Raw genomic sequence first — 57,671 nt, 5'->3', positions numbered from 1 at the left:
TAGCCGTCCGCGCTGCTGGACCTAGCGGGTCACCCCGCTAGGCCTAGCACCCCCGCTAGCGGCCTCAATGGCCTCTGAGCTGCGCGCTAGCGCCTAGCGCCACTCCATGAACAACCCCAGAAACCAGCCTGGAGAGGGGTTTCCATGCCCATGTGGTTCGACCTCGTCATCGCTCTTCTGCTCATCACACTCAGCTACGCAGCCCTGTGCGCGGCCAGCCCCCTCGGCGCCTGCCGCAAGTGCGGCGGCTGGGGAGCCCGGGTCCGCGTCTCCCGCCTCAGCGGGCGGCTCAAGCGCGGGCGGGACTGCCGTCGCTGCGAGGGCTACGGACAGCGCTTCCGGATCGGCCGCCGCCTCTACAACACCGTCGCACGGCTGCACCGCGACGCCGCCCGTTGACACAGGGAGGACTTTCATGCGCCGAGTCCTGTACCTCGCACTGCTCGGTCTGCTGCTCGGACTCGCGGCCAACGCCGCCACCTCCGACACCGAGCCACCCTGCCCGGCCGTCTCGCCCGCACTCCCGTAACGGAGGCACGACGTTGACCTTCACGATCTCCGCCCTGCTCCTCTTCGGCGTACTGCTCTTCCTGCTCATCCGCTCGAAGTCGGTCGGGGGCGTCGCGGCCGTGGTCGCGGTGCTCTTCGGCTACTACCTCTCCCACACCCCGGCCGCGCCGGCCATCGACCAGTTCATGGCCGCCCTCGCCAACGCGATCCCGGACCTGGACTCGTAGGCGGGAGCTCCGTGCTCGATCCCCGGGCGGTCACCTTGCCGCCGCCGGGGACCGCCAGGCGTACGTCCGCGAGGAGTACCGCGTCCGGCGGCTCGCACAGAACCACTGAATCGGCCCGGGGCAGCGGTCGACGGGCCAACGAAGCCCGCTGCCCCGGTCCTCCCCATCCCATCCAAGGAATCAGGAGGTGCCATCAGGATGCACCACTTCACCCCACCCCCGGCAGTCCTTCAGGCCGCTGAGCGGGGCTGGCACGTCTTCCCGCTCGTCCCGGACGGCAAGCGCCCTGCTGTGTGCTCGTGGGAGTCCCGCGCCACGACCGACCCCGCCCGGCTCACACGCTGCTGGTCGGCCGGTGCCTACAACCTCGGGGTCGCCACCGGACCTTCCCGTCTGGTCGTCGTGGACCTGGATGTCCCCAAGGACGAGGGAGACCGTCCGCCTGCGGCGACGTCGGCCGGTGTGACCGGCGGCGCTGACTCGCTCAGCCGGCTCGCCGAGGAGCACGGCAAGCGCTACCCCTCCGACACCTACACCGTCCGCACCGTCAGCGGAGGCCTCCACCTCTACTTCACGGCCCCGACCGGCACCGCGCTGCGGAACACGGCGGGCAGGCTCGGCTGGAAGATCGACACGCGTGCGAACGGCGGCTACGTCGTGGGCGCGGGCAGCACAGTCGACGGCCGCTCGTACCAGGTCGTCCATGACGCGCTTCCGGCGCCGCTCCCGAGCTGGCTGGCGAAGCTCCTCGCCCCGGCGCCGCTGCCGCCGCAGAGGCCGCTGGACGTGTCGCTGCTCGCCGTCAACGGCCTCGACCGCTACCTCGCGGCTGCTGTGGCCGGGGAGGTCCAGCGGATCGCACGGGCCGTCAACGGCAACCGGAACACCGCCCTCTACCAGGCGTCCGTGGCACTCGGGCAACTCGTCGCGGGCGGAGAGCTGCCCGCGAGCGATGTGGTGGCGAAGCTCGCCGCCGCCGCTGTAGGGCAGGGCCTGCACGAGTCGGAGGCCCTGCGCACCATCGACTCCGGGCTCCGCGCCGGTGCGCGCAAGCCTCGCACCGTCACAAGGAGGGCTGCGTGAACCTCAGCATTCGTGACACCTATCTCGGTTGGCGCGAGCTGCCCCACGGACCGTCCTGCCTCCGACCGTCATGGACGGTCGACGTCCGCGAGGACGAGCACTACCGCTCGTCGTACGGCGGCGCGACCGGGCGGCACCGCTGCCCGAACGAGGACTGCGACCACGGGGGTTCGTACCCGCGTATGGCGGTGCGGGTGGTCTGTCTCACCTGCCACGTCGCTCACATCATCAGCGGCGAGAGTGCTGGCAACCACCGTATGACCACCCGGGAGACCGGATTCGGCGAGGCTCCGCGCAAGGCGGCCGGTCTCTACCTGTGGCCGGGGCAGCCCTGGTTCGACGCCGAGCCCCACGAATTCCTGGTCACCCGCGGCAAACCGCCTCGACTGACGGCATCAGACGTGGTCGGCGAGATCCACGAGGGACGCGGGCCGCGCGGAGGGAAGCAGTTCTCGGCCGTCGCAATGCCGACGCCGAACGGCACCTACGGGATCGGCGCAATTCGCTGGGAGCGGGCACGGGACGGCTTCACCTCCTGCTCCGCTGCCGCGAAGTGGATCGCCGCGCAGACCCGAGAGAGCGATGAGGCGAAGTGACCGACAACTCCAACACCACGCCCCATCTGTACTCCACCCACCCTGCCCCGGAGCCGCAGCCGTTGCAGCCCGCCCAGCAGCGCATCCGCACCGCCTGGACGGCCGACGAGCTGATGGCGACGGAGTTCCCCGAGCCCAAGTGGGCCGTTCCCGGGATCCTCTCCGAGGGCGTCAACCTCCTCGCGGGGCCGCCCAAGGTCGGCAAGTCCTGGCTCTCCCTGGGTCTGGGCCTGTCGGTCGCCGGTGGCGGTACCGCCATGGACACCATCCCGGTCGAGGGCGGCCCCGTGCTGTACCTGGCGCTGGAGGACACCCCGCGCCGACTCCAGACCCGCATGCGGAAGATCCTCGGCGGCCGACCCGCCCCGGCCACACTGACGCTCGCCACCTCGTGCCCGCCGCTGCCCCAGGGCGGGAACGAGGCGATCGCCCAGTGGCTCGACCGCAACCCCGAGGCACGGATGGTCGTCATCGACGTCTTCGCGAAGATGCGCGGACATTCGGCCCCTGGCGCCTCGGCATACGACGCGGACTACGCAGCCGTCGGACACGCGAAGCGGATCGCGGACCACTACGGCGTCGCCATGGTCCTGGTCCACCATGTGCGCAAGGCAGGCTCGGATGACTTCCTCGCCGAGGTCTCCGGCACGAACGGCCTCGCGGGCGCCGCCGACGCCACGCTGGTCCTGAAGCGCTCCCGCGGCCAGGCCGACGGCGTTCTCCATGTGACCGGTCGCGACGTGGACGAGGCCGAATACGCGCTCCGCTTCTACGCGGAGGCCGGAGCCTGGCAACTCCTCGAGGGCCCCGCCGCCGACCACACCATCGGTGACACCCGCGCGACGATCCTGCGCTTCGTCCGCGCGAACCCCGGGGCCAGGCCGAAGGCCATCACCGAGGGCACGGGACTGGAACCGGACCTCGTCCGCCAGACCTGCTCACGGATGGCCAAGGACGTCCAGCTCATCAGAAAGGACGGCGGCTACGTCGTGCCGTCCGAGAACGGGGGACAGGAATGACCAGTCACAGCCGTCACAGTGTCACCGCAGTCACTCTGCCCTACCTATTCCGGCCGGCGGAGATCGCCGAAGCCCTGGGGTGTTCCGAGTGGTGGGTGAAGGAACAGGCGCGCAAGCGGCGCATTCCGTTCACGCGCCTCGGCGGGGCCTACCGCTTCACCGCCGAGCACGTCGACGAGATCGTTCGGGTCTTCGAGGAACGCCCAAGCCGCGGAACGGAGTCCCCGCCTGAAGCTGCGCAGGGCGCCCGCTCCCAGCGCAGGCCCCAGACCGTGCCGACGGGCCTACGTCTCCGTGCCAAGCGTCCCCGCCGAGCCGTCGCGTTCGCGGCCGTCTGAATGCCCGGGAAGGAGAGAGACATTGGGGTACGGCGAGAAGCGCGGGGATTGGTACCGGGGTCGGTACTGGATCGCGCCTGGAGTGCTCCGCACCGTCGTGGATGCCAACGGCGACACCGTGCGATTCACGACGAAGCGTGAGGCCGCGAAGGCTGCGAACGACCACGAGGCGAAAGTACGGGATGGCTCCTGGCGCGATCCCCAGGCCGGCCGGATCACCTTCGCCGAGTACGTGAACGAGTGGTACGCGCGCCAGGATCTGGCCGCCTCCACCATGCAGAACTACAGGCGGCACATCGAGGAGCACCTTCTCCCGGAGTTCGCGGAGAAGACGCTGGCCGACATCAGATCGGTGGACGTCGCCGCATGGGAGAGGAAGGAGAAGGCGCCCTACGCGGCTTCCAGCGTGAAGACGTGGCGCGCGACGCTTCATCTCGTCTTCGCTGATGCTGTCGACGAGGGGCTGATCTCGGTAAACCCTGCCACCAAGCGGCGTGGGCGCGGGAAGCGCGCCGGACGCTCGCACAACCGTGGCCCGGAGAAGGTGGTGACCGACGCGCTGGGCATTCTGCTCATCGCTGAGCGGGCGGCGCTCCTGTCCGGGCGGGACGACGAGTTCGTGGCCGTGGTGCTCATGGGCTACACCGGAATGCGGTGGGGTGAAATCGTAGGGCTGGAAACCAGGTTCGTGCGCAATGCGGCGGTACGGGTGGAATGGCAGTTATATGAGCTTGACTCGGGTGAGTTGCACCACTGTCCTCCCAAAGACGACTCATACCGGACGATTGATATCCCGCATTGGCTCTCCTCTCTGGTCACCGGGCATCTGTCCGGTGCCGGTTCACGGCGATGCGAGTGCCACGGTCGTACCCACGTGTTCAACGGTTACGGTCTCGCCAATGGCGCCGCTCGGCAGCCCGGCCCGAAGGTGGTCGACGTTGCTCGTCGATCCGGGGTCTCCGTGGGCACGGTCTCGAATGTCCTGAACCGGCCGGAATCCGTATCGGAGTCAAAGCGTCTCAAGGTCGAGCTGGCCATCGCGGAACTCGGCTATGTGCGTGCGGTTCCATCGGGGAACACGGCCGCGCACTGGCGACGAACCGGGTTCGCTACCTGGTTGTTCCAGCCGGCCGCCACCGGCTGGTACCCGAAGAAGGCGCCGAACGAAGCTCACCCGGTTCCCGTGATGGCGCATCCGTGGCCTGGCGTCCCCGCCCGGGGCCGGAACGCCTCCGGCCGTGCCGAGGCATGCTGGCTGCCGATCGCGCGGGGGCTCACACCGCATGGACTTCGGCATACGCACAAGACGGTTATGGAGGACCTGGGCACCCCACCGAAGCTCATGGACGAGAGGCTGGGCCACGAAGACGGCTCGGTGCAGGCTCGGTACACGCACATCACTTCAGGTATGCGGCAGCGCCTGCTGGACGGCTTGACCGAACAGTGGCAGGCATCGCTCGACGAGAGAGCGGCGATGCATCCGCGATCAGCGGTCGGGATCCTCGACGAGCTGCTGAAGAGTTTCCGCTAGTTCGCTGCTGAAAAGGGCCGTGCCGTCCCGCGGCAGCCCTCATAGAAGTGCCCGATCGCTGGCGACGGGGGATGCACCAGCGATCGGGCACTCCCCACACTAACAAGGCTTTTGCTCAGTGGGAACCAAGTGCCCTTCAACGCAAGCCATTTGTTCCTCGTGTCACTCATCTCGGACTGCCTGCATACCGCATACCCCTGGGAAAGGGCCAGCCGAGCCTCTGCTCGACTACTGGTCGCACGGAGGCTCGTACGAGAGACGGGGTAGATACTCGGCCCATCTATCCGCCGTCAGCACCCCCCGTGTGGTCGAGCAAATGCGGCGAACGGCGTCTTCGACGTCGAGGTTCCACAGCCGGACCGTATCGGTACCACTCGACACTCCCAGCATGCGGTTCCCCGGGCTGAACGACAGGAAATTCCCCGTTTTGGCATTGGGGCTCATCGATTGACCGATGGGGTCGGCCTTGGAAGGAACGGTGATGTTCCAGAGCCGGACCATGTTGTCGTTGCCCCCGCTGGCAAGCGTGCGGCCGTTCCGGCTGAACGTCAGCGATACGACGGCTCCGGTGTGGCCGGTCAGGGGAGAACCGAGTCTGGATCCCTTGCGTGGGTCTGTGATGTTCCAGAGCTGAACCGTGTTGTCGTCGCTGCCGCTGGCCAACGTGTGGCCGTCAGGGCTGTAGGCGAGAGTGTTGATGGGGCCGAGGTGCCCCGTGAGTGGCGCGCCGAGTCGGGCCGTCCGACGCGGGTCGGACACGTTCCAGAGCAGGATGGCGTCGTCCGCACTTCCGCTGGCGAGAGTCCGGCCGTCCGGGCTGAACGCGAGGGAGTTGACGTAGCCCTTGTGGTCGGCGAGCGGTGCACCGAGCGGAACGAGGCGGGACGGATCGCTGACGTTCCACAGTTGTATGGTCCGGTCGTCATGGGTGGTTGCCAGTGTGCGCCCATCCGGGCTGAACGCGATCGTGCCGGGGCCCGCGAACCGCGTGCGCAGTGCGACCGGCTGTCCGTGGGGCACAGGTCGGGTCGGGTCGGTGAGGTTCCACAGTTGCACAGCGCGGCGTCCTGTCAGCACCGCCAAGGTGTGGCCCTTGGGCGAGAACACCAGTGAACGCACATCGCCCTGCCCCGGCATGAACGGTCTGCTGAGCAGGACGGGCCGCTCCGGGGTTTCCACGTTCCACAGCCGGACTCGTCCGTCGCGTGCGGCCGTGGCGAGTACCCCGCCATCGGGGCGGAACGCTCCGAGACGTCCGATCATGTCCGACGTGGGTATCGACCACAAACGGACCTTGTTGTCCCCGCTCCCCGTAGCCAGGGTCTTCCCGTCCGGGCTGAAGCCCAGTGCGTAGATCTCGCCACTGCTCCCTGCGAGGGGCTCGCCTACCTGCGACGGGTACGCGGGATCGCTGACGTTCCAGAGGCTCGCCGTGCTGTCCGCGCTGGCAGCGGCGAGCATGGTGCCGTCGGGGCTGAAGGCAACGGACCACACAGGGCCCGTGTGCCCGGTGAGCGGTGCGCCGAGCGGTGATGCCTGCCGTGGTCCGGACATGTTCCAGAGCCGGATGCTGTTGTCCGAGCTGCCGCTGGCGAGAGTCCGGCCGTCAGGGCTGAAGGCCACGGAGTGCACCGTGTCCGTATGACCTCTCAGCACGGCTTCGATCGCGGCTGGTTGAAGCCGGTCGGTGATGTCCCACAGCCTGATCGTGTTGTCATCACCACCGGTGGCGAGAGTCCGCCCGTCGGGGCTGAAGGCGAGGGAACGCACCGCGTCGGAATGCCCGGTCAGAGCGCTGAGCGCCTGCGATCGGCGAGGGTCGGCCGTGTCCCACAGGCGTACGGTGCGATCCTCGCTGGCGGAGGCCAGAGTGCGGCCGTCCGGACTGAAGGCAAGAAGGTAGATGGTGCTGTCATGGCCGGTAAGGGGCGCGCCGATCTGCCGCGGGCGGCGAGGGTCCCGCACATTCCACAGGCGGATCGTGCCATCGTCTCCGGCACTCGCAAGAGTGCTGCCGTCCGGGCTGAAGACAGCGCTGCTCACCCAACTCGTGTGGCCGGTGAGCGGCTTTCCCAGTGGCATCGGGCGGCTCGGATCCGCCACATCCCACAGGCGTACGGTGCGGTCGTAGCTGGCGGTGGCCAGGAGCCGTCCGTTCGGGCTGAACGAGGTGAGATAGACGGCGCCGGTGTGACCGAGGAGCGGTGAGGCAAGCGGCGCGTTCACTATGGAGAGCAGCCGGTTGCGGGCGCCCTCGTCGTTCGGGCGCAATCGATGTGCGACCAAGTTGAGTTGAGCGGCCAGGGACGGATCCGTGTTCTGAACGCGGTCCGCTTCGGCGAGCACCTGCTCGAATACGGCGTCGTTTCGCTGCTGCCAGGCGACCACCGCTGAACCGGCGGCCAGGACCGCCAGAGCGACGAGCGCGGCCACCGCGCTGCGGCCGATCCAGACCATGCGCTTGCGCAGTCGGACGGAGGCGGCCAGGAAGTCCACCGCGCTCCGGGTCAGGAAGGTGTCGTCTGCGGAATCCGCCCAGCAGCGGGCCTGATCCAGACGGGAGCCCCGATAGAGCAGCGACGGGTCACGGTCAGACTCCTGCCAGGCTCTGCCGTCCTCCTCCAGGCGCTGGCGAAGCAGGTGGTCGTTCCTGCCGTCGTCGATCCAGTCGCGAAGGCGTGGCCAGGCATGGAGCAATGCCTCATGGGTGATCTCCACAGTCTCGGCGTCGAGTGTCACCAACCGGGCTCGCACCAGTGCTTCGAGTGACTGTTCCGTCTTCTGGGAGTCCGAGGCCTCCTCGGCCAGTTGGCGCCGCGTCCCTCGTCGACGGGTGGCCTGCGTGTCCTCGCCCAGCCGGACGAGTCTGAGCAGGAGGAGCCTCGCGGCCTCGCGCGACGCCGGATCCAGACTGGACCACGCCTGCTCGGCGGTCGCCGCCACTGCTCCCTGTATACCGCCTGCCGCGCGATAGCCGGCCAGCGTCAGCCGCCCCGCCTTGCGCCGCTGCCAAGTGGCGAGCATGGCGTGGGAGAGGAGTGGCAGCACCCCGGCGTCGTGCGCCCCGCGGGGGCCGCCGGTGCTCACTTCTCGGACGATCAGTTCCGCGAGTCCCGTTTCGAGCTCCAGACCCACGGCCTTGGCCGGTCCGGTCACCGCTTCGCGCAGCTCCGCAGCCGACAAGGGACCGAGCACCATGTGCCGGTGTTGCAGCGCGTCGGCCAGTTCGGGATACCCGAGGCACAGCTCGTAGAAGTCGGCGCGTATGCCGAGGACGACAAGCGCGGGGGCAGGCTCACTCGGGTCGGGCGACGTGCACACGGCGTGGAGGATCTGGATGAACCTGCGCCTGCTTGCCTCGCTCAGGCAGAGCGTGAACGTTTCCTCGAACTGATCCGCGATGACGACCGGACGTGCGGCGGGTGCGGGCGACTCGCGTCGTGCCCAGTCGGCGACGGCATCTCTCACCCGGCGCCCGATTCGTGGATCCCCGGCTTCCATCGCCGTGGGGGCCATGCCGGCGACGATGCTCGCGAGTTCGGGGATGTGACGAATCAGCTCAGCGAGAGGGTCGGATCCCGGCACGAGTTGAAGCACTGTCCGTGCCCGGCTGTCTAGGTCTTCCCCGGCGCCGTCCTTCAACGCAGGCACCAGACCGGCGTTCAGCAAGGAGGACTTTCCCGCCCCCGAGGCGCCCACGAGCATGACCAAGCCGCCCGTCTTCTCCGCCGCGCCGAGCTGGGCGACGAGGGCATCCGTGCTTCGCTCCCGGCCGAAGAACCAACTGGCGTCCTGCGGGCGGTACGCAGCGAGGCCCCGATACGGACACACCACTGAGGCGGTCGGCGCGTCGACCGGGGGAGTCTCGTCTTCCTCGGCGGATGCCGCGACGCGGTCACCGACCGGGTCGCCTACCGCGCGTTCCCACAGAAGGCGCCACTCGTCCAGGTCGTACAGCGCCTTGGACACCGGTGTGGGCCGGGAGCGGCGTGCTTCGGGGATGAGGATGTGCAGTACCGCCGCGAGGGCGGCGAACTGCGCCGGCACGTTCTTGGCTCGTCGCCAGTCGCTGATCCGCTGAGCGGACACCCGTACAGAGCGCCCTCGCTCATCGACCCGCTGGAGGCGGACGACCGACTCGGACACGCGTTTGAGTGGAGGGTTGCCGGCTTCCTTGTACAGCAGTGCGAGACGCTCCGCGAAGACTGTGCGTATCCCTGAGTCGGAACTCAAGGCCCCCACCCCTCACTTCCAATCGCATTGGGCGTCCGGACCGGAAAACCCACTCTATATGGCTGACCTGCGGCGAAGTCGTTTGATGGGCGCTTAAACCCCCTTGGTGTCAGTCGAAGATGGCAGGATCGGCATTCGTAAGCGAATCAGCCGCGCGGTTGGAATCAGCCATCCGTTCAGAGACGCGCAGCCAACGCTCGACCACGGAGTCGGCCCTTCCTCGATCCGCATCGCAGCGGCGTGGATCGCTGTCGTACCCACCGTTCGGTACCGGTCCCCACGAGGGGAGGGACCGGTGCCGAACGACGCGGGCGATCATCGAGTCGGGCAGAGGCGAGGAGCGGCCCCTTCTTTCTGAAGGGGCCGCTCCTCGCCATCGAAGCTCGTCGATCGAGCACGAGCCTTCAGGGGTACTTCCGTGTGACGCGGCTCGCGGCCCACTCCCCGGGAGTGCGATTTCCATGATCCACTCCCCGCTCACTCCCCAACCGCCTCCGAGAACGAGTCAGGGCCGGTATCCGTTTCCGGATACCGGCCCTGACCTGGTACTTCTCTGTCGGGGTGGCGGGATTTGAACCCACGACCTCTTCGTCCCGAACGAAGCGCGCTGCCAAGCTGCGCTACACCCCGATGTCGCTCGCTCTCGCGGCGACGTCGATTACTTTAGCCCACCTGCGCCCGGAGACGAAATCCGGTTTTCCGGACCACCCCAGGGGCCCCGCCGCAACGTCGGCTCGGTCTGCCGGGCCCGCGCCGTGAGGGGCTAGGCACGCGGGGTGAGGGTCAGAAGGGTGGCCTCCGGAGGGCAGGCGAAGCGGATCGGGGTGTAGCGGTTGGTACCGCAACCTGCGGAGACGTGGAGGTAGGCGGTGCGACCTGTGGATGTGTGGGTGGACAGGCCCCTGGCGCGGTCCGTGTCGAGGTCGCAGTTGGTGACCAGGGCACCGTAGAAGGGGACGCGGAGCTGGCCCCCGTGGGTGTGGCCGGCGAGGATCAGGGGGTACCCGTCGGCCGTGAACGAGTCCAGGGAGCGCAGGTAGGGGGCGTGGACGACGGCCATGGAGAAGTCGGCGTCCTGGGCCGGGCCGCCCGCGACGTGGGCGTAGCGGTCGCGCTTGATGTGGGGGTCGTCCAGGCCGGTGAAGGCGAGCTCGATACCGCCGTCCAGCTTCAGGCGGGCTCGTGCGTTGTTCAGGCCCAGCCAGCCCGCCGCGTCGAAGGCGTCGCGGATGTCCTCCCACGGATTGTGGACGGCGCCGACCACGGGGGCGTTGCCGTTGAGGCCGTGCCGGCCCTGGACCTTCTCCAGCAGGTAGCGGGCGGGGTTGCGCAGCCTCGGGCCGTAGTAGTCGTTGGAGCCGAACACGTAGACGCCGGGGAAGTCGAAGAGCGGGCCCAGCGAGTCCAGCACCTCCGGAATGCCCTCGGTGTCCGAGAGGTTGTCGCCTGTGTTGACCACGAGGTCGGGGCGCAGACCTGCCAGCGACTGGAGCCAGGCGCGCTTCTTGTACTGGCCGCGCACCATGTGGATGTCGGAGACCTGGAGTACGCGCAGTGGGCGCATCCCGTGGGGGAGGACAGGGACCGTTACACGCCGGAGCCGGAAGGAGCGTGCTTCGATTCCGGCGGCGTAGGCGAGCCCGGCTGCGCCGACGGCCGTGATGGCAAGGGGGACTCCGTATCGTGCGCGCATACGCCCATCGTCGCAGACGGGGCCATGTGGTCCGACGACCTGGGGCTCTCGATCTCGTGCCCTTCCCGGGCAGGTCGGAAGGGGAGCAGAAGCAGCAGGGCGAGCGAGATCCATACGTACGCGTTGCTGCCGATGATCCCCGGGACGCCGCCCTGGTTGTACCGCCACATCCAGACGACGCTGCTGCACAGCAGCGCATAGCTGGCGGCGGCGGCGAGCAGGAGCCGCTTGCGCCGTTCGCCGCCGCGGGGCGAGCGCAGCCCCGTGTCCGCGAGTACCGCGATGGCGGGGATCAGCCACACGAGGTGGTGCACCCAGGTGACCGGACTCACCAGGCAGGCGGTGATGCCCGTGAGGGCGAAACCGGCCAGTTCGTCCCCGGTCGCGACGGCGCGCCGGGCACGCCAGACCCAGAGGGAGAGCAGCAGCACGACACCGATGGCCCAGACGGCCTTGCTGGGTTCGGCGAACGGCTCGGTGAGGCGGGCCAGCATGCCCTGCCAGGACTGGTTCGACACGAAGGCGAGTGAACCGACGCGGTCGGTGTTCCACATCGCCTCTGTCCAGAACGTCCGTGACGCCTCCCGGTCCGCCCAGGCCGCGAGCACGGTCGCGCCGCCCGCTACGGCGATCGCCGTACCGGCCGCCCGCAGTCGCCGGGTGACCAGCAGATAGACGATGAAGATCGCCGGGGTGAGCTTGATCGCCGCCGCGAGCCCGATCCCGAGGCCGGCCAGCCGGTGCAGCCCGCGCGCCCGCGCGGTGGGCGAGGTCAGCAACCAGGCGTCGGTGAGGACCAGGGCCAGTAGCAGCAGGTTCACCTGGCCGAAGCTCGCCGTGTCACGCACCGGCTCCATCCAGGCGAGGAGGCAGGCCAGCACGGCGTACGCGAACCATCTGGTCCAGCGCTCGCGGCGGATGGTGGCGTCGGCGCAGACACAGAGGATGACCGCCCCCGCCACGAGGTTCAGCGACTGGCTGATGGCTATGGCGCTGTACCAGTCGACCACCATCATCGGCAGCATGACGAGCGCCGCGAAGGGCGGGTAGGTGAAGCCGTAGTGCGTGCCCGGCTTGAGGTAGTCGTAGATCCGGCCGCCGTCTCCCCAGTAGCCGATGGTGCCGTAGTAGACCTTGAGATCGAACCAGTGGCGATGCAGCGGTACGAAGATCAGGAAAGCGGTGACGGCTGCGGTGAGGGCGAGTGCTGTGGAGACCCTGCCCAGAGTGGTGGACGGCGGTCTCATGCGGGGCTCCCCAGCAGTTCGGTACGGCGGCACAGTCCCGAGGAACCCCGGGCGGTGGACCGCTGGGCGCACCACAGCACGAGTACGGCTGCCGCGCCGCCGACTGTGGGCAACACCGTTGGCCGGTCCGGTGTGGCGGAGCGGCTCGGTGGTACGGCGGGCGCCGGCACACTTGCCACAGCTGCGGCGCGACGCGGCCGTACCAAGCCGTTGGGCGCGGCGGCGGCGATCAGGAACAGACCCCACAGTACATACCGGAGACGGACCGCCGGTCCGAGGAGGGCGATTGCGGGCAAGCGCGGGCCGAGTGCGTAAACCGGGCGGCCTGGTCGGGGCCGCCCCCAGAAGGCGATCACGGCGAGCACCGTAGTGGCGATACGGGCCGAGTGCCAGGCTGGGACGGTGAATTCTGTGAGGCCGCGGTCCGGTGAGCCGTACGGGCCGGTCCCTGCTGCCGGATCATGCGTGCATCGCGCGTCGCGCCTCGCGTCAGTCGGCCGTGCACATCGGACACGGCGGTGCCCGGTACGGCCGACTGTCGGGAAACGGCCCGCACCCGCGCCCCGAGCGGACGTAATGCGCGGGCGCCGCAGGGCGCGTACCTGCCACAATCGGGGGCATGACCACGCTCAAGTCCAAGCTTCACGACGACCTTACCGAGGCGATCAAGGCGCGCGATGAACTGCGCTCGTCCACGCTCCGGCTGACCCTCGCCGCGATCACCAAGGAGGAGGTCGCGGGCAAGGAGGCGCGTGAGCTCTCCGATGACGAGGTGCAGAAGGTGATCGCCAAGGAGGCGAAGAAGCGCCGCGAGGCGGCCGAGGCCTTCAGTCAGGGCGGGCGTACCGAACAGGCGGAGCGCGAGCGGCGGGAGGGCGAGCTGCTTGACGCCTATCTGCCGAGGCAGCTGTCGGACGACGAGCTGACCGCCATCGTGTCGCAGGCCGTCGACGAGGCCCGTGCGGCGGGTGCCGAGGGACCTCGTGCGATGGGTGCCGTCATGAAGATCGTGAACCCCAAGGTGGCAGGCAGGGCCGAGGGCGGCCGGGTCGCCGCGGCGGTCAAGAAGCTGCTGGCGGGTTGATCGGCGAGCCCTGTCCCGTGCGGAAGGGCTTCCGGTGAGGCATCGAGAAGGTATCGAGATCCTCCATGGACTTCCCTGGGGAGGTTCCGGACTTCCCCAGGGAAGGATGAAGGGGCGGGAGTCACTCCCGCCCCTTCATCGGTTCTCAGTCCTCAGTTGCGTCCGCCGGTGTCGTTGGCCGGCCCGCCGTTCGAGCCTCCGCGGTTCGAACCACCGCCGTCCAGGCCTCCGATGACTCCGGGCGGGAGGGAGATCCCGGGGAAGGGTCCTCCCTGGTCGCCGTCGTCGTCGCCCCTGTCACGGTCACGCTTGCGCCGCCGGTCGCCGTCACCGTCGCGCTCGTCCTCGGAGCCGTCGCGCGCATCGCCGCGCGGCACGTCGACAGGGGCGAAGGACGGCGTCTCGGAGGCGTCCAGCGCCCCGGTCATCGCGATCTTCCAGATCGGACCGGGCAGACAGCCACCGCACACCTTGTCGTAGTACCGGCCGCCGATCCTGATGTTGAACATCGACGTCTTCTCGCCGATGTCGTCACCGACCCACACTGCGGTGGCGAGGTTCGGTGTGTAACCGACGAACCAGGCGTCCTTGCGGTCGTTGGTGGTACCCGTCTTGCCCGCGTTGTCCCGGTCACTGAGACCGGCCTGGGTGCCGGTGCCGTCCTCGACCACGCCCTTGAGCATCTGGTTGACGGTGTCAGCCGTCCTCTCGCTCATCGCCCGAGTGCACCGGGACTTCGGCACCTTGAGGTTCTTGCCCTCGGCGGTGGTCACCGACTCGATGGCGATCGGCGAGCAGTACGTGCCGCGGTTGGCGAAGGTGGCGTAGACGGCGGCCATCGACAGCGGGGTGCTCTCGATGGAACCGAGGGTGATCGACGGCTTCTCGGGGATCTTCTTCCCCTTGCCCGTCTTGTAGCCCACCTTCTGTGCCATCTCGACCGTCTCGCAGAGCCCGGTCATCTGCTCCAGCTTGGCGAAGTAGGTGTTGATGGACTTGCCGAGCGCGCTCGTCATGTCCCAGCTGCCGGTCTCCGACTTCAGCTCGTTCTGCACTGCCCAGGTCCCGCTCCCGGCAGGAGACCCCGAACACTCCGTGAAGGAGTTCAAGGGCATGTCGATCTTCCAGCCGCTGGAGAACGACTGCGCCGGGCTGAGCCCCTTCTCCAGGGCCGCCGCCGCCGTGATCGGCTTGAAGGTCGAGCCGACCTGGAAGCCGTAGGTCGTGCCGCCCATCTTGCCGTCGACCGACAGGTTGAGCACCGTCTCGTGGCGGCTTGAGTCGAGGCCGTACGGGCGCGACTGCCCCATCGAGAGGATCTTGCCGCTGCCCGGTTCAAGCTGCACCACGGCAGCCGCGACCTTGTCGTCCTTGTTGACCTTGGCGGTGGCCGCCTCGTTGGCAGCCTCCTGGGCCCGCGGGTCGAGCGTGGTCCTGATGGTCAGACCGCCGAGGTCCCACAGCCTCTGGCGCTCCTCCGTCGTCTTCCCGAAGGTCGGGTCGGAGAGCATCGTCTTGCGCACGTAGTCACAGAAGAAGCCGGCACCGTCGACGGATGTGATGCAGCCGTTCTTGGGCTTGCTGAGATCGAGCTGGACCGGTTTGGCCTTGGCCTCGTCCGCCTCCTGCTGCGTGATGCTGCGGATGTCTGCCATCCGCTGCAGCACGGTGTTGCGCCGAAGGGTCGCGGTCTTCTCGTTGTTGACCGGGTCGTAGATGCTCGGGGACTGCACGATCCCCGCGAGCAGGGCCGCCTCCTCCAGATTCAGGTCCTTGGCGGACTTGGAGAAGTAGCGCTTGGAGGCTGCCTCGACGCCGTACGCCTGCTGGCCGAAGAAGGTGATGTTGAGGTAGTTCTCAAGGATCTTCTTCTTCCCGAGCTCCTTTTCGACCTGGATCGCGTACTTGAGCTCGCGGACCTTGCGGCCGATGGTCTGCTGGGTGGCCTGGGCGACCTTGGTCGGGTCGTCGCCCGCCTCCTCGATGAAGACGTTCTTGACGTACTGCTGGGTGAGGGTAGAGCCGCCCTGCTTGACGCCCCCGCCCTGGGCGTTCGTGTTGGCCGCGCGGAGCAGGCCCTTGGGGTCGACCGCGCCGTGCTGGTAGAAGCGTGCGTCCTCGATCGCGACGATCGCCCGCTGCATATGGGGCGAGATGTCCTTGAGTGGGACGACTGTGCGGTTGCGGGAGTAGACGGTGGCGATCTGGCCGCCTTCGGCGTCCAGGATGGTGGTGCGCTGGCTGAGCGGGGGCGTCTTCATATTGGCGGGAATCGTGTCGAACCCCTCGACCGTGCCCTTGGCCGCGAGCCCCAGTGCGCCTGCGGCGGGCAGGGCTAGGCCTGCCAGTACTGCTCCGGAGAGCACACTGACGCCGATGAACTTGGCGGCCTGCTGGGTCCCTGTCAGACCTCCGCCCGAGCGCTTGTTTGCCATGGGGGCAGCCTAATCTGTCGCGCGAGGCGCGCCCCAGGAGTGTGGGCCTCTGAGGGTGTTCGAGTACCAGACCGTGACATCCGAGGCCAGGAGGATCCGGGATTGTACGACTCGAACGGCGCAACCCCGGCCGCGGTGAGGGCGGTACGGTCCGGGTGGGCGGAGGTGACACGTGTGATCCATGGCACCCGTGTTCTCATTCTCCGGACACACGGCGAGGCGTTGGCCTAAGCTGCCCTCAACTGTCACAGCAATGTGGTCGCGTATCAATACCCCCCGCACCCCCTGTGACACCTTCAAGACGTGCTCAAGTTATTCCCAGCCCGTTCTTTGGCGTGCATTCGCGAAAGTCAGGTCGAATGCCGGAATAGTCGCATATGCCCTTCGCTCACTCCCCTGGGTGATCTGCCGCGTACCCATAGTCCGTTCGGGCCATTCAAGATTGGGCCCGAAGGGGGTGTTGCGCTGTGCCCGCCTTCCGTAACGTCCTCAACTGGCAGCGGTGAATATGCCGCTTGCCGCCGTGGGGGAGCCTCGATTCGGGAGAGGACGGCGCCGGAATGGGCTGGGTAACCGACTGGAGTGCGCAGGCAGCCTGCCGCACTACCGATCCGGATGAACTGTTCGTGCAAGGAGCGGCGCAGAACAGGGCCAAGGCAGTGTGCACCGGATGCCCGGTGCGCACCGAGTGCCTGGCTGACGCGCTCGACAATCGTGTCGAATTCGGCGTTTGGGGTGGAATGACCGAGCGGGAGCGGCGCGCACTGCTGCGCCGGCGCCCCACCGTCACCTCCTGGCGCAGGCTTCTTGAGACCGCTCGTACCGAGTACGAGCGGAGCGCGGGCCTCCTGCCCGTGGGCCTGGAGGACGACGAGACGTACGAGTCGTACGCGGCAGCGGGATAGGCCGGTCAGCTCAGTCGGGTGCGATAGGGGCGGGTTGGTTCGTCGAGTTGGCGCCTGGGTCTGAGGTGCCGCACAGCCGACTGCCGCCCAAAGGCCGTCCCGCAATCCCCGGCGGGCGGACGACGCCGGCCACGGCACTCCCCCTGGCTTCGCCGGGAGGTGCCCCGGCGCTGCGTTGTCGAAGCATCCGAATACACCAGTATGAGGATGGCTCTTCGCCTTGCGATGCGTCCCCTCGGCCCCAAGGGCCGGGGGAGACCCCATACATCTGACGCCGCGCGCTGATCCGCCGGGCATCACGGGACAGCCCTTTAGTTCACCGCCGCGGACGGAGTAACGCCGGTCGCGAGCCGCTCACCGATGGTCCTGAGCCCCGCGAGGTCGTGAACATCGCCAGGCAGGGCCCCCACTTGAGCCACCGCGACATCTGGGTGGAGCGCCCTGAATCGATCGCGGGTCCGCTGCTCTCGGGCGAGCACCTGCATCCGTTCGGCATGCAGACGCAGTAGACCCGCGGTCAGCTGCGCCGTGGGAGTGCGTACGAGTGGGTCGGGCTCGGACTCCACGGCGGGAGAGGTGGGAGAGGTGGGAGAGGTGCCCGTGGAGCCACGAACACGAGTCTTCCCGGGCTCCTGATCCACAATGCCGCTCTCATCAAGATTTTCCGCGACGGTGAGTGCACGCTCTGCCGAGAGGCCGGCGGCGCCGCTCCCATGGACCCGGTTGAGGACCAGCCCCGCCAGCGGCATCTCCTCCGCTGCCAGCCGCTCCACGAAATACGCCGCCTCTCGCAGTGCGTCCCGCTCCGGGGCAGCGACCACAAGGAATGCGGTGCCGGGTGCCTGGAGCAGGCGGTACGTGGCGTCGGCGCGGGTGCGGAAGCCGCCGAACATCGTGTCCATGGCGGCGACGAAAGTCTGGACGTCCCTCAGCAGCTGACCCCCCAGCAGCTTTCCGAGTGTCCCGGTCATCATCGACATGCCGACGTTCAGGAACTTCATTCCGGCCCGGCCGCCCATCTTCGCCGGGGTCATCAGCAGCTTGATGAACTTCCCGTCCAGGAAGGACCCGAGCCGTTTGGGCGCGTCCAGGAAGTCCAGTGCCGAACGTGAAGGAGGAGTGTCGACCACGATCAGATCCCACTCGTCGCGGGCGCGGAGTTGGCCGAGCTTCTCCATCGCCATGTATTCCTGAGTGCCCGCGAAACCTGCCGACAGGGACTGATAGAAGGGGTTCTCCAGGATCGCCCGGGCCCGAGCCGGATCCGCGTGGGCCTCGACGATCTCGTCGAAGGTCCGCTTCATGTCCAGCATCATCGCGTGCAACTCACCCTCGCCCTTGATGCCGTCCACCTGGCGAGGGGTGTTGTCGAGCAGATCGATACCCATCGACTGGGCGAGCCTGCGAGCCGGGTCGATGGTCAGCACGACGGCCTTGCGACCCCGCTCCGCCGCCCGTACGCCCAAGGCCGCCGCGGTCGTGGTCTTGCCCACCCCACCCGCTCCGCAGCACACGATGATGCGGGTGCCCGGGTCGTCGAGCAGCGGATCGATGGCGAGCGACGGTTCGTTCTCCATGGCGCTGCCGTGAGTCATGGGCGGCGGCGTCATCATCCGTTCTTCCTCTTCTCTCCGGCGTCCCCCGCGACCGCTGTGGCCCCTGTGTCGGCCGTGCCCTCGCGGTTCCCGCCGCATCCGGGCGAGGTGGCGCTGTCCCCGTCCTCGTTCACGCCTTGCTTCCGCAGTTCGGCAGCGAGCTGGTAGAGCCCGGCGATGTCGACGCCTTCGCTCAGCAGCGGCAGTTCGAACGTGGGCCGACCCAGCGAACCGAGCACGGCGCGCTGCTCGCGCTCCAACTCCACGCGCTGCGCGTGCTCGGCGGCCTGGTCGAGCAGAGGGCCGACCAGCCCGGTGGCCCCGCTCACGCCCGCAGCAGCCAGCGACTTGGCGATGTCCTTGCGGCGGTCGGCGGTCGCAGCCGTACGGACCGCCTCCTCGTCGAGGATGTGCGGTCGCACCATGTTGACGATGACGTTCCCGGTGGGAAGGTCCGCCTCGCGTAGGTCGGCGATGCCGTCCGCGGTCTCCTGGACGGGCATCTCCTCCAGCAGGGTCACCAAGTGGACGGCGGTCTCGGGAGACTTGAGGACCCGCATCACGGCCTGGGCCTGATTGTGTATCGGGCCGATCTTGGCCAGCCCCGCCACCTCGTCGTTGACGTTGAGGAAGCGCGTGATCCGGCCGGTGGGCGGGGCGTCCATGACCACGTAGTCGTACGCGTAGTGGCCCTGGCCGTTCTTCGAGTCGGCGGTGCGCCGGCGCACCGCCTCACAGGCCTTGCCGGTCAGCAGCACGTCCCGGACGCCGGGTGCGACGGTGGTGGCGAAGTCGATCGCGCCGAGTTTCTTCAGCGCCCGGCCCGCAGAGCCCAGTTTGTAGAACATCTGGAGGTAGTCGAGCAGCGCTCGCTCGGCGTCGATGGCCAGCGCGAACACTTCGCCACCGCCGGGAGCGACCGCGATCTTGCGTTCCTCGTACGGCAAAGCCTCCGTCTCGAAGAGCTGTGCGATGCCCTGTCTGCCCTCGACCTCTACGAGAAGCGTGCGCTTTCCCTCGGTCGCGAGGGCGAGCGCGAGGGCTGCGGCGACCGTCGTCTTACCGGTACCGCCCTTGCCGCTGACGACCTGAAGCCTGCTCACGTCTTCGAGCCTAACCAGTCAGGCCGTGCCCTACGCACGTGGCCGCCTGCCGACTGCGTCACGTGGGGGGGCACGGGGCACGGAGGGAATCGCTCACGGAGATCCGCACGTGTGCCCGCCGCCTGCATTCGGATGTCCGCACTCGGGGATCCACTGAGACCCACGGAGGTCTGCAGAGGTCTGTACAGGTCTACCGGGATATACGGGGATTCATCGGGGACTCGCGACGGCCGGAAGACGCACCGGGTCCGCGCGGCCCCCGCGGGGGCCGATCCGCGGGGGCCGACAGGACCCAGGGGTCCTTGTGGTCCCGCGTCGCCATACCGTGCACCCCGGCGGCTACAGTCGGCCCCATGACCAAGTGGGAATACGCGACCGTGCCCCTTCTCGTGCACGCGACCAAGCAGATCCTGGACACCTGGGGCGAGGACGGCTGGGAGCTCGTCCAGGTCGTCCCCGGACCGAACAACCCCGAGCAGCTCGTGGCCTACCTGAAGCGGGAGAGGGCCTGATGGCCGGGGCGGGCGCCGTAGAGGCGAAGCTCGCCGAGCTCGGCCTCACGCTTCCGGAGGTCGTCCCGCCGCTCGCCGCCTACCAGCCGGCCGTGCAGTCGGGGCCGTACGTCCACACCTCGGGGCAGCTGCCCATGGTGGAGGGCAAGCTTCCGGTCACCGGCAAGGTCGGTGCCGAGGTGACTGCGGAAGAGGCCAAGGAACTGGCCGCCACCTGTGCGCTCAATGCGCTCGCCGCGGTGAAGTCCGTCGCCGGCAGCCTGGACCGCATCGCACGGGTCGTGAAGGTCGTCGGCTTCGTCGCCTCCGCCTCCGACTTCACCGGTCAGCCCGCTGTCATCAACGGTGCCAGCGAGCTGCTCGGCGCGGTGCTCGGCGACAAGGGTGTGCACGCGCGGAGCGCTGTGGGTGTGGCGGTGCTGCCGCTGGATTCCCCGGTCGAGGTCGAGGTGCAGGTCGAGCTCGTCCAGGACTGAGGCCACGTCCTGACCCAGGACGTCCGAACAGTACGAAGGGGCGCCCGGAAGCGGGCGCCCCGGGTGCCGCACGGAGCGGCTACCTCTCGAACATCCACGCGTGAGCGCATAGCATCCGCCCATGTCCAATGGTCAGTGGTACCCACCGGAATGGCCCGAGCGGATCAGGGCGCTCGCTGCCGGAAAGCTCACCGCCGTGAGCCCGAAGCGCGCGGCGACCGTCATGCTGCTCAAGGACACACCCGAGGGCGCGTACGTCCATATGCTGCGGCGCCGCGCCTCCATGGCCTTTGCCGGAGGTGCGTACGCCTACCCGGGCGGCGGGGTGGACGAGCGCGACGCCCGTCCGGTCCGCTGGGCCGGTCGATCCCCGGCCGATTGGGCGGCCAGGCTCGGTGTCGAGGACGAGGCGACGGCGCAGTCCATCGTCTGCGCCGCGGTGCGGGAGACCTACGAGGAGGCGGGCGTTCTGCTCGCCGGGGAGACCCCGGACACGGTCGTCGGGGACACCACGGGCGACGACTGGGAGGCGGACCGGGCAGCGCTGGTCGAGCGGGAGCTCGGCTTCGCCGAGTTCCTGGACCGCAGAGGCCTGGTACTGCGCTCGGATCTGCTGGGTGCCTGGGCCCGCTGGATCACACCTGAGTTCGAGCCGCGCCGCTTCGACACCTGGTTCTTCGTCGCTGCCCTCCCGCAGGGCCAGCGCACCCGGAACGCCTCGACGGAGGCCGACCGTACGGTCTGGATCAGGCCCGTCGACGCAGCCGCCGGGTACGACAAGGGCGAACTGCTGATGATGCCCCCGACGATCGCCACTTTGCGGGTGCTCGGACAGCACGGAGCCGCCGCGGACGTCCTCGAGGCGGCGGCCGGGCAGGACCTCACCCCCGTACTGGCACAGGCACGGCTGGTGGCGGGAGAGGTGGTGCTGAGCTGGCCGGGCCACGACGAGTTCACCAAGCACATTCCGGCCGGTCCGACCGGTCCCGCCGCGACCGCCGATTCCGCCAACGCCACCGGTCCCGCCGGAGCACCCCTATGAGCGATGCCGCAGCCCTTCCCGGCCAGCCGCGCGGTGCCGTGGTGTCCGGCCCGGCGACCGCGCGGGCGGTCAACGTACTGGCCCCCAACGCCTCCGCGATGACCCTGGACGGCACCAACACCTGGATCGTCGCCGAGCCGGACTCCGATCTCGCGGTCGTCATCGACCCCGGGCCGCTGGACGATGCACACCTGCGCAATGTCATCGCGATTGCCGAGAAGGCGGGGAAGCGGGTCGCACTGACCCTGCTGACGCACGGACATGCGGACCACGCGGAGGGGGCGGGCAGGTTTGCGGAGCTGACCGCTACGAAGGTGCGTGCCCTGGACCCGGCGTTGCGTCTCGGTGACGAGGGGCTCGCGGCGGGCGATGTGATCCGCACCGGCGGTCTGGAGCTGAGGGTGGTGCCGACGCCGGGCCACACCGCGGATTCGCTCTGCTTCCATCTGCCCGCCGACCGTGCCGTCCTCACCGGCGACACGATCCTGGGGCGTGGCACGACGATGGTCGCCCATCCGGACGGGCGTCTCGGCGATTACCTCGATTCGCTGCGGAGACTGCGCTCCCTGACCGTCGACGACGGGGTGCGCACCGTCCTCCCGGGGCATGGCCCTGTCCTGGAGGACGCGCAGGGCGCGGTGGAGTTCTATCTCGCGCACCGCGCCCATCGACTCGCGCAGGTCGAGACAGCCGTGGAGAACGGCCATGGCGCGGCGCCCGACGTGGTGGCGCACGTGTACGCCGATGTGGACCGGTCGCTGTGGCCGGCCGCCGAGCTCTCGGTGCGGGCGCAGCTCGAATACCTGCGGGAGCACGGCCTGATCCCGGACTGACGCCGAACGCCTGAACCTCCGGGCCGGGGACCCCCGTCCGGGCTGCGGCCCAGCCGTGCCTTACGCTCCGCTTACTTTCGGCATTTCATCCCTGGGGGAAACGCGGTGTTCGTCCTGTTCATCCTGCTCGTCATCGCCGCCGTGGTGTTGTACGTGGTCTCACGAGGCGACGACGGCCGCCGCGGTTTCAAGCTCGGTGCTGTCGCCGCGCTGATAGCCGGCCTGTTCGCGGGCATCACCAGTTGCGTCTACATCGTCAGCGCGTACGAGGTCGGTGTGCCTGTGACCTTCGGCAAGGTCGGCTCGCCGCTGACCTCCGGAATGCACCTGAGGTCGCCGTTCACCAGCGTCACGACCTTCTCCACCCGCCCGGTCGACCTCAACCTCTCCGACAAGGACGTGGTCGAGGTGCGTTCCAGCCAGGGCGGCGTGATGTACGTGGAAGTGACCGTGAAATGGGCCGTGACGCCCGCGAAGGCCGTGGAGCTCTACCGGCTTGCGGGCAGTGAGAGCGCCATCCAGCAGCGTCTCGTCTATCCGGACAGCCGGGAGATCGTCCGTAATGTGTTCGCCCGTTACACGAGCGAGCAGGGCTACGCCTCGGCCCGGGAGAAGATCAACATGGAGATCGGCGACCTGATCAAGGAGCGGCTGGCTCCTCGCGGAATCGACGTGACCACGGTCAACCTGCGCAATGTGAAGCCGTCGGACAGCCTCCAGGACCAGATCGACCGCAAGATCCAGCAGGAGCAGGCCACGGAGCGGGCCACTGAGGCGGCGCGTACCGCCAAGGCGGAGGCGGAGCGCCGCCGGATCGAGGCGGAAGGCATCGCCAAGGCGAACAAGATTCTCAACGACTCGCTCTCGGACAAGGTGATCATGAACCAGTGCATCGACGCCTTCCGGGAGGCCGCGGCGAAGAACCCGGTCTACGCGGTCCCGTGCGGCAGTGGTGGCGGAACCCCGGTGATCGTCGACGGCACGAAGCGCTGACCCCGGTCCCGGAACGTGTGCGGGGCGCCCCCGGACGGATCGTCCGGGGGCGCCCCGCATGCTGGAGAGGTCCGAGCCGAGTCCGGCAGACCCGTCCGGTCACGGCACCCGCTAGCGCGAGCGCTTCGCGAGGCGCTCCACGTCGAGCAGGATCACGGCGCGTGCCTCAAGACGCAGCCAGCCGCGCTGGGCGAAGTCGGCCAGGGCCTTGTTCACGGTCTCGCGGGAGGCGCCGACGAGCTGGGCCAGCTCCTCCTGGGTCAGGTCGTGAACCACGTGGATGCCCTCCTCCGACTGCACGCCGAAGCGGCGCGACAGGTCGAGGAGGGCTCGGGCGACGCGGCCGGGGACGTCGGAGAAGACCAGGTCGGACATCTGGTCGTTGGTCTTGCGCAGTCGGCGCGCGACGGCGCGCAGCAGGGCCGTGGCCACCTCGGGGCGTGCGTTGAGCCAGGGCTGGAGGTCGCCGTGGCCGAGACCGAGCAGCTTCACCTCGGTCAGCGCGGTGGCCGTGGCCGTCCGCGGGCCCGGGTCGAACAGCGAGAGCTCGCCGATCAGCTCCCCGGGGCCGAGCACCGCCAGCATGTTCTCGCGGCCGTCGGGCGAGGTGCGGTGCAGCTTGACCTTGCCCTCGGTGACCACGTACAGCCGGTCGCCGGGGTCGCCCTCGTGGAAGAGCGCGTCGCCGCGTGCGAGTGTCACTTCACTCATCGAGGCGCGGAGCTCCGCGGCCTGCTCGTCATCGAGCGCCGCGAAGAGCGGGGCGCGCCGCAGAACGTCGTCCACGAGTTCTCTCCTTGTCGACCTGCTCAGGGGACGGTGGTCCCCATGATGCCGCACAGCAAAACAGTGCGATCGATCACAAGGATCCATCACAAGTCTGACGCACCGGCGTGTCCTGTTGTGCTTCAGGGGCCGATTCGGGTGGTGATCGGCGGCGTCCGGGGCGGATGTCGGTGGCGGCCCTTAGGCTGGCCGGGTGTCCAATTCGCCGGTGAGAGTGCAGGCCAAGGGGGCTGGAAGAGTGCCAGGGGAGCAAGATTCCGCTGTGGGCGAACATGATTCCCCTCAGTCGGCAAAAGTGGCAAAAGGGGCAAAGCGGAAGGGTTCTTCCTCCAGGAGAGCTCCCGCGGCCCCAGCCGTCCGGACGTCCCCTGCTGTCCGAGCGACCCCGGAAGGTCCCGAAGGTCCCAGAGGCTCCGCGGCGCCGTCGCGCAGAGCCGCGGCGAAGCCGGAGTCACGGCTGGCGATGGTCCGGCGTGCCCGCCGTATCAATCGCGAGCTGGCCGAGGTCTATCCGTACGCCCACCCCGAGCTGGACTTCCGGAACCCCTTCGAGCTGCTGGTGGCGACGGTCCTGTCCGCGCAGACCACCGATCTGCGGGTCAACCAGACGACCCCCGCGCTCTTCGCTCGATATCCCACGCCCGAGGACATGGCCGCTGCCGTTCCTGAGGAGCTGGAGGAGATCGTCCGGCCCACGGGCTTCTTCCGCGCCAAGGCGAAGTCCCTGATCGGCCTGTCCGGGGCCCTGCGCGACGACTTCGGCGGCGAGGTCCCCGACCGGCTCGAGGATCTGGTGAAGCTTCCGGGCGTGGGCCGCAAGACGGCGTTCGTGGTGCTGGGAAACGCCTATGGCGTCCCGGGGATCACCGTGGACACCCATTTCATGAGGCTCGCCCGCCGCTGGAAGTGGACCACGCAGGAGGATCCGGTCAAGATCGAGGCCGAGGTCGCCGCGATCTTCCCCAAGAGCGACTGGACGATGCTCTCCCACCGGGTCATCTTCCACGGCCGCCGCATCTGCCACGCCCGCAAGCCGGCATGCGGCGCCTGCCCGATCACTCACCTGTGCCCCTCGTACGGCGAGGGCGAGACGGACCCCGACAAGGCGAAGAAGCTGCTCAAGTATGAGATGGGCGGCTACCCGGGCCAGCGTCTGAACCCTCCGCCGGACTACCCCGGCAAGCCCGCACCTCCGCTGGCGTCCTCATGACACAGCCCGCCGCCGCGCCCCGCCCGCGCGGCCAGGCGCCTGGTCTGCCCGTGCCCGGTCTGCGCGTGCCCGGTCTGCGCGGGTCCCGACCCGGTCGCAGCCTGGGGTGCTGGGTCAGGAACGATCCCGGAAGCGGTACGCGTTGCACACCACGGGGGTGCTCATGACACGCACGGACGAGATGTACGACGGCGAGCTGGCCGTGACGAGCGAAGGTCTGCCCGACTGGCTTGTCCCGGTGGCTGAGGCCGCCAGGACGGTCGCCCCTGAGCAGCTCAGCCGCTATCTGCCGCCCGACGGCGGTGGCGGCCGCCAGTCCGCTGTGCTCGTTCTCTTCGGCGAAGGCCCTCAAGGCCCCGAGTTGCTGCTGATGGAGCGTGCCAGCAGTCTGCGCTCGCACGCCGGACAGCCCTCCTTCCCCGGTGGCGCCCTCGACCCCGTGGACGGCGACCCGGCCACATCAGGGCCGCTGCGCGCCGCTTTGCGCGAGGCCGAGGAGGAGACAGGGCTGGATCCGGCGGGTGTACAGCTCTTCGGGGTGCTGCCCCGCCTCTACATCCCGGTGAGCGGATTCGTCGTCGCGCCGGTCCTCGGCTGGTGGCGCGAGCCGAGTCCGGTCGCTGCCGTCGACCCCGCGGAGACCGCCCGGGTCTTCACTGTTCCCGTGGCGGATCTCACGAATCCGGCAAATCGTGCCACCGCAGTCCACCCCAGCGGGTTCCGAGGCCCCGCGTTCCTGGTCGCCTCCGCTCTGGTCTGGGGTTTTACGGCGGGAGTGATCGACCGGATCCTGCACTTCGCCGGTTGGGAGCGCCCCTGGGACCGCGGAAAGCAGGTCCCGCTCGATTGGCGACCATGAGACCGTGGCCCGTACTCCACTCCGGGGTGGCTCCCTGGAGTCCGGGGAACCGGACACCCACCCCAGCCGGACGGAGCGCCGGACGACGAAACTGCGAGGCATACGACGGTGAACGTGCTGGACATCCTGCTGCTGGTGGCAGCCGTGTGGTTCGCGATCGTCGGGTACCGCCAGGGATTCGTCGTCGGCATCCTCTCGGTGATCGGTTTCCTCGGCGGTGGGCTCATCGCCGTCTACCTGCTGCCAGTCGTGTGGGACCGGCTCACGGATGAGGCCGAGGTCTCCACCACGGCCGCTATCGTCGCGGTCGTGATCGTGATCGTCTTCGCCTCGGTCGGGCAGGCCTTCACCACCCACCTCGGCAACAAGCTGCGCCGTCACATCACCTGGTCGCCGGCGCGTGCGCTCGACGCGACGGGTGGCGCGCTCGTCAACGTCGTCGCCATGCTCCTCGTCGCCTGGCTGCTCGGCTCAGCCCTCGCTCAGACCTCCCTGCCCACCCTCGGCAAGGAGGTCCGCAACTCGAAGGTCCTCCTCGGCGTATCCGAGGTGCTGCCGGCAGAGGCGGCCACCTGGACGAATGACTTCTCCTCCGTCCTCGCGCAGAACGGCTTCCCACCGGTCTTCAGCCCGTTCGCCAAGGAGCCCATCACCGAGGTGCGCGCGCCCGACCCGGCCCTCGCCGACAGCCCGGTCGCGGCACGGGCCCAGCGCTCCATCGTGAAGGTCGTCGGTACGGCCACCAGCTGCAACAAGGTCCTGGAAGGCACCGGCTTCGTGTTCGCCGAGCGCCGCGTCATGACCAACGCGCACGTCGTGGGTGGCGTGGACGAGCCCACCGTCCAGATAGGCGGTAAGGGCCGGCTCTACGACGCGAAAGTCGTCCTCTACGACTGGCAGCGGGACATCGCCGTACTCGACGTCCCGGGCCTCAAGGCCACGCCGCTGCCGTTCACCGGGACTGACGCCCGCACGGGTGACAGCGCGATCGTCGCGGGCTTCCCCCAGAACGGCGGATACGACGTGCGGTCGGCCCGGGTCAGGGGCCGGATCGATGCCGACGGGCCCGACATCTACCGCAGGGGTGAGGTGCGCCGCGATGTCTACTCGCTGTTCACGACCGTCCGCGAGGGCAACTCGGGAGGGCCGCTACTCACCCCGGAGGGTGAGGTGTACGGGGTGATCTTCGCCCGGTCGCGTGACGACGCCAATACGGGTTACGCACTGACGGTCGACGAGATCCGTGATGACATCGCTCGCGGAGTCAAGGCCAACCAGCAGGTCGACAGCCAGGGCTGCGCCCTGTGACGGACGCCGCCGGGGCGCCGGATCGCGGTGCTCCGCGGCGGCTCTGACGACGGGTCCGTCAGGGGTGGTCCTGCACGGGGGTCGGGCGCAGTCGGCTTCGGGACGACGCCCTTGCCTGCTAGCCGCGAGGATGCCGGAGCCGCGCCGAGACCCAGCGGGCCCGGCGGCGGAGGATACGCGGGATGCCGAGCCGGGGATCGTGGCCCTGCGTCTGTGAGCCGCCCCTCTCGTAGTCGATCGGCGCGGAGGCCGAGCGGGAGTTGCGTGCTGTGTCACCGTAGTCGTGCGTCCAGCCCATACCCCGACCTGTGCCCGGGCCACAAGGTCGGTAATCGCATCTGGGCCCGCCAATTGGCCTATGCGCGCGGCAATACCCGTCCGTCGTACGCCTGTTCGCCGTCGGGTCGCCGGGCGGCCGGGTCAGCGGTCCGGCTCGGGGTCCTTCAGCCAGCCGATGAGCTCCTTGGAGAACGCCACCGGGTCCTCCTCGTGGGGGAAGTGGCCGAGGCCGTCGAAGAGCCGCCAGCGGTACGGCGCCTCGACGTACTGCCCCGAGCCCGCGGCGCTGCGCATACGCATCGCCGGGTCCAGGGAGCCGTGCAGATGGAGCGTCGGCACCCGTACCGGGCGTTTCATCCGACGGTAGAACTGGACACCGTCCGGGCGGGCGAGCGAGCGCACCATCCAGCGGTAGGGCTCGATCGAGCAGTGTGCCGTCGACGGAATGCACATCGCCCGCCGGTACACCTCGATCGCCTCCTCATCCGGCTGCCGGGGCCCGGACCAGTCACGGATCAGACGGCCGGCCAGATCCGCGTCATCGGCGACGAGTTGGCGTTCCGGCAGCCACGGCCGCTGGAAGCCCCAGATGTACGAACCAGCGCGGGTCTGCGCGAAGTCGCCGAGCATCGACGAACGCCAGCGGCGCGGATGGGGCATCGAGGAGACCGCGAGTCGACGCACGAGCTTGGGGCGCATCACCGCGGCGGTCCAGGCGAGGTAGCCGCCCAGACCATGCCCGACGAGCGCAGCGTCCGGCTCGCCCAGCGAGCGCACCACACCGGTGATGTCCAGCGCGAGGTTCGCGGGGTCGTAGCCCCGCGGTGTGCGATCGCTGCCGCCCACACCGCGCAGATCCATGGCCACGGCCCGGAACCCGGCGTCGGCGAGCGCCGTCAGCTGATGCCGCCAGGTCCACCAGAACTGCGGGAACCCGTGCAGGAGCAGCACCAGCGGCCCATCACCCAGCTCGGCGATATGGAAGCGCGCACCATTGGCCGCGACGTCTCGATGGGTCCATGGACCCTCGATGCGCACCGGGCCGCCGCCGACAGCGCCTGCGCCGTTGCCGCGGGGGTTGTCGAGGCCGTTGCGGGGGTCCTCAGGGCCGGATTCGGGGTCCGTCATACCGATGAGCGTGCCACAGCGGTGGACGAGTCCGGGTCCTGACGGGGATGCGGCTTGACGTTCCCCAGCACCGCTGCGGTCTGCTTCGCAGAGGCGATCGACTTCTCCGGTGGCTTGACCTTCTTGAACTTCGACATGGCGAGCAGTGCCAGGAGCGCCGCGAGCAGCAGGAACGCCCCGCCCACGATCAGGAACGACCATGCGAGGCCGAGGCCCAGATTGTGGATGCCGTAGGCGGCGGCGAAGCTCAGCACCGGTAGGGAGAAGAGCGCCAGCACTCCCGCGATGGAGATGGCCGCACCACCGGTCACCCCACGCTTGACGTCCTGGCGGAGCTCCGCCTTGGCCAGGGCGATCTCGTCGTGCACCAGGGCCGACATTTCAGCGGTCGCCGTCGCGACCAGCTGCCCGAGGGTCCGGTCAGGGCCGATCAGCCGGACCGGGCCGACCGTGTCGCCGGTGACTTCGACGGTGCCGGCGGTCTTCGGTGCGCCGCTGCCGGGGTCGCTCATCGCTGACTCCCTCTTCATCATCTGTGCTTCGGTTTCGGTTTGGGGCGTCTTTGCTGTGTGACTGCGCGACCGTGTCGGCACTGCCTGTCCACGCGTTCGCGCTGTCCGATGGGGTCTGCTGTCAGATCATGCCGGACTGTCGCCATCGCCGCGCGACGCCCCGGCCAGTTCTGCCTTGCGGCGGTGCTCCGCGGCCTTCGCCTCGTGGATTGCGGCCATCCTCAGGTGGTACTCGGGGTTGCCCTGCTCGTAGATGTCCGGGATGCCGTCCTGGTCGTCGTCGCGTTCCTCCTCCTCGCACAGGGCCCGGTAGGTGCGTACCCGCAACTTCAGCAGTACACAGGCCAAAATCGCGGCGATGATCGAGCCGGCCAGGACCGCGGCCTTGATCTCCTCCATCAGGTCGGTGTCGGAGGCGAAGGCGAGTTCGCCGATGAGCAGCGAGACGGTGAAGCCGATACCGGCCAACGAGGCGACAGCGAATACATCGGCCCAGGCCAGGTCCTCGTTGAGTTCGGCCTTGGTGAAGCGGGCTGCGAGCCAGGTGCCGCCGAAGATACCGATGGTCTTGCCGACCACAAGGCCGAGGACCACGCCGAGGGTCTCCGGGCGGGTGAAGACCGCGTGGAGCGCCTCACCCGAGACGCTGACGCCGGCCGAGAAGAGGGCGAACAGCGGGACGGCGAGTCCGGCCGATACCGGTCGTACGAGATGCTCGATGTGCTCGCCGGGCGACTGGGCCTCGCCTTCGTGCCTGGCGCAGCGCAGCATCAGGCCCATCGCCACCCCGGCGATGGTGGCGTGGACGCCGCTGTTGTACATCAGGCCCCAGATCACCAGAGCCAGTGGCACATACACGTACCACCCGCGCACGCCCTTGCGCAGCAGCAGCCAGAAGACGCCCAGACCCACGAATGCCCCGCCCAGCGCGGCGAAGTTCAGGTCCGCCGTGAAGAACACCGCGATGATCAGGATGGCGAAGAGGTCGTCGACGACGGCGAGGGTGAGCAGGAAGGCGCGTACGGCGGAGGGGAGAGAGGTACCGATGACGGCCAGCACGGCGAGCGCGAAGGCGATGTCGGTGGCGGTGGGCACCGCCCAGCCCGCCGTGGAGCCGCCCCCCGCGACGTTGACAAGGGTGTAGACGAGGGCGGGTACGGCCATCCCGCAGACGGCGGCGACGATGGGGAGCGCGGCGGCCCTGGGGTCGCGCAGCTCGCCGGCGACCAGCTCTCGTTTGAGTTCGATACCGGCGACGAAGAAGAAGATGGCGAGCAGTCCGTCGGCCGCCCAGTGCGCCACGGAAAGGTCGAGGCCGAGTGCCGCGGGACCGAAGTGGAACTCGCTGACGGCTTTGTAGGAGGCGCCCGACGTGTTCGCCCAGATGATCGCTGCGATCGCGGCGACCAGCAACAGGATGCCGCCGACGGTTTCGGCGCGAAGTGTCTCCACCAGGTAGTTCCGCTCGGGGAGCGAGAGCCGCCCGAGGAACTTACGCGAACCGGAGGCGGGGGCGGTGGGCGTCGGAGAGGGTGGGGGCGCGGCCACGGGTGGAGACCTCCGGTCGGATAGGCAGGGCGAAGCACATGCCGACCAGACTTCCCGGCGCACCTGGGGGTTCTTGTTGCGTTGTTGGCGTAGTCGTTACTTTACCTAAGAAGCGAGTCTGATGCGCAAGGGTGAATCCGGTGATCTTCACCCTAGGTGCAAAAGGGGCACCCGGCTCGTTGCTCCGGGTGCCCCAGGGAGAGGATCGGCTGCTCGCGGCCGGATCAGTCCTCCGAAGGCGAGCTGGGGAGCTTGGACTGGATGAGGTCCATGACGGCGGAGTCGGTGAGTGTGGTGACATCGCCGAGCTGCCGGTTCTCCGCGACATCGCGAAGCAGACGGCGCATGATCTTGCCCGACCGGGTCTTGGGGAGCTCTGCGACGGGGAGGACGCGCTTGGGCTTGGCGATGGGGCCGAGGGTGGCGCCGACATGGTCGCGCAGCTCGGCGGTGAGGCCCTCGTCCTCCTGTGCGCTGCCGCGCAGGATCACGAAGGCGACGATGGCCTGGCCGGTGGTGTCGTCGGTGGCGCCGACGACCGCGGCTTCGGCGACCTTGGGGTGGGACACCAGGGCGGACTCGACCTCGGTGGTGGAGATGTTGTGCCCGGAGACGAGCATGACGTCGTCCACACGGCCGAGCAGCCAGATGTCGCCGTCTTCGTCCTTCTTGGCACCGTCACCGGCGAAGTACTGGCCTTCGAAGCGGGACCAGTACGTGTCGATGAAGCGCTGGTCGTCGCCCCAGATGGTGCGGAGCATGGAGGGCCAGGGCTCGGTCAGGGTGAGGTAGCCGCCGTGACCGTCCGCGACTTCCCGGCCGTTGTCGTCGACGACCGTCGCGCTGATACCGGGCAGCGGGCGCTGGGCACTGCCCGGCTTGGTGTGGGTGACCCCGGGGAGGGGCGAGATCATCATGGCCCCGGTCTCGGTCTGCCACCAGGTGTCCACGATGGGCGTGGCGCCGGCGCCGATGTGCTCGCGGTACCAGATCCAGGCCTCGGGGTTGATGGGTTCGCCGACCGAACCGAGGACACGCAGGCTGGACAGGTCGAACTTCGCGGGGATGTCATCGCCCCACTTCATGAAGGTGCGGATCGCGGTGGGGGCGGTGTAGAGGATGGTCACCCCGTACTTCTGGACGATCTCCCAGAAGCGGCCCTGGTGCGGGGTGTCGGGTGTGCCCTCGTAGATGACCTGGGTGGCGCCGTTCGCCAGGGGGCCGTAGACGATGTAGGAGTGCCCGGTGACCCAGCCGATGTCGGCCGTGCACCAGTAGACGTCGCGGTCCGGCTTGAGGTCGAAGACGGCGTGGTGCGTGTATGCGGTCTGGGTGAGGTAGCCGCCGCTGGTGTGCAGGATGCCCTTGGGCTTTCCGGTGGTGCCGGAGGTGTAGAGGATGAACAGCGGGTGCTCCGCGCCGAACGCCTCGGGCTCATGCGTGGCGGACTGGCGCTCGACCGCGTCGTGCCACCACAGGTCGCGGCCCTCGGTGAAGGCGGTGTCCTGACCGGTGCGGCGGATGACCAGCACATGCTCGACCTGCGGGCAGGACGCCAGCGCCTGGTCGATGGCGGGCTTGAGCGCGCTGGGCTTGCCGCGGCGGTAGCCGCCGTCGGCGGTGATGACGAGCTTGGCGTCGGCGTCCTGGATACGGGAGGCGACCGCATCGGCGGAGAAGCCGCCGAAGACCACCGAATGTGCGGCCCCGATCCGGGCGCAGGCCAGCATAGCCACCACGGCTTCGGGAATCATCGGCAGATAGATCGCGACCCGGTCCCCGGCGCTTACGCCCAGTTCGGTCAGCGCGTTGGCCGCCTTGGACACCTGGTCCTTGAGCTCGGCATAGGTCACCGCGCGGCTGTCCCCGGGCTCGCCCTCGAAGTGGATCGCGACCCGATCACCCAGGCCTGCCTCGACATGCCGATCCACACAGTTGTATGCCACGTTCAGCGCGCCGTCCGCGAACCACTTCGCGAACGGCGGGTTCGACCAGTCGAGCACCTCCGTCGGTGCCTTGGCCCAACTCAGCCGCTGTGCCTGCTCGGCCCAGAACCCGAGCCGGTCCGCCACGGCCCGCTCATACGTCTCGGCCGTCACATTGGCGTTCCGCGCCAGGTCGGCCGGCGGTGTGAACCGCCGCTCCTCCTTGAGCAGGTTGGCCAGGCTCTCGTTGCTCACGACTTCTCCCTTTCCCAGGGCGTCCTATATGCCTATGTGTCCCAGGCCATAGCTCATCAGCCAGATGCCCGGGAGACAAGGGCCCTCGGGGAAATGGTGTAGACCTATGATCTTGAGGCGGCTCCCGTCTGTAGATCCGTACGTTCACACGCCCGGACGGGGCGACCTCTCTTCTCCGGGTGGATGGAGAAGAGAGGCCACACGTTCCCACGGACGTCGTGCCTCAGAGGTTCAGGCGTGCACCTGTTCCAAAGTCGAAGGCTCGGAGGCCACGCGATCGAACACGCCCTCGGCGTGATCGCCAGGGTCCTCACCGTCTGCAAGCAGATATGCCTGAGCCTCACCCACATGGAAGTACATCCCATGCAGTTGGAGTGTTCCGTCGGCCAGCCTGCGTGCCACGGAATCATGGGTCCGCAGATGTTCCAGCTGCTGGACGACATTGGTGAGGCAGAGCTGCTCAACCGCGTCGCCCGGAAGCCGCCCGGCGACCCGGGCCCATGTCTGCTGGGGCGACTTCATTCGCTCCAGGCTCGGCAGCCCGTGCCGCAGCCAGCGCCGCAGCGGAGTCTCCGGGGCCCCGTCCTCCGGTACGCCCTGAAGCAGTGCCTGCATCGCGCCGCAGCCGGAGTGCCCGCAGACCGTGATCGAATCCACCTCCAGTACGTCCACCGCGTACTCGATCGCCGCGGCGACGGAGTCGTCCCCGCCCTCCTCACCGGGTTTGGGCACCAGATTGCCCACGTTCCTCACGGTGAACAGGTCACCGGGGCCGCTGGCGGTGATCATGCTGGTGACCAGCCGGGAGTCAGCGCAGGTCAGGAACAACTGCGAGGGCCGCTGTCCTTCACGCGCCAGCCGCGCCAACTCTTCACGTACCAGCGGAGCGGTGTTGCGCTGGAAGGAGCTGATTCCGCTCGCCAGTTGATGCTGAGCATGCTCGGTACGCCGCTCGGGTGAAATGGAGGAATCGGCACCGGGATGCTCCCCGCAGTGATGGTTCCGCCAGGGTGTCCACGGCCGACAACAGGCGTGCGACTCCGGTGCCGGCTCGGCGATCCGCCCTCCCGTGGGGCCGGTGAACTCGACGGTTCCGCCATGCGCCTCATGGGCTGTCTGCCAGTCGTGCAGGGCTTCGTAGGCCGCATGGTCCATAAACGAGCCGTCCAGTTCCACCACGGCATCGGTCCCGTGCGGCACCTTGCCGAGCATGCGACTCAGTCTTGGCACCGCCAGGAACGTCAGTTGTCCGTGTACCCGCACCCGGTGGCGGTCGCCCCGCTGCTCCACGCCGATCCGGATTCTCGTCAACCGGTACAGCGCGAGGGCCACCGCCACGGCGATACCGACGGCCACGCCCTCCAGGACCCCGGTGAGTACGACACCGGCCATCGTGACTACGTAGACCGGCAGTTCGCGGTTTCGCCGCACATTGCGCATATGGGTGATGTTGACCATCTGGACGCCGACGACCATGACCAGGGCGGCGAGAGCGGCCAGCGGGATCAGATCGAGCGCGGGCACCAGGAGCAGTGCGGCGACGGCGATCCATACCCCGTGGAGCATGGACGAGTGGCGGCTGACCGCGCCCGCCGAGACATTGGCGGTGCTGCGCACGGCGACACCGGTGATCGGAAGCCCGCCGAGCGCGCCGGAGACGACATTGGCCGCGCCCTGTCCGCGCAGTTCTCGGTCGAGGTCGGCACGCGGGACGCGGATGGCGGGCTCCTTGCGGGCCGCGGCGAGTCTGTCGATGGCGACTGCGGACAGGAGCGATTCGACGCTGCCGACCAGAGTGATGGTCAGGACGGCGGCGATCAGGCCGAGCACCGGGCCTTCTGGCAGCCCGGGCAGGGCGTGACTGCTCCAGGACGGCAGATCGACCCGGGGCAGGCTGAGCCCGGCGGCAGCGGCCAGGGCGGTCGCCGCGATGACCGATGCCAGCGCGGCGGGCACCTTCCGCACCACTCGCCCGATCGCGCCGGGGAAGCGGGGCCAGGTGAGCAGCACGGTGATGGTGAGGATGCTCACCGACAGCGCGGCCGGCTGGAGTGTCGCCAGCTGGCCGGGCAGGGCGAGCGCGTTGTCGATGGCGGAGCTCTGCGGAGTGCCGCCGAGGACGATGTGCAGCTGGGCCATCGCGATGGTGGCGCCGATCCCGGCCAGCATGCCGTGCACGATCGCCGGGCTGACGGCCAGCGCGGACCTGGCCACGCGCAGGGCGGACAGGACCAGTTGGCTGAGACCCGCGAGCACGGTGATGGCGCACGTCGTACGCCACCCGTACCGCTGGATGAGGTCGGCCGTGATCACGGTGAGCCCCGCGGCGGGACCGCTGACCTGGAGCGGTGCTCCTCCGAAGAGGCCCGCCACGATGCCGCCGACCGCAGCTGCCACGAGCCCCGCCTGGAGCGGTGCCCCGGTGGCGAGCGCGATACCGAGCGAGAGCGGCAGGGCGATCAGGAAGACGCTGATCGAGGCCGAGACGTCGGCGCCCGCAATCCGGAAACCGGTGCCCGGCCCCCGGCCACCCCGGCCGCTGTGTCGTCGGCGCCCGTCCGGCTGCGCGGGGGGACTGGGCGGGGGGTCGCTGCCAGGGTCGAGTTTGCTGTTGTCTTCGTCGTGCGTACGGGAGGGAAAGCAAGCAGACATGGTCCCGTCTCCTCCGGGGCGGCGCGGTCGCGGTGTGTATGGCGCGGCCGTGGGTCACGGCGTGTCAGCGGCGGGATGTTCGGATGTGTTCAGGCCTGGAACCTCGGCTGTGCCTCGGGAGCCGGACACACTCTCAACTCTGAGTAAATGAATCGTAATGCAGAGTAAAGAAAACGGCATGACTTTCCGGGCAAATGGGGCACTAGTTCACCCGGTGGAGTGAGGGATCCATTGGTCTGCTTTCCGGATCTTCACGCCCCTCCCTCGCGGGCCACCGCAGCCGCCGCCGGCGCGGCAGCCCGCTGCTGCGGGCGACCTGCCGGCGGGTCCCAGGCCGCGCGCCGCGGCGCGAGGGGCCGATGCGGAGGCCGTGAAGGCCCCGATGCGTTATGCCGGCTGGGGAGCGCCGACTCTCACGGCCGGCTCGCCGAGAGTGAAGGACGGGTCCACCTGCGCCGCCAGGTCGGTGCCGGTCTTCGCGTTCCCCCAGCTCTCGGCGTTCTTCAGATGGAAGTGGACCATCTGGCGGGTGTAGCGCTCCCAGTCGCGGTCCCGGTACGACCTGTCCGCCGCGTCCTTCAGGGTGCACAGCGCCTGGCGGCCCTGCTCCTCCAGTCGGTCGAAGTGGAGCGGGCGACCCTTCTCCATCGCGCGCACCCAGTCCGACTGCCCCACTGTGGCCAGGAGGTCCTCGCCCACCTCCGCGCGCAGGAAGTCCACGTCGTCCGGACACTGCACCTTGTTGCCGACCACCTTGAGAGCGACTCCGAAGTCCCGTGCGTACTCCTTGTACTGCCGGTAGACCGAGATGCCCTTGCGGGTGGGCTCGGCTACCAGGAACGTCATGTCGAAGCGTGTGAACAGCCCGGACGCGAAGGAGTCCGACCCCGCAGTCATGTCGACCACCACGTATTCGTCGGGGCCGTCGACGAGGTGGTTGAGGCACAGTTCCACGGCCCCGACCTTGGAGTGGTAGCAGGCGACCCCGAGGTCGGACTCGGTGAACGGGCCCGTGACCATCAGTCGGATGTCACCCCCGTCCAGCCTCACGGTGCGGGCGCAGGCCTCGTAGACGGGGTTGCTCTCACGCACTCGCAGCAGCCGCGACCCCTCCCCCGGCGGAGTGGTCTTGATCATGGTGTCGGCCGAGGCGATCCGGGGGTTGGCCCCGCGTAGATGGTTTTTGATCAGCGGCAGGTGCGCACCCATGGCCGGCAGCGCCGCCGCCTCGTCCTCGTCCAGGCCGAGCGCACCTCCGAGGTGCTGGTTGATGTCGGCGTCCATCGCGATGACGTGAGCCCGCTGTGCCGCGAGGTGGCGAAGGAAAAGTGAGGACAGCGTGGTCTTGCCACTGCCGCCCTTCCCTACGAAAGCGATCTTCATGTTCACCTAGCGTAGGCGCTCGACTGCTTTCGGTGTCGGTCATGCGTGAAGAAGACCACTCCGATGTGGGGTGGCCGCCCGGTGCGCGTAGCCTCCCTACCTATGAGTACGAACGCCCCGGACCCCTTGGCCGCACTCGGCACCCTGCCCGGAGTCGGGGATGCCGTCGATTCCGTACGCAAGGCCGTCGACCGCGTCTACGGCCATCGGGTCATGCGGCGGCGCAGCAACGAGGTCGCGTCTGAGGCGGCGCTGCGCGGAGCCCGTGGCTCGGCGGCGCTCGCCGGGGCCGACTGGCCGCTGGAGGAGGTGCGGCGGCGCAGCGACTTCGGCGCCGAGGACGAGGCCCGTACCGTCGGAGCCGCCCTGAGGCTGACCGCCGAGGCCGGCCAGTTGCTCTCCATCTGGCGCCAGTCACCGTTGCGGGTGCTGGCCCGGCTGCACTTGGTTGCCGCAGGCGGCGCCGTGACGCGGGATGAGGCGGTCGGACGTCCGCGGGTCGCCGACGAGAAGGCCGACGAGCCGCTCATCACGGCTCCGCTGCCGGATGCCGACGAGGTCGCGGCCAGGCTCGACGGGCTCTCGAGGCTGGTGATCGCGGGCAGTTCGGCCCCCGCGCTGGTGATGGCGGCTGTGGTGCACGGTGAGCTACTCGCGCTGCGCCCGTTCACGTCGTACAACGGACTTGTCGCCCGCACGGCCGAACGCATCGTCCTCGTGGGCAGCGGTCTCGACCCCAAGTCGATCTGTCCTGCCGAGGTCGGCCACGCCGAACTCGGGCGTGCCGACTATGCCGCCGCCTTTGACGGATACCTGTCAGGGGCCCCGGAGGGGATGGCTGCCTGGATCACGCACTGCGGACGGGCCGTGGAGCTGGGGGTGCGGGAGTCCACGGCGGTCTGTGAGGCGCTGCAACGGGGTGCGGCCTAGCGCGATCCCGCTTGGAGCCGCGGAAACTGAGGCGGCCGGAGCGCGAAGGCCGGTGCGGGCTCGCTTCGCCGTCCGGGGAGCCGTGTCAGCGCAAAAGGTTGCGGCGGTACCGGAATTGGTACCGCCGCTTACATGTCCGCTCAGTTACCAAGCGTCCTCGATATATTGCCCATCAGGTCGGAAGCTTCGTCCGTCACCTGGTGCGGCTGGCCCGTAATCGACGGGTCGACGTCGCGTGGGTGCTGATCGGCCATGCTTCGGTCCGTGGGGCCTTTGCTGCGTAGAAGGTGATCCTCTCGGATGTCCCAGGTCTCGCGGGCCGTTGAGTCCTTTGTACTCCTGCGGCCCGGCAAGCGGAACCCCTCGCCGCACTTCTTTACTTTTAGGTTCAAATACGGGCACCGGATCCACCGCGCCGCCGACTGGCGTACCAGACGAGTCCCGCCGTCGCCGCTGCCGCACCGACCGCAGCCGCCGCGAGCAGAGCGGGTCGCGGCGGCATGGTGAACCGCGGCAACCGCTGTTTCAGTCGCACCGGACGGTTGAATACGAGCACGGGCCAGCCGCGTGAGACCGCCTCGCGGCGCAGCGTGCGGTCCGGATTGACCGCGTAGGCGTGACCGACCGACTCCAGCATCGGGATATCGGTGGCGGAGTCGCTGTACGCGTAGCAGCGTGAAAGGTCGTACCCCTCGGAGGCGGCGAGTTCCCGCACGGCTTCGGCCTTGGTCGGGCCGTAGGCGTAGTACTCGATCTCCCCGGTGTAGCAGCCGTCTTCGCCGACGACCATCCGGGTCGCCACCACGCGGTCGGCGCCGAGCAACTCGCCGATCGGCTCGACCACCTCGGCACCGGAAGTCGAGACGATCACGACATCCCGTCCTGCGGTGTGGTGTTCCTCGATGAGGGAGGCCGCCTCGTCGTAGATGATCGGGTCGATCAGATCGTGGAGCGTCTCGGCGACGAGCTCCTTGACGTGGCGTACGTTCCAGCCTTTGCAGAGCGCCGACAGATACTGGCGCATCCGCTCCATCTGGTCGTGGTCGGCACCGCCTGCGAGGAACACGAACTGCGTGTAGGCGGTGCGCAGTACGGCGCGTCGGTTGATCAGTCCTCCTTGGTAGAAGGACTTGCTGAAGGTCAGCGTCGATGACTTCGCAATGACCGTCTTGTCCAGGTCAAAGAACGCTGCTGCGCGCGGCAAGGAGTGGTTTTCCACGAAGCCGAGCATATGCGCCCACCATTCGGCGTAAGGTGGGGCGTGTGGGTTTGCCTGAGAAGGCTCTCGGGTACACCATGGAAGTCACGGATCGTTCGCGACCGTGCTAACCCGGTCCGACTCCTCCCCCCCCGAGTCGGCCGTGGGGACGACCCCCGCTCTCCCCCCCGGCGGGGGTCGTCGCATGTCCGGACGCGTTTTCGCCTTCCTCGCCCGATCGTTCGGGCCTTCTCGGCCTCAACAGGGCTCTACGGCGTCAGGGGCGAGGCCTCCGTTTTTGTCACGCTGAGTAGTTGTGGTGCTCCGCTCTGGAAGTCATACCGGAATGTCACCGGTGTGGGTGAGTGAGATATTCACAAGTGGTGGGGCATCCACAGTTTTCGGGCAAGATCCACACGATTTCCCGGGGCGGTGCATGGTGATTCCGGCCACGAAGTTCACAGGCCGAAGGAATCACTGACGAGGACCGCTGAGCCGGTCCCTGGCATCTGCCGCGCCGTGCGGTGAGAGTCGGAGAAATCATGGTGGGTTCGCTCACATCCACTGCCTTCAGCACGTCGGATGCAGCCGCCGATACGTCCACGTCCACGTCCACGCTCGCGAGGTCCCTGTCCTCCGCGACGCCCCGTCCGTCTGGCGCTTCCGTGCGGTTCCGTCCTGCCCGCACAGGGGGCGTCTCCGGCGCTTCCGCTTCCCGTCCCCGCTCGCCCGATGCGTCGCCCCGCGTGCCACGGGCGTCCGGTCCACCCGGTTCACCCGGATCGCGCAGTGATGCGAGCGAGCGGAGCGAAGGCCCGCTGATCGTCACCGAAGACCCCGCGCTTCTCGATGATCTCCTGCGGCTGTGCGCCGCGGCCGGCGTCGAGCCTCAGGTCCATCACACGGCGCCCGAAGACCGTGGAAGAGGTGGCTGGGACAGTGCCCCGCTCGTGCTGGTCGGCGACGACGCGGCCGTCCGCTGCAGGGGAGCGAACCGCAGAAACGGAGTGCTGCTGGTGGGGTACGACCAGGACGATCCTGGCGTCTGGCGATCGGCCGTCGAAATCGGCGCCGACTGCGTGCTGCGGCTGCCTGACGGTGAGAGCTGGCTTGTCGACCGCATCGCCGATGTCGCCGAGGGCGTCGGCCGGCCCGCGCTGACCGTCGGGGTGATCGGAGGCAGTGGAGGCGCCGGGGCGTCCACGCTCGCCGGTGCGCTCGCCGTCACGGCGGCTCGCCGGGGATGGCGGACCATGCTCGTCGATGGTGACCCGCTGGGCGGCGGCATCGACGTTCTGCTCGGCGGAGAGGGCACCGAGGGCAGGCGCTGGCCCGACTTCGCCGCGTCGAAGGGCCGGGTGGCCGGGGGCGCGCTGGAAGAGTCCCTTCCCGCGGTGCACGGGCTGCGGGTCCTCAGCTGGGATCGCGGTGACATGTTCACCGTGCCGGGGGAGGCGATGCGCGCGGTGCTCGCGGCGGCTCGTCGCCGGGGCGGAGTGGTGGTCGTGGATCTGCCGCGCCGGTTCGACGAAAGTGTCGCGGAGGCCTTGGCGCAGCTTGACGCCGGTCTGCTGCTGGTGCCGGGGGAGCTTCGTGCGGTCGCGGCGTCGCGTCGCGTCGCATCTGCGGTGGGTACGGTGCTCTCCGATCTGCGGATGGTGGTGCGGGGCCCATACGCCGCGGGGCTGGACGAGCGGTGGATGGCCGAAGCCCTCGGCTTGCCACTGGTGGGCGAACTGCCGTGGGATACCGGGCTGAGCGCGGATCTGGAGGGTGGCGTCCCGCCGGGAGCCGGAGCGCGGGGGCCGTTGGCCCGGTTCTGCGCGGCGTTCTGGGAGCAGGCGCTGGCCGGAGGTGCTGCCCGATGACCGCGGCACTGCTCGAAGCGGTGCGGCAGCGGCTGGCCGAGAGTGGTGCCGAGCCGACACCGGCAAGAGTCGCGGCAGCCCTCCGGGCGCAGGGAAGGCTCCTCGGCGACACGGAAGTCCTCGGCGCGGCCGAGGAGTTGAGAGGTGAGCTGGTGGGGACGGGCCCGCTGGAGTCGCTGCTCGCCGACCCAGCGGTGACGGATGTGCTGGTGTCCGCCCCGGACAGGGTCTGGGTGGACCGCGGCGGAGGTCTGGAACTCACCGGCGTCGGCTTCAGCGACGCGGCGGCCGTGCGCAGACTGGCGCAGCGGCTCGCCGCAGTGGCCGGGCGGCGATTGGACGACGCCCGTCCCTGGGTGGACGCCAGGCTCCCCGACGGCACGCGGATGCACGCCGTGCTGCCCCCGGTATCGGTGGGTGCCACCTGCCTGTCGCTGCGGGTGGTGCGTCCGAGGGCCTTCTCCCTAAGCGAACTCACTGCGGCGGGCACGATTCCACCGGGTGGAGACCAACTGCTCAGGGCCCTGGTCGAGGCGCGGATCTCCTATGTGATCAGCGGCGGCACCGGCACGGGGAAGACGACGTTGCTGAGCACGCTGCTCGGTCTGGTCGGAGAACGCGAGCGGATCGTACTGGCCGAGGACTCAGCCGAGTTGCGGCCCGACCATCCCCATGTGGTCCGGCTGGAGTCCCGTCCTGCCAACCAGGAGGGAGCGGGCGAGGTCACCCTGCGCGACCTGGTGCGGCAGGCGCTGCGGATGCGGCCGGACCGGTTGGTCGTCGGCGAAGTGCGGGGCGCTGAAGTCTTGGACCTGCTGGCGGCGTTGAACACAGGACACGACGGCAGTGGCACCGTCCACGCGAATACGGCCGCAGACGTACCGGCCCGGCTCGAGGCCCTGGGCACCGCGGCCGGTCTTGACCGGGCGGCCCTGCACAGTCAACTGGCCGCGGCCGTGTCGGTGGTGCTGCATCTCGTACGTGACCGGGACGGCTGTCGCCGGATCGCCGAGGTGCATGTGCTGGAGCGGGACGCGGCAGGGCTCGCAGTGGCGGTTCCGGCGTTGCGCTGGGGTGCGGCGGGTTTCACCCGGGAGCGCGGCTGGGAGCGGCTGTGCACGCTGGTCGGGGGTGCGTGGTGACAGCGGCGGCAATGTGCGCCGCGGCCTGCGCCGGTGCTGCGGCCTGGTTGTCGGCCATCGGAGACCCGCTCACCTGGAGAGCCCGGTCGACGTTCACCACGGGGGATGCCGTCCCGTTCGCGCCAGGCTGGGCAGGGGACTTGCGGTGCCGGCTGGCGCGACGGTTCCGGCGGGAGTGGCTCTGCCTGCCCGTGTCGGTGTTGCCGGCACTGCTGGGAGGTTCGCCGCTGCCGCTACTCGTGGGAGCCATCGCAGTTCCCGTGGTGGGTCGGCGGTTGCGCGCCGCCGAAGCGCGGAGGGTGAAGGAGCGCGGGGTCGACGCGGTGATCGCGTTGTGCGGTGGGCTCGCCGGTGAGCTCCGAGCCGGGTGCCAGCCCGGTCAGGCGCTGTTGGCCGTCGCCCGCGCCACGGGGGCGCTCGGCGGGGCGGAAGCGGCCGTGCTGGCCGCCGCACGGTTCGGCGGTGATGTACCCGCGCAGTTGCGTCGGGCGTCGCGGCAGCCGGGTGCGGGCGGGCTCGCAGGGCTCGCCGCCTGCTGGCGGGTGTCGGTGGACGGAGGAGCGGGACTGGCCGCCGGAGTGGACCGCCTGGAGACGGCGCTTCGCGGAGAACGAGAGCAACGAGAGGGACTACGCGCCCAATTGGCCGGTGCGTGGTCGACCGTCGTGATTCTGGCGTTGCTTCCGGTGGTGGGGTTGGCGCTCGGTTCGGCGCTGGGGGCGGGGCCGCTGAGGGTGCTGCTGCACACACCTGCCGGGCTGAGCTGTCTGCTCGTGGGCGGGCTGCTGGAGGCAGCGGGGCTGAGCTGGGCGGTGCGCATCGTCCAGGCTGGAGCGCGGTCATGAACGGCGGATCTGTCCACAGCCTGGGGATACCGGGGCCGGAAGTGCGCGTGCTGGTTGCGGAGGCTGTGGTCTGGCTGACCCTGGCACTGGCCGACTGGCGGCGTGAGTACCGACTGCGTCGACGGTTCGATGCCCTCATGGCGGCGCCGGCGTCCGTGCTGCCTGAGCGGCGGGAACTGCCGGCCCGGACCGGGGCGTGGGTGAGGCGTTGGGCTCCGCCCGCGAGCGCGGTGGTCATCGGATGCGTTTTGACCGGCCCCGTGACTGGGCCGCTGCTGGGCGCCGCGGGTGCCTACGGCCTATGGCGATGGCAGCAGGGCCGGGCACGGGACAGGGGTGCGGCGCAGGACCGCGCGGTGGAGCAGCTTCCGCTCGCCGCGGATCTCCTGGCCGCCTGCCTCTCCGCGGGGGCGGGGCCACGGGAGGCTGCGGAAGCCGTGGGGGAGTCCCTGGGCGGGCCGGTGGGCGAGCGACTCGCGCTGGCCGCCGCCGAGCTGCGGCTCGGTGGTGAACCGGCGAGGGCTTGGGGCCGGTTCGGCCGGATACCGGGTGCGGCCGGGCTGGCCCGGTGTCTCGAGCGCGCCGGTTCATCGGGGGCACCGGCCGCCGAGCCCGTTTCACGGCTGGCCGCAGGGCTCAGGGCTGAGCGGACCAGAGCCGCGGCGGCGCGGGCCCAGCGCGCCCAGGTCCTGATCACGGCTCCCGTAGGGCTCTGCTTTCTGCCCGCGTTCCTCGCGATCGGGGTTGCCCCGGTGGTGATCGGGCTTGCCGAAGGGCTGTTGAGCGGTCGCTGAGTGATGCCCCGGTCCCAGAGGCCGGCGGGGTCGGCGCGACCTGTACGAACACGCGGTCTCGAACCGCAACGGAACGACGGATCAAGGAGATCGGCATGACTTTCACGGCATGGACGAAGGCGTGGGCGACTGGGAGGGCGCGGGCGCTCGTCGCCACATGGGCACGGCGTGGCACCAGGCGACCCTGGACCGACGCGGGAATGACCACATCGGAGTACGCGATGGGCACGATCGCCGCGTGTGCCTTCGCCGCGGTGCTCTACAAGATCGTGACGAGCGGCACCGTCTCCGGGGCGCTCGAATCGGTCATCGGCAGGGCGCTCGATGCGCAGTTCTGAGGGCGCCGGAGTCGGGTCACCGGCGCTGCCATGGGACCGCGGAGCCGTGACGGCGGAGGCGGCGGTGGGCATTTCGGTGCTGGTGGCGTTCGCCATGGCTCTCGTTTGGGGTCTGATGGCGGCAGCGGCACAGATCAAGTGTGTGGACGCCGCCAGGGCGGGAGCCCGGGCGGCGGCCAGATCGGAGCCCCGGGGAGCGGTGCTGGCAGCCGCCCGGTCGGCAGCCCCGCCCGGAGCCGAAGTCCTCATCGGACGGGAGGGAGACCTCTGGCGGGTGCGGGTGAAGGCCCCCGCACCCGGGCCGGGGTCACTGGCGCTCGACCTGGACGCACAGGCCGTCGCGCTCGCCGAGGACAGCGTGGGCTCGGAGACGCCATGAGACCGGGGCACGACAGGGGTTCGGCGACCGTGTGGGCCGCCATGGCGATCTGTGCGGTGTGCGTGGTCTTCGCCGCGGTGGTGGCGCTGGGGCAGGCGGTCATCGCCCGCCATCAGGCCGGCGCAGCGGCGGATCTCGCGGCCATCGCCGCAGCGGACCGCGCTCTCGAAGGCATACCGGGAGCCTGCGCCGCCGCGGCTCGGGTGACCGCTGCCCAAGGGGCGGTCATGATCCGGTGCGCTGTGGAGTCGGAGATCGCCGATGTGACGGTGCGCGCCGGCGACGCCCCCTTCGCATCGGAGGTCAGGTCCCGCGCGGGGCCTCCGTGACGTGCGGGACCCGGCCGGCCGGCTTGGACAGCATCTGCCGTCCCCGACCGCACCCGCCGGGGCCGGGGTGTCGTACAGAGTCGGACCGCCGTACCCGCCGCGGTGGGACGGTGCCGTCGTGAAGCCCCTCAGCGGACTCAGGAACGCTCCGCCGAGTCGTCCGGGCCACCAGGAGCCCCGTCGGCCGGGGCGCCCCTGAGAAGGACCGTCAGAAGTCGTACGGCGGCTCGCTTGTGCAGCGGCTCGTTGCCGTTGCCGCACTTGGGGGACTGGATGCACGACGGGCAGCCGGCCTCGCACTCGCACGCGGCGATGGCTTCACGGGTCGCGGCCAGCCACTCACGGGCGGTGTGGAAGGCCCGCTCGGCGAAGCCCGCGCCGCCCGGGTGGCCGTCGTAGACGAAGACCGTGGGCAGCAGGGTGTCGGGATGCAACGGGACGGAGACCCCGCCGATGTCCCAGCGATCGCATGTGGCGAAGAGCGGGAGCAGGCCGATGGAGGCATGCTCGGCGGCGTGCAGTGCGCCGCCCAGCTGCTCGGGGTTCACCCGTGCGGCCTCCAACTGGTCCTCGGTGACCGTCCACCACACGGCTCTTGTACGCAGGGTGCGCGGGGGCAGATCGAGCTTGGTCTCGCCCAGTACCTCACCGGTGATCAGCTTGCGGCGGAGGAAGGAGACGACCTGGTTGGTGACTTCGACGGAGCCGTAGCACAACCGCCCGGGACCCCACGGGACCTCGGTGTCCGTATCCAGGATGGAGATGGAGGTGGTGTCACGAGCGGTGGTGGAGTAGGGCGGGGCGGCCTCTTCGACGAGGGCGGCCGAGTCGTCCAGGTCCAGGCGCTTCACCAGGTACGTACGGCCCTGATGGAGGTGGACGGCTCCCTCGTGGACGGCCGTGTGCGAGGCGGACTCGTCCACTGTTCCGAGCAGCCGGCCGGTCGTGGCCTCGACGATCTGCACCGGGCGCCCGCCCTCACCCCGGATGTCCGTGAGGTCGGCGGCACGCTCGCGCCGGGTCCAGTACCAGCCGGAGGCGCGCCTGCGCAGCAGCCCCGAGCCCTCCATCTGTGGGAGCAGCCCGGCTGCGGCGGGGCCGAACAGGGCGAGATCGTCCTCCGTCAGTGGAAGCTCCGCGGCGGCTGCGCACAGGTGCGGGGCGAGGACATACGGGTTGTCGGGGTCGAGGACGGTCGTCTCGACCGGCTGCCGGAAGAGCGCTTCCGGGTGGTGGACGAGGAAGGTGTCGAGCGGGTCGTCGCGGGCGACCAGCACGGCGAGGGCGCCCTGCCCCGCGCGGCCCGCCCGCCCCGCCTGTTGCCAGAGCGAGGCCCGGGTGCCCGGATAACCGGCGATCACGACCGCGTCGAGCCCTGACACGTCTACGCCGAGTTCCAGGGCCGTGGTCGCCGCGAGGCCGAGCAGCTCACCCGAGTGCAGTGCGCGCTCCAGGGCACGGCGCTCCTCCGGCAGGTAGCCGCCGCGGTAGGCGGCGACCCTCCGGGCGAGGGAGCGGTCCACCTCGGCCAGGCGCTCCTGGGCGATGACGGAGATCAGTTCGGCTCCGCGCCGGGAGCGTACGAACGCGACCGTGCGTACGCCTTGGACCGTCAGATCGGTGAGCAGGTCGGCGGTCTCAGCGGTGGCCGTGCGGCGGACCGGGGCGCCCTTCTCTCCGCGCAGCTCGGTGAGCGGAGGCTCCCAGAGAGCGAAGACGAGCTCACCGCGCGGTGAGGCGTCGTCGGACACCTCGGTGACGGGCACACCGGTCAGGCGGCGGGCGGCGGCGGCCGGTTCCGCCGCGGTGGCGGAGGCGAGGAGGAACACCGGGTCCGAGCCGTATCTGGCGCATATCCGCCGCAGCCGCCGTAGCACCTGGGCCACATGGGAGCCGAAGACGCCCCGGTAGGTGTGGCACTCGTCGATGACCACATAGCGCAGCGAGCGCAGGAAGGAGGACCAGCGGGGATGCGAGGGAAGCATCCCGCGATGGAGCATGTCCGGGTTGGTGAGCACGTAGTTCGCGTACTGGCGGACCCATTCGCGCTCTTCGACGGGTGTGTCCCCGTCGTACACGGCCGGTCGCACCCGGTTGCCGAGCGGGGCGGCCAGTTCTCGCACCGCCCGCCGCTGGTCGGCGGCCAGGGCTTTGGTCGGGGCGAGGTAGAGGGCCGTGGTGCCGCGCCCGTTGGGGGCCTCGGAGCCGTCGAGCAGGGTGCTGAGCACCGGGGCGAGATAGGCCAGTGACTTGCCGGACGCGGTACCGGTGGCGATCACCACCGACTCGCCGTCCAGTGCGTGTTCGGCGGCGGTAGCCTGATGGACCCAGGGATGTTCGATGCCGGCCTGCTCGATGGCGGAGATCACTTCCGTACGGATGCGATGGGGCCAGACCGCATGACGGCCCGGCCTGGGGGGCAAGTGCTCCGTATGAGTGATGCGCGCAGCCCGGCCGGCCCCCGTGGTGAGCCGGTCGAGGACCGTGCCGGGGGAGGGGCGGCGGGTCTCCCCGCTCTCGGCGGGTCGTCTGGGACGGTGATTCTTGGCCATCGGCACCGAGTGTGTCACCGGCGTGACGGACAATGGTCCCAAGGCGTCGTGCATGGCTGCTGGTAAGTGATTGAATGCCATCGCGGCTGGCGATACGCCCCCTGGCTCCGTCGGGGAGACCCGAGGGCGACCGCTCGATAGCAAGGTGCTGGAGGATCCGTGGACCTGTCCCTGTCGACTCGCAATGTGTCCGGCCCTGGTGGCGACCGTACGGTCGTCGAGGTCGGTGGCGAGATTGATGTGTATACCGCGCCCAAGCTGCGCGAGCAGTTGGTCGAGTTGGTGAACGACGGCAGCTACCACCTGGTTGTCGACATGGAGGGTGTGGACTTCCTCGACTCGACCGGCCTCGGCGTTCTGGTGGGCGGTCTCAAGCGTGTGCGTGCGCACGAAGGCTCGCTGCGCCTGGTCTGCAACCAGGAGCGCATTCTCAAGATCTTCCGGATCACCGGTCTGACCAAGGTGTTCCCCATCCACACGACGGTCGACGAGGCCGTCGCCGCGACCGACTGAGTCGTCCGGAAGACACGGAGACCTCCGGGCCACCCCAAGGCCCGGAGGCTTCCGGGGAGCTTCGGCGACCCTCCGGGAGGTTTTGAGCCGCCCGGGAAGCCGCTGGGGCTCCGGAAGCTTCCGGAGGATCCCTGGGAATGCCGGGATCCCGGATGCGGGCCCTGAGCCCGGGCACGAGTGCCCGGCCCGTGACAGGCGCGCCCGGAAGCAAGCTCGCCCGCTCGTACGCCCAAGGGGGACCGCATGGCCACCGTCGAACTGCGCTTCAGCGCTCAGCCCGAGCATGTCAGGACGGCCCGTCTGGTCGCCGCTGCCGTGGCGCGCCGGGCCGGGGTCGACGAGACCGTGCTGGACGAGGTCAGGCTCGCCGTCGGCGAGGCGTGCAGCCGTGCCGTGGGACTCCACCGCGTCAACGGCCTGACCGCCCCCGTTCGGGTGCTGCTGACCGAGGAGGAGAAGACCTTCTCGATCGAGGTCGCCGACGAGGTGCCCGTCGCCGGTGCGGATGGCGCGGAAGCCGGGACCGCGTCTGGTGCCGCTTCCGCTCCGGGAGTCGACGAGGCGTCGGACGGCGGCGGCGAGGACCAGATGGGGCTTGCGGTGATCAGCGGGCTCGTCGACGACGTCGAGGTGTCGTCCGGCGCCGACGGCGGTGTCATCAGGATGAGCTGGCCGATCAATCCGGCCAAGGTCACTTCGTAACCCTCGGCCTACACCCCCGTACCCCCTGACCCAGTGGCCTCGTAGGCCCCGTCGTGCATATGCCGCTGCATATGACCATTCATCTGACCGGCCCTGCTGAGCAGGGTCTTTTCCATTTGTATAGATCATTGATCAAGCGTCAATGCTTTTGCACCGTTACTGCTTTCGGTGGGTATCTGGGAGTGCGATCTTTTTGCTGAGGAGCAAGTAAAGGTCAATTCCGTTCACCGCGCCCTGTTTTGATCAGGTTCCGCTCCCTACAATCCGTCCACATCTTGAGCTCTGAACGTCAAGGAGGACGAATGGCGGGGCTCTTCAACCCACACCTGACCGAACACCCCACTTCACTCGCAGCCGCGGTACTCACCGATGAAAATCGGATGATCGTTATCGTGATCGCGGTTGTTGCATTGGCGGCGCTGATCGTCGCCCAGTTGCTGGTGCGCCAAGTGCTGGCGGCCGGTGAAGGCACCGATTCCATGAAGAAGATCGCGGCAGCCGTCCAGGAAGGCGCGAATGCCTACCTGGCGAGGCAGTTGCGCACACTCGGGATCTTCGCCGTCATCGTGTTCTTCCTGTTGATGATGTTGCCGGCCGACAACTGGACCCAGCGGGGCGGCCGTTCTGTGTTCTTCCTGGTGGGTGCCGTGTTCTCGGCAGCCACCGGCTACATCGGCATGCGTCTTGCCGTGCGCAGCAATGTCCGCGTCGCGGCAGCCGCGCGTGAAGCCACCCCGGCTGCGGGCGAACCCGAAAAGGATCTGACGGCAGTCGCGCACAAAGCCATGAAGATCGCTTTCCGCACCGGCGGTGTGGTCGGGATGTTCACGGTGGGCCTCGGCCTGCTCGGTGCCTCCTGCGTGGTGCTCGTCTATGCGGCCGACGCACCGAAGGTGCTGGAGGGATTCGGCCTCGGCGCCGCGCTCATCGCCATGTTCATGCGTGTCGGCGGTGGCATCTTCACCAAAGCGGCCGACGTCGGCGCCGACCTCGTCGGCAAGGTCGAGCAGGGCATCCCCGAGGACGACCCGCGCAACGCCGCCACCATCGCCGACAACGTCGGTGACAACGTGGGCGACTGCGCGGGCATGGCGGCCGACCTGTTCGAGTCGTACGCCGTCACGCTGGTCGCCGCGCTCATCCTCGGCAAAGCCGCCTTCGGCGATCTGGGTCTGGCCTTCCCGCTGATCGTCCCGGCGATCGGCGTGGTCACCGCGATGATCGGCATCTTCGCGGTCGCCCCGCGGCGCGCCGACCGCAGCGGGATGACCGCCATCAACCGCGGCTTCTTCATCTCCGCGGTGATCTCGCTGGCCCTGGTGGCCGTCGCGGTGTTCGCGTACCTGCCCTCCTCGTACGCGGACCTGGACGGAGTCACCGAGGCCGCGATCCTCGCCCACGACGGCGACCCGCGCATCCTCGCCCTGGTGGCCGTGGCGATCGGTATCGTGCTCGCCGCCCTGATCCAGCAGCTGACCGGGTACTTCACCGAGACCAGCCGCCGCCCGGTGCGCGACATCGGCAAGTCCTCGCTCACCGGACCGGCCACCGTCGTACTCGCCGGTATCTCCATCGGGCTGGAATCGGCTGTCTACACCGCGCTGTTGATCGGTCTCGGGGTGTACGGGGCGTTCCTGCTCGGCGGCACATCGATCATGCTGGCCCTGTTCGCGGTGGCCCTCGCCGGCACCGGACTGCTGACCACCGTGGGCGTCATCGTGGCCATGGACACCTTCGGCCCGGTCTCCGACAACGCCCAGGGCATCGCCGAGATGTCGGGCGATGTCGAGGGCGCGGGCGCGCAGGTGCTCACCGACCTCGACGCGGTGGGCAACACCACCAAGGCGATCACCAAGGGCATCGCCATCGCGACCGCTGTACTCGCCGCCGCCGCGCTCTTCGGTTCGTACCGGGACGCGATCGCCACAGCCGTCGCCGATGTCGGCGCCAAGGCAGGAGAGATGGGGCTGAGCCTGGACATCTCCCAGCCCAACAACCTGGTGGGACTCATCCTCGGTGCCGCCGTCGTCTTCCTGTTCTCCGGCCTGGCGATCAACGCGGTCTCCCGGTCGGCCGGTGCGGTGGTCTTCGAGGTGCGACGGCAGTTCCGCGAGCATCCCGGGATCATGGACTACAGCGAGAAGCCGGAGTACGGACGCGTCGTCGACATCTGCACCAAGGACGCGCTGCGTGAGCTCGCCACCCCGGGTCTGCTCGCGGTGATGGCACCGATCGCGGTCGGCTTCACCCTCGGCGTCGGTGCGCTGGGTGCCTATCTCGCGGGTGCCATCGGCACCGGCACCCTCATGGCGGTCTTCCTCGCCAACTCCGGTGGTGCCTGGGACAACGCCAAGAAGCTCGTGGAGGACGGCCACCACGGTGGCAAGGGCAGCGAGGCACATGCCGCCACCGTCATCGGTGACACGGTGGGCGACCCGTTCAAGGACACCGCGGGCCCCGCGATCAACCCGCTGCTCAAGGTGATGAACCTGGTGGCGCTGCTGATCGCCCCGGCCGTCGTGCAGTTCACCTATGGTGACGACGCCAACGCGACCGTGCGCGCGGTGATCGCCTCGCTCGCGCTGCTCGTGATCCTGGGCGCCGTGTATGTGTCCAAGCGGCGCACTGTGGCCGTGGGCGACGACGGAAACGCTGCCGAGCGTTCGACGAAGTCACCTGACCCGGCGGTCGTTTCGTAGCAGGGCTCCGCGCTCTGTGTGAGTCACCGGTTCAAGCCACGGGCGGGCGGCACGCATTGGCGTGTCGTCCGCCCGTTCCCGTTTCGCTGTCCAGAAGGGCGGGGCGGTGCTTCGGCGAAGCGATCCGACGAGTCAGGTCTCACGACGAGACACAGGCCTGAGGCGGACGTGACGAGGGCCTCGAATCTCTTGGTTCAAATGGCTGCAAAGGGTTGTATATCGGATGGCTGTCATGCGGTTGGCCTCCTCTTGCCGTGTATGTTCCGGGGCCGAGAGCCTTGGAAGGGACCGATCCGGTGAAGGTGAACAAGAAGCTCGCGGCGTCCGTGTCAGGCGGTGCGGTACTCGTGCTCGCGCTGTCCGGCTGCAGCGGCGAGGACAACGCGGCCAAGGTGAACGCCTGGGCCAAGTCGGTCTGCGGCAAAGCGCAGCCGCAGATCCAGAAGAGGGCTGACGCCCAGCAGGTGATCCTCTCGACCCCCGCCGACGGCAAGCCGGCCGACATCCAGGCCGCCGATTCGAAGGCCTTCCAGGACATCGCCGACGCCAACACCGCCCTGGCGGCGGCGGTGGAGTCGGCCGGTACGCCTCCGGTCGAGAACGGCGCGACCCTGCAGCAGGACGCGATCAAGGAGCTCAAGGCGACGGCCGCCGCGTATGTGAAGCTCAAGAAGCAGGTCGACGCGCTGGACCTCAAGGATCAGCAGGCGTTCGGGGATGGCCTCCAGGACATCGCCGACGGGCTTTCCGAGATCGAGAAGATGGACCAGGGCGCGCTGTCCAAGCTCCAGTCGGGTGAGCTGGGCAAGGCGATGGTCAGTCAGCCCGGTTGCCAGAAGGCCAAGCCGTCGGTGAGCGCGAATCCCGGCTCGGACGCGTCGGCTCCCGCGAGCGCCGCCTCGCAGCCGGCTGCCGAGCCCCCGGCCGAGCCGTCGAACGCGAGCGGCCCGTCGAAGTCCGCCGGGAAGCCTTCCGGCGAATAGCGGGCTCTCGCCCCGGTCCGGCCGTCGGGCGCCCCCGGCCGCCGGACCGTGCATCCGTTCCGAGCCCGGCGCCCGGCCGCCGGGCTCTGAATCCGTTCCGCGCCCTGGTCGGCACCTCGGCCGTGCGGCGGTACACCTGCCTGCCTCACGGGTGAGAATGGGCGGGTGAGTACGACCAGTTTCCCCGCGAGCCTCCCTCTGCCCGATCGGTCCGCCCGGCTGCGTGAGGCCATGCTCGCCGCCGACTTCACGGCCGACGGCCTGCTCGACCTGCTCGGCGCGCCGGCCTACGCCGCGCTCGCCCGCAGTGAGACCGTCCCTGCGGTGCGCGCCACCCGCGGCGACTCCCCGCTTGAGACGTTCGTCCGGCTGTTCCTCCTCCAGCGCACCGTTCCCAGCGGCCGGGCGCGCGCCGCGCTGCCCCTGGACGAAGCCGTCGCCGACGGCTGGCTGGTCGAGGAGGGCGACGGGGTGCGGGCCACGGTCGACGTCCGTCCGTACGGTGGGCCCGACGGCCAGGACTGGTTCATCGTCTCCGATCTCGGCTGCGCGGTCGGTGGCGCCGGGGGTGCGAGCGGCAGCGGCAGGGCGGTGGTGCTCGGTGTCGGCGGAGCTTCCACCACGCTGGCCGGCATCACCGTCCGCACACCGGTCCCCAGCGCGCTGGACGTGGGTACCGGCTCCGGGATCCAGGCCCTGCACGCGTCCCAGCACGCGACCCGCGTCACGGCAACCGACCTCAACCCGCGGGCGCTGGCCTTCACCCGTCTCACGCTCGCCCTGTCCGGGGCGCCCGAGGCCGACCTGCGCGAGGGCTCGCTCTTCGAACCGGTCGCGTCGCAGACGTATGACCTGATCGTCTCCAATCCCCCCTTCGTCATCTCTCCCGGCGCCCGGCTCACCTACCGGGACGGTGGCATGGGTGGGGATGATCTGTGCCGCTCGCTCGTGCAGCAGGCGGGAGACCGGCTGAACGAAGGCGGGTTCGCGCAGTTCCTCGCCAACTGGCAGCACGTGGAAGGGGAGGACTGGCAGGAGCGGGTGCGCTCCTGGGTCCCGCGCGGCTGCGACGCCTGGATCGTGCAGCGCGAGGTGCAGGACGTGACGCAGTACGCCGAGCTGTGGCTCAGGGACGGCGGTGACCACCGGACGCCCCCCGAGGAGTACGCGGCGCGGTACGACGCCTGGCTGGACGAGTTCGATGCGCGCGGCACCAAGGCGGTGGGCTTCGGCTGGATCACGCTGCGCAAATCCGGTTCGGACCGCCCGTCGGTCGTCGTGGAGGAATGGCCGCACCCTGTGGAGCAGCCGCTCGGCGAGGCGGTACGGGCCCACTTCGCGCGGCAGGACTATCTGCGGGCACGCGACGACGCGGGGCTGCTCGCCGACGCCTTCATGCTCGCTCCCGAGGTGACGCAGGAGCAGGTGGGGCCGCCCGGCGCGGAGGACCCCGAGCACGTGGTGCTGCGGCAGAACCGCGGCATGCGCCGTGCCACCAGGGTCGACCATGTCGGCGCTGGTTTCGCCGGGGTCTGCGACGGGACGCTCAGCGCCGGGCGGATCCTGGACGCCATCGCCCAGCTCCTGGGCGAGGATCCGGTGCTGTTGCGGGACCGTACGCCTGGGGCCATCAGGCTGCTGGTGGAGGAGGGGTTCCTCGATCCGGTGCGGGCCGCTTCGTAGGTTCCGGCTCCCCCGCGTGTCCGTGCCGCCACGCCCGGCACGTGGTTCCGCCCGTTGGCTGCGGGGTCGGGCATGGCGTGGGCGTGGTGCCAGCGTCGTGTCGGGGCGATTTTGGCCATGGCTCGGGTGGCAGACCGAAATGTTATCGGAAATGCGTTCGATCCGCGTCGTCGGGTGAGAGGCCCTCCCGGTTCCGGATGCGGGCGGGGTGCGGCCGGGTGTGGTTCCCGCGACAGTGACCAGTGCCACGCCGGGCCCGTGACCACGGCCTCTGGCGCCGCCCGGGTGAACACACGGCGCGTCCACAGGAACCGGGCCGTCGCCCGCCTCCCGCACCTCTCCGGACCTGCCGGTCCCGGCTGCCGGACAGCCGTGCCGCCCGCTGTGCGGGGCGGGGGCGGCGGGGATCCGGTGCGCCGCGTTCCGCTTCCCTTCGGCCTCCGGTTGACATCCGGCGTGGCGTTCCGGGCGGCAGGAATGGGCGGAGTCGGGTTACCGTTCGAGTGGCCGTTGCGGGCTTTTGCCGTTTGACACGGGGGCGGGTTGTACCGTCACACTCCGCAGCGACAGCAGTGACAGTGCGGCCTGTACGCCGTACGCCACACGAGTACGTGCGCAGCGAGCGTCGACCGGAGAGAAGAGCGAAGTTGTCCCCGACCAGCGAGACCGCACAGGGCGGCCGTCGACTCGTCATCGTCGAGTCGCCTGCCAAGGCGAAGACGATCAAGGGCTACCTCGGCCCCGGCTATGTCGTCGAGGCAAGCGTCGGGCACATCCGCGACCTCCCGAACGGGGCCGCCGAAGTCCCTGACAAGTACACGGGCGAGGTACGCCGCCTCGGCGTGGATGTCGAGCATGACTTCCAGCCCATCTATGTCGTCAACGCCGACAAGAAGGCGCAGGTCAGGAAGCTCAAGGAGCAGCTCGCCGAATCCGACGAGCTCTACCTCGCCACCGATGAGGACCGCGAGGGCGAGGCGATCGCCTGGCATCTGCTCGAAGTGCTCAAGCCCAAGGTCCCCGTCCACCGGATGGTCTTCCACGAGATCACCAAGGACGCCATCCGTGAGGCTGTGGCCAACCCGCGCGAGCTCAACAAGCGCATGGTCGACGCCCAGGAGACCCGCCGCATCCTCGACCGCCTCTACGGCTACGAGGTCTCCCCGGTCCTGTGGAAGAAGGTCATGCCGCGCCTGTCGGCGGGCCGGGTCCAGTCCGTGGCCACCCGCCTCGTCGTCGAGCGCGAGCGCGAGCGCATCGCCTTCCGCTCCGCCGAGTACTGGGACCTGACCGGCACCTTCGCCACCGGCCGTACCGGCGATGCCTCCGACCCGGCCGCCTTCACGGCGCGGCTCACCACGGTCGACGGCAGGCGCGTCGCCCAGGGGCGCGACTTCGGTCCGGACGGGCGGCTCAAGTCCGACCAGGTGCTCCACCTCGACGAGGCGAACGCGCGCGCCCTCAGGGCCGCGCTGGAGAACGCCGCGTTCTCGGTGCGGTCGGTCGAGTCGAAGCCGTACCGCCGCTCGCCGTACGCGCCGTTCCGCACCACCACCCTCCAGCAGGAGGCGTCGCGGAAGCTCGGCTTCGGGGCGAAGGCCACGATGCAGATCGCGCAGAAGCTGTACGAGAACGGCTTCATCACCTATATGCGTACGGACTCGACCACGCTCTCGGACACCGCCGTCGCCGCGGCCCGGGCACAGGTCACCCAGCTCTACGGCGCCGACTACCTGCCCGAGAAGCCGCGGACCTACGCCGGCAAGGTCAAGAACGCGCAGGAGGCGCACGAGGCGATCCGCCCCTCGGGCGACCGCTTCCGCACCCCCGCTGAGACCGGTCTCACAGGCGACCAGTTCCGCCTCTACGAGCTGATCTGGAAGCGGACCGTCGCCTCCCAGATGAAGGACGCGGTCGGTAACTCCGTCACCGTCAGGATCGGCGGCACCGGGGCCGACGGGCGGGTCGCGGAGTTCTCGGCGTCCGGTAAGACGATCACCTTCCACGGCTTCATGAAGGCGTACGTCGAAGGCGCGGACGACCCGAATGCGGAGCTGGACGACCGCGAGCGCCGCCTTCCGCAGGTCGCGGAGGGCGACCGGCTCACCGCCGAGGAGATCACGGTGGACGGACATGCCACCAAGCCCCCGGCCCGCTACACCGAGGCCACCCTCGTCAAGGAGCTCGAAGAGCGCGAGATCGGCCGGCCGTCGACCTACGCGTCGATCATCGGCACGATCCTCGACCGCGGTTATGTCTTCAAGAAGGGCACGGCACTGGTGCCGTCCTTCCTGAGCTTCGCCGTGGTCAACCTGCTGGAGAAGCACTTCGGACGGCTGGTCGACTACGACTTCACCGCCAAGATGGAGGATGACCTCGACCGCATCGCCCGCGGTGAGGCCCAGGCCGTGCCGTGGCTGAAGCGTTTCTACTTCGGCGAGGGCACTGTCACCGGCGGCTCCGCGGGCGGCGCAGCCGAAGCCGGCAACGGCGACGGCGACCACCTCGGCGGCCTCAAGGAGCTCGTCACCGACCTCGGTGCCATCGACGCACGTGAGATCTCCTCCTTCCCGGTGGGCAACAGCATCGTGCTCCGGGTGGGCCGTTACGGCCCGTATGTGGAGCGCGGCGAGAAGGACGCCGAGGGCCACCAGCGTGCCGATGTCCCCGCCGACCTCGCACCGGACGAGCTGACCGTCGAGCTCGCCGAAGAACTGCTCGCCAAGCCGAGCGGCGACTTCGAGCTGGGCAAGGACCCCCAGACCGGGCATGAGATCGTCGCCAAAGACGGGCGCTACGGGCCGTATGTCACCGAGGTGCTGCCCGAGGGCACGCCGAAGACGGGGAAGAACGCGGTGAAGCCGCGTACGGCGTCCCTCTTCAAGTCGATGTCCCTCGACACGGTCACCCTGGAGGACGCGCTGCGGCTGATGTCGCTGCCGCGCGTCGTCGGCGCGGACGCCGAGGGCGTCGAGATCACGGCCCAGAACGGGCGCTACGGGCCGTATCTGAAGAAGGGCACGGACTCGCGTTCGCTGGAGACCGAGGACCAGCTCTTCGACATCACGCTGGAAGAGGCGCTGGCGATCTACTCCCAGCCGAAGCAGCGGGGGAGGGCGGCGGCCAAGCCGCCGCTGAAGGAGCTCGGCACCGATCCGGTGAGTGAGCGCCCGGTCGTGGTGAAGGACGGGCGCTTCGGGCCGTATGTCACCGACGGCGAGACCAACGCGACCCTGCGGACCGCCGACAGCGTTGAGACCATCACTCCTGAGCGTGGTTTCGAACTGTTGGCTGAGAAGAGGGCGAAGGGGCCGGCGAAGAAGGCCGCCAAGAAGGCGCCCGCCAAGAAGGCGGCGGCGAAGAAGACCGCGGCGAAGAAGACGACGACAGCCAAGAAGACCGCGGCGAAGAAGACG

General features: G+C 69.3%; 48 protein-coding genes and 1 tRNA gene (2 of these 49 only partly in view). 32 read left to right on the top strand and 17 right to left on the bottom strand.

Features of this window, described 5'->3' with window-relative positions:
- The 8 genes from V1460_RS34745 to V1460_RS34710 all read left to right on the top strand — a co-directional run.
- A protein-coding gene (locus V1460_RS34745; protein WP_407077574.1) for a cell division protein FtsK crosses the window boundary here: on the top strand, positions 1-3 show its final stretch. Its footprint begins 2,196 nt before the window's first position; only the last 3 of its 2,199 coding nucleotides appear in the window; its start codon lies beyond the left edge, outside the window; the stop codon is at positions 1-3.
- Positions 4-144: 141 nt separating this feature from the next.
- Positions 145-399 (top strand): hypothetical protein, encoded by a 255-nt coding sequence (locus V1460_RS34740; protein WP_407077573.1) that lies wholly within the window; start codon positions 145-147, stop codon positions 397-399.
- Positions 400-542: 143 nt separating this feature from the next.
- Positions 543-737, top strand: coding sequence for a hypothetical protein (locus V1460_RS34735; protein ID WP_338677559.1), 195 nt, complete (start codon positions 543-545; stop codon positions 735-737).
- Between the two features lie 198 nt (positions 738-935).
- Positions 936-1,820, top strand: a complete 885-nt coding sequence (locus V1460_RS34730) for a bifunctional DNA primase/polymerase (protein ID WP_338677558.1) — start codon at positions 936-938, stop codon at positions 1,818-1,820.
- The gene (locus V1460_RS34725) at positions 1,817-2,416 is read left to right on the top strand and encodes a hypothetical protein (protein ID WP_338677557.1); all 600 of its coding nucleotides are present in this window, start codon (positions 1,817-1,819) and stop codon (positions 2,414-2,416) included. Before V1460_RS34730 ends, V1460_RS34725 begins: the two co-directional genes overlap by 4 nt.
- Entirely contained in the window at positions 2,413-3,435 is a 1,023-nt protein-coding gene (locus V1460_RS34720; protein WP_338677556.1) for an AAA family ATPase, read from the top strand. Before V1460_RS34725 ends, V1460_RS34720 begins: the two co-directional genes overlap by 4 nt.
- A complete protein-coding gene (locus V1460_RS34715) occupies positions 3,432-3,773 on the top strand; it encodes a helix-turn-helix domain-containing protein (RefSeq protein ID WP_338677555.1) in 342 nt (113 codons plus the stop codon). Before V1460_RS34720 ends, V1460_RS34715 begins: the two co-directional genes overlap by 4 nt.
- 22 nt (positions 3,774-3,795) lie before the next feature.
- On the top strand, positions 3,796-5,304 hold the full coding sequence (locus tag V1460_RS34710; RefSeq protein WP_338677554.1) for a LacI family DNA-binding transcriptional regulator: 1,509 nt from the start codon (positions 3,796-3,798) through the stop codon (positions 5,302-5,304).
- A gap of 228 nt (positions 5,305-5,532) precedes the next feature.
- Here the strand turns inward: V1460_RS34710 and V1460_RS34705 are convergent, their stop codons facing one another.
- The 4 genes from V1460_RS34705 to V1460_RS34690 all read right to left on the bottom strand — a co-directional run bounded on the left by V1460_RS34705 (position 5,533) and on the right by V1460_RS34690 (position 12,477).
- Complete coding sequence (locus V1460_RS34705) at positions 5,533-9,546, bottom strand: WD40 repeat domain-containing protein (RefSeq protein ID WP_338677553.1); 4,014 nt, start codon at positions 9,544-9,546, stop codon at positions 5,533-5,535.
- Positions 9,547-10,093: 547 nt separating this feature from the next.
- A tRNA-Pro gene (locus tag V1460_RS34700) sits at positions 10,094-10,167 on the bottom strand.
- A 133-nt stretch (positions 10,168-10,300) separates the two neighbouring features.
- Positions 10,301-11,230: a metallophosphoesterase gene (locus V1460_RS34695; protein ID WP_338677552.1), complete on the bottom strand. Its 930-nt coding sequence runs from the start codon at positions 11,228-11,230 to the stop codon at positions 10,301-10,303.
- Positions 11,125-12,477 (bottom strand): glycosyltransferase family 87 protein, encoded by a 1,353-nt coding sequence (locus tag V1460_RS34690; protein WP_338677551.1) that lies wholly within the window; start codon positions 12,475-12,477, stop codon positions 11,125-11,127. The genes V1460_RS34695 and V1460_RS34690 overlap by 106 nt, the downstream gene beginning before the upstream one ends.
- Before the next feature lie 619 nt (positions 12,478-13,096).
- On the opposite strand from V1460_RS34690, the gene V1460_RS34685 reads away from it, so the two are divergent.
- Positions 13,097-13,561: a GatB/YqeY domain-containing protein gene (locus tag V1460_RS34685; RefSeq protein ID WP_338677550.1), complete on the top strand. Its 465-nt coding sequence runs from the start codon at positions 13,097-13,099 to the stop codon at positions 13,559-13,561.
- A gap of 152 nt (positions 13,562-13,713) precedes the next feature.
- Here the strand turns inward: V1460_RS34685 and V1460_RS34680 are convergent, their stop codons facing one another.
- Positions 13,714-15,996, bottom strand: coding sequence for a transglycosylase domain-containing protein (locus V1460_RS34680; RefSeq protein ID WP_338677549.1), 2,283 nt, complete (start codon positions 15,994-15,996; stop codon positions 13,714-13,716).
- A gap of 560 nt (positions 15,997-16,556) precedes the next feature.
- On the opposite strand from V1460_RS34680, the gene V1460_RS34675 reads away from it, so the two are divergent.
- Positions 16,557-16,901 carry a WhiB family transcriptional regulator gene (locus V1460_RS34675; protein WP_338677548.1) on the top strand — a complete coding sequence of 115 codons (345 nt, stop codon included), beginning with the start codon at positions 16,557-16,559 and terminating at the stop codon, positions 16,899-16,901.
- Positions 16,902-17,212: 311 nt separating this feature from the next.
- On the opposite strand, the gene V1460_RS34670 is transcribed toward V1460_RS34675, so the two are convergent.
- Both V1460_RS34670 and V1460_RS34665 read right to left on the bottom strand, forming a co-directional pair.
- On the bottom strand, positions 17,213-18,511 hold the full coding sequence (locus V1460_RS34670; RefSeq protein ID WP_407077653.1) for an ArsA family ATPase: 1,299 nt from the start codon (positions 18,509-18,511) through the stop codon (positions 17,213-17,215).
- Entirely contained in the window at positions 18,511-19,599 is a 1,089-nt protein-coding gene (locus tag V1460_RS34665) for an ArsA-related P-loop ATPase (RefSeq protein ID WP_338677546.1), read from the bottom strand. Before V1460_RS34665 ends, V1460_RS34670 begins: the two co-directional genes overlap by 1 nt.
- Before the next feature lie 353 nt (positions 19,600-19,952).
- Here V1460_RS34665 and V1460_RS34660 point away from each other — a divergent pair, with 353 nt between their 5' ends.
- The 5 genes from V1460_RS34660 (at position 19,953) to V1460_RS34640 (ending at position 23,455) form a co-directional block, all read left to right on the top strand.
- Positions 19,953-20,111 carry a DUF4177 domain-containing protein gene (locus V1460_RS34660; protein ID WP_073492664.1) on the top strand — a complete coding sequence of 53 codons (159 nt, stop codon included), beginning with the start codon at positions 19,953-19,955 and terminating at the stop codon, positions 20,109-20,111.
- Complete coding sequence (locus V1460_RS34655) at positions 20,111-20,587, top strand: RidA family protein (RefSeq protein WP_338677545.1); 477 nt, start codon at positions 20,111-20,113, stop codon at positions 20,585-20,587. Before V1460_RS34660 ends, V1460_RS34655 begins: the two co-directional genes overlap by 1 nt.
- Positions 20,588-20,708: 121 nt before the next feature.
- Positions 20,709-21,629, top strand: coding sequence for an NUDIX hydrolase (locus tag V1460_RS34650; RefSeq protein WP_338677544.1), 921 nt, complete (start codon positions 20,709-20,711; stop codon positions 21,627-21,629).
- Positions 21,626-22,462, top strand: coding sequence for an MBL fold metallo-hydrolase (locus V1460_RS34645; RefSeq protein WP_338677543.1), 837 nt, complete (start codon positions 21,626-21,628; stop codon positions 22,460-22,462). The genes V1460_RS34650 and V1460_RS34645 overlap by 4 nt, the downstream gene beginning before the upstream one ends.
- Before the next feature lie 105 nt (positions 22,463-22,567).
- On the top strand, positions 22,568-23,455 hold the full coding sequence (locus tag V1460_RS34640; protein ID WP_338677542.1) for a prohibitin family protein: 888 nt from the start codon (positions 22,568-22,570) through the stop codon (positions 23,453-23,455).
- A gap of 111 nt (positions 23,456-23,566) precedes the next feature.
- On the opposite strand, the gene V1460_RS34635 is transcribed toward V1460_RS34640, so the two are convergent.
- Positions 23,567-24,241: a Crp/Fnr family transcriptional regulator gene (locus V1460_RS34635; RefSeq protein ID WP_017947815.1), complete on the bottom strand. Its 675-nt coding sequence runs from the start codon at positions 24,239-24,241 to the stop codon at positions 23,567-23,569.
- Positions 24,242-24,434: 193 nt separating this feature from the next.
- On the opposite strand from V1460_RS34635, the gene nth reads away from it, so the two are divergent.
- The 3 genes from nth to V1460_RS34620 all read left to right on the top strand — a co-directional run bounded on the left by nth (position 24,435) and on the right by V1460_RS34620 (position 27,618).
- Positions 24,435-25,451 carry an endonuclease III gene (gene nth, locus V1460_RS34630; protein ID WP_338677541.1) on the top strand — a complete coding sequence of 339 codons (1,017 nt, stop codon included), beginning with the start codon at positions 24,435-24,437 and terminating at the stop codon, positions 25,449-25,451.
- Positions 25,452-25,614: 163 nt separating this feature from the next.
- Positions 25,615-26,310, top strand: coding sequence for a CoA pyrophosphatase (locus V1460_RS34625; protein WP_338677540.1), 696 nt, complete (start codon positions 25,615-25,617; stop codon positions 26,308-26,310).
- A gap of 108 nt (positions 26,311-26,418) precedes the next feature.
- Positions 26,419-27,618: a MarP family serine protease gene (locus tag V1460_RS34620; protein ID WP_338677539.1), complete on the top strand. Its 1,200-nt coding sequence runs from the start codon at positions 26,419-26,421 to the stop codon at positions 27,616-27,618.
- Positions 27,619-27,736: 118 nt separating this feature from the next.
- Here the strand turns inward: V1460_RS34620 and V1460_RS34615 are convergent, their stop codons facing one another.
- The 7 genes from V1460_RS34615 to V1460_RS34585 form a co-directional block, all read right to left on the bottom strand.
- Entirely contained in the window at positions 27,737-27,916 is a 180-nt protein-coding gene (locus tag V1460_RS34615; RefSeq protein ID WP_338677538.1) for a hypothetical protein, read from the bottom strand.
- A gap of 122 nt (positions 27,917-28,038) precedes the next feature.
- The gene (locus tag V1460_RS34610) at positions 28,039-29,025 is read right to left on the bottom strand and encodes an alpha/beta hydrolase (protein WP_338677537.1); all 987 of its coding nucleotides are present in this window, start codon (positions 29,023-29,025) and stop codon (positions 28,039-28,041) included.
- Positions 29,022-29,537: a phage holin family protein gene (locus tag V1460_RS34605; RefSeq protein WP_338677536.1), complete on the bottom strand. Its 516-nt coding sequence runs from the start codon at positions 29,535-29,537 to the stop codon at positions 29,022-29,024. Before V1460_RS34605 ends, V1460_RS34610 begins: the two co-directional genes overlap by 4 nt.
- Before the next feature lie 126 nt (positions 29,538-29,663).
- Complete coding sequence (nhaA, locus tag V1460_RS34600; protein ID WP_338677535.1) at positions 29,664-31,085, bottom strand: Na+/H+ antiporter NhaA; 1,422 nt, start codon at positions 31,083-31,085, stop codon at positions 29,664-29,666.
- A 224-nt stretch (positions 31,086-31,309) separates the two neighbouring features.
- Positions 31,310-33,265: an acetate--CoA ligase gene (gene acs, locus V1460_RS34595; protein ID WP_338677534.1), complete on the bottom strand. Its 1,956-nt coding sequence runs from the start codon at positions 33,263-33,265 to the stop codon at positions 31,310-31,312.
- 231 nt (positions 33,266-33,496) lie between these two features.
- The gene (locus tag V1460_RS34590; RefSeq protein WP_338677533.1) at positions 33,497-35,917 is read right to left on the bottom strand and encodes a SulP family inorganic anion transporter; all 2,421 of its coding nucleotides are present in this window, start codon (positions 35,915-35,917) and stop codon (positions 33,497-33,499) included.
- 387 nt (positions 35,918-36,304) lie between these two features.
- Positions 36,305-37,300 (bottom strand): ATP-binding protein, encoded by a 996-nt coding sequence (locus V1460_RS34585; RefSeq protein ID WP_338677532.1) that lies wholly within the window; start codon positions 37,298-37,300, stop codon positions 36,305-36,307.
- A 102-nt stretch (positions 37,301-37,402) separates the two neighbouring features.
- Here V1460_RS34585 and V1460_RS34580 point away from each other — a divergent pair, with 102 nt between their 5' ends.
- Positions 37,403-38,230 carry an oxidoreductase gene (locus V1460_RS34580; protein ID WP_338677531.1) on the top strand — a complete coding sequence of 276 codons (828 nt, stop codon included), beginning with the start codon at positions 37,403-37,405 and terminating at the stop codon, positions 38,228-38,230.
- 388 nt (positions 38,231-38,618) lie between these two features.
- Here the strand turns inward: V1460_RS34580 and V1460_RS34575 are convergent, their stop codons facing one another.
- A complete protein-coding gene (locus tag V1460_RS34575; RefSeq protein WP_338677529.1) occupies positions 38,619-39,461 on the bottom strand; it encodes an HAD-IB family hydrolase in 843 nt (280 codons plus the stop codon).
- 713 nt (positions 39,462-40,174) lie between these two features.
- Between V1460_RS34575 and ssd the strand changes: the two genes are divergently transcribed.
- The 7 genes from ssd (at position 40,175) to V1460_RS34540 (ending at position 45,123) form a co-directional block, all read left to right on the top strand.
- Positions 40,175-41,296 (top strand): septum site-determining protein Ssd, encoded by a 1,122-nt coding sequence (gene ssd, locus V1460_RS34570; protein WP_407077572.1) that lies wholly within the window; start codon positions 40,175-40,177, stop codon positions 41,294-41,296.
- Positions 41,293-42,438 (top strand): TadA family conjugal transfer-associated ATPase, encoded by a 1,146-nt coding sequence (locus tag V1460_RS34565; RefSeq protein ID WP_338677528.1) that lies wholly within the window; start codon positions 41,293-41,295, stop codon positions 42,436-42,438. Before ssd ends, V1460_RS34565 begins: the two co-directional genes overlap by 4 nt.
- A gap of 11 nt (positions 42,439-42,449) precedes the next feature.
- Positions 42,450-43,283 (top strand): type II secretion system F family protein, encoded by an 834-nt coding sequence (locus V1460_RS34560; RefSeq protein ID WP_338678344.1) that lies wholly within the window; start codon positions 42,450-42,452, stop codon positions 43,281-43,283.
- Positions 43,280-44,077, top strand: coding sequence for a type II secretion system F family protein (locus V1460_RS34555; protein ID WP_338677527.1), 798 nt, complete (start codon positions 43,280-43,282; stop codon positions 44,075-44,077). Before V1460_RS34560 ends, V1460_RS34555 begins: the two co-directional genes overlap by 4 nt.
- Before the next feature lie 95 nt (positions 44,078-44,172).
- Positions 44,173-44,415 carry a DUF4244 domain-containing protein gene (locus tag V1460_RS34550; RefSeq protein ID WP_338677526.1) on the top strand — a complete coding sequence of 81 codons (243 nt, stop codon included), beginning with the start codon at positions 44,173-44,175 and terminating at the stop codon, positions 44,413-44,415.
- A complete protein-coding gene (locus V1460_RS34545) occupies positions 44,402-44,794 on the top strand; it encodes a TadE family type IV pilus minor pilin (RefSeq protein WP_338677525.1) in 393 nt (130 codons plus the stop codon). Before V1460_RS34550 ends, V1460_RS34545 begins: the two co-directional genes overlap by 14 nt.
- Entirely contained in the window at positions 44,791-45,123 is a 333-nt protein-coding gene (locus tag V1460_RS34540) for an Rv3654c family TadE-like protein (RefSeq protein WP_338677524.1), read from the top strand. Before V1460_RS34545 ends, V1460_RS34540 begins: the two co-directional genes overlap by 4 nt.
- Before the next feature lie 137 nt (positions 45,124-45,260).
- Here V1460_RS34540 and V1460_RS34535 read toward each other — a convergent pair whose 3' ends face one another.
- Positions 45,261-47,756, bottom strand: coding sequence for a DEAD/DEAH box helicase (locus V1460_RS34535; protein ID WP_338677523.1), 2,496 nt, complete (start codon positions 47,754-47,756; stop codon positions 45,261-45,263).
- Positions 47,757-47,834: 78 nt separating this feature from the next.
- On the opposite strand from V1460_RS34535, the gene V1460_RS34530 reads away from it, so the two are divergent.
- From V1460_RS34530 to topA, 6 genes are all read left to right on the top strand, one after another.
- Positions 47,835-48,188 carry an STAS domain-containing protein gene (locus V1460_RS34530; RefSeq protein ID WP_003967428.1) on the top strand — a complete coding sequence of 118 codons (354 nt, stop codon included), beginning with the start codon at positions 47,835-47,837 and terminating at the stop codon, positions 48,186-48,188.
- 243 nt (positions 48,189-48,431) lie between these two features.
- Positions 48,432-48,890: an ATP-binding protein gene (locus tag V1460_RS34525; RefSeq protein WP_338677522.1), complete on the top strand. Its 459-nt coding sequence runs from the start codon at positions 48,432-48,434 to the stop codon at positions 48,888-48,890.
- A 302-nt stretch (positions 48,891-49,192) separates the two neighbouring features.
- Positions 49,193-51,589 carry a sodium-translocating pyrophosphatase gene (locus V1460_RS34520; protein WP_338677521.1) on the top strand — a complete coding sequence of 799 codons (2,397 nt, stop codon included), beginning with the start codon at positions 49,193-49,195 and terminating at the stop codon, positions 51,587-51,589.
- A gap of 302 nt (positions 51,590-51,891) precedes the next feature.
- Positions 51,892-52,572 carry a small secreted protein gene (locus V1460_RS34515; RefSeq protein ID WP_338678343.1) on the top strand — a complete coding sequence of 227 codons (681 nt, stop codon included), beginning with the start codon at positions 51,892-51,894 and terminating at the stop codon, positions 52,570-52,572.
- A 165-nt stretch (positions 52,573-52,737) separates the two neighbouring features.
- A complete protein-coding gene (locus V1460_RS34510; protein ID WP_338677519.1) occupies positions 52,738-54,255 on the top strand; it encodes a class I SAM-dependent methyltransferase in 1,518 nt (505 codons plus the stop codon).
- A gap of 647 nt (positions 54,256-54,902) precedes the next feature.
- Positions 54,903-57,671, top strand: partial view of a type I DNA topoisomerase gene (topA, locus tag V1460_RS34505; protein ID WP_338677517.1) — the 5' portion only. It continues 96 nt past the right edge of the window; 2,769 of the gene's 2,865 nt are visible here — the first part of the coding sequence; its start codon is at positions 54,903-54,905; the stop codon falls past the right edge of the window.

The organism is Streptomyces sp. SCSIO 30461 (genome assembly GCF_037023745.1).
GTDB lineage: Bacteria > Actinomycetota > Actinomycetes > Streptomycetales > Streptomycetaceae > Streptomyces.
Note: the sequence above shows the minus strand (reverse complement) of the source record. Positions and strands in the feature narration are given on the sequence as shown.

Bases quoted from the DNA above. Each gene is read 5' to 3' on its own strand.
- V1460_RS34740 (WP_407077573.1), top strand. From the start codon at position 145: ATGCCCATGTGGTTCGACCTCGTCATCGCTCTTCTGCTCATCACACTC.
- V1460_RS34730 (WP_338677558.1), top strand. From the start codon at position 936: ATGCACCACTTCACCCCACCCCCGGCAGTCCTTCAGGCCGCTGAGCGG.
- V1460_RS34715 (WP_338677555.1), top strand. From the start codon at position 3,432: ATGACCAGTCACAGCCGTCACAGTGTCACCGCAGTCACTCTGCCCTAC.
- V1460_RS34695 (WP_338677552.1), bottom strand. From the start codon at position 11,230: ATGCGCGCACGATACGGAGTCCCCCTTGCCATCACGGCCGTCGGCGCA.
- V1460_RS34690 (WP_338677551.1), bottom strand. From the start codon at position 12,477: ATGAGACCGCCGTCCACCACTCTGGGCAGGGTCTCCACAGCACTCGCC.
- V1460_RS34685 (WP_338677550.1), top strand. From the start codon at position 13,097: ATGACCACGCTCAAGTCCAAGCTTCACGACGACCTTACCGAGGCGATC.
- V1460_RS34680 (WP_338677549.1), bottom strand. From the start codon at position 15,996: ATGGCAAACAAGCGCTCGGGCGGAGGTCTGACAGGGACCCAGCAGGCC.
- V1460_RS34675 (WP_338677548.1), top strand. From the start codon at position 16,557: ATGGGCTGGGTAACCGACTGGAGTGCGCAGGCAGCCTGCCGCACTACC.
- V1460_RS34670 (WP_407077653.1), bottom strand. From the start codon at position 18,511: ATGACGCCGCCGCCCATGACTCACGGCAGCGCCATGGAGAACGAACCG.
- V1460_RS34660 (WP_073492664.1), top strand. From the start codon at position 19,953: ATGACCAAGTGGGAATACGCGACCGTGCCCCTTCTCGTGCACGCGACC.
- V1460_RS34655 (WP_338677545.1), top strand. From the start codon at position 20,111: ATGGCCGGGGCGGGCGCCGTAGAGGCGAAGCTCGCCGAGCTCGGCCTC.
- V1460_RS34650 (WP_338677544.1), top strand. From the start codon at position 20,709: ATGTCCAATGGTCAGTGGTACCCACCGGAATGGCCCGAGCGGATCAGG.
- V1460_RS34645 (WP_338677543.1), top strand. From the start codon at position 21,626: ATGAGCGATGCCGCAGCCCTTCCCGGCCAGCCGCGCGGTGCCGTGGTG.
- V1460_RS34625 (WP_338677540.1), top strand. From the start codon at position 25,615: ATGACACGCACGGACGAGATGTACGACGGCGAGCTGGCCGTGACGAGC.
- V1460_RS34615 (WP_338677538.1), bottom strand. From the start codon at position 27,916: ATGGGCTGGACGCACGACTACGGTGACACAGCACGCAACTCCCGCTCG.
- V1460_RS34610 (WP_338677537.1), bottom strand. From the start codon at position 29,025: ATGACGGACCCCGAATCCGGCCCTGAGGACCCCCGCAACGGCCTCGAC.
- V1460_RS34605 (WP_338677536.1), bottom strand. From the start codon at position 29,537: ATGAGCGACCCCGGCAGCGGCGCACCGAAGACCGCCGGCACCGTCGAA.
- V1460_RS34590 (WP_338677533.1), bottom strand. From the start codon at position 35,917: ATGTCTGCTTGCTTTCCCTCCCGTACGCACGACGAAGACAACAGCAAA.
- V1460_RS34585 (WP_338677532.1), bottom strand. From the start codon at position 37,300: ATGAAGATCGCTTTCGTAGGGAAGGGCGGCAGTGGCAAGACCACGCTG.
- V1460_RS34580 (WP_338677531.1), top strand. From the start codon at position 37,403: ATGAGTACGAACGCCCCGGACCCCTTGGCCGCACTCGGCACCCTGCCC.
- V1460_RS34575 (WP_338677529.1), bottom strand. From the start codon at position 39,461: ATGCTCGGCTTCGTGGAAAACCACTCCTTGCCGCGCGCAGCAGCGTTC.
- V1460_RS34565 (WP_338677528.1), top strand. From the start codon at position 41,293: ATGACCGCGGCACTGCTCGAAGCGGTGCGGCAGCGGCTGGCCGAGAGT.
- V1460_RS34560 (WP_338678344.1), top strand. From the start codon at position 42,450: ATGTGCGCCGCGGCCTGCGCCGGTGCTGCGGCCTGGTTGTCGGCCATC.
- V1460_RS34555 (WP_338677527.1), top strand. From the start codon at position 43,280: ATGAACGGCGGATCTGTCCACAGCCTGGGGATACCGGGGCCGGAAGTG.
- V1460_RS34550 (WP_338677526.1), top strand. From the start codon at position 44,173: ATGACTTTCACGGCATGGACGAAGGCGTGGGCGACTGGGAGGGCGCGG.
- V1460_RS34545 (WP_338677525.1), top strand. From the start codon at position 44,402: ATGCGCAGTTCTGAGGGCGCCGGAGTCGGGTCACCGGCGCTGCCATGG.
- V1460_RS34540 (WP_338677524.1), top strand. From the start codon at position 44,791: ATGAGACCGGGGCACGACAGGGGTTCGGCGACCGTGTGGGCCGCCATG.
- V1460_RS34535 (WP_338677523.1), bottom strand. From the start codon at position 47,756: ATGGCATTCAATCACTTACCAGCAGCCATGCACGACGCCTTGGGACCA.
- V1460_RS34525 (WP_338677522.1), top strand. From the start codon at position 48,432: ATGGCCACCGTCGAACTGCGCTTCAGCGCTCAGCCCGAGCATGTCAGG.
- V1460_RS34520 (WP_338677521.1), top strand. From the start codon at position 49,193: ATGGCGGGGCTCTTCAACCCACACCTGACCGAACACCCCACTTCACTC.